Genomic DNA, 55,944 nt, shown 5'->3' on the forward strand with positions numbered 1-55,944 from the left:
CCGCAGATGGAAAGCATTTTACAAATCAAAAGAGACAATCGGATGATAGAGGGCCAAGTAACCTACGAAGAAGGGGATCTGATCGAAGCTGTTTTCCCGAGTCTACTGGATGTGACGGTCGGAGATCAGCTCCCTTGCCTCATGACGAGTGACTACGAGACGATCAGCAATTTCGAGGCGGTAGTCGTCGCGAAGGAAAAAAATAGGCTCTTCCTGTTCCACTCGCCGACTGTCAGCGAATTTCGTGAGCAAAGACGCCGTTACCCGAGGTTTGATATGGAAATGAAGGGATGGATTCAATATCCATCTCAAGAGCCGGATTCACTATTTTCCGTATACTCGCAAATGGTGGATTTGGTCAACCTCAGCCTGGGCGGATTGGCTTTCCGAACGGATAAATCCATCCCGGAGGAGCAAGCGATCGTTTTTTCCGCAGAGCTTTACGGCAGAAATCGTCCTGACGGTGTCATCAAAGCGGAACTGAAGATCATTCATGAGCGCATTGTGGGACCTAACCACCTGTTTGGGTGTACCATCAATGGAATCAACGCGCGCCATTTTCATAATTTGCGCAAATATATCCTGCAACGGCAAATCGAGGAACGCAGGAAGGTGACAATCGAATAGACCATTTTCGGAATTGGTTCGCTGAGGGCCAATTTTTTTGTTGCTCAAAACCGCAGTTTGCCCGTTGAATTCTCTTGGAAGTATAGTTACTATTACAGTAGTTACTAAAGGAGGGTTCGTATGCTGCAGGCGATGGTCGTTGTTTTTGGGTTTATGGCTTTGGGCTATTTTGCACAACGCAAAGAGGAACAAAATCGCTCGTTGGCGAAGCTTTGTCTTTATTACCTCATTCCCATTCTGATCTTTCAGTCTTTTGTGCATACGGGAGTTTCGGTTCAGTCGCTCGCCATGATCGTTCTTCATTTTTTCGTGACGACCCTGATCGTGTACGTCCTTCTTCTGTATGTAGTTGGACGTCTTTTTGGCTGGAAGCGGGAGGTGCTGAAATGGAATGTATTGGCCGCGACACTGGCAAACGTCGGGTATTTTGGGTTGGCCGTGATCCGCTATGCTGTTGGGGAGCATGCTGTCCCTTACGCCGTTGCTGTTTCCCTGGCATTCAATCTGTACATGGCGATTTTCGGCTTTTCACAGGTAGGCGATGAGCAGCAGTGGCAGGCGCGGATCAAGCGGATCTTTCAAAATCCGTATCTGTATGCAGTCGGTGCTGGGTTGATCTGGCGGTGGATGGACTTGCGTATGCCAGAATCGCTGGATGCTTTTCTGAATCTGGCCGCAAGCGCGACACTGCCTTTGACCCTGCTGCTGACAGGAGCGGAAATGCGCAAAAATCGCTACGAGCGCTCCGAGCTGTGGGACGCGGCGAAGGTGAGTGTGCTAAAGCTGGTGCTGCCTGTACTAATCGCTTGGCCGCTGGCGCTTTGGATGACGGATGATCCGGTAGAGCAGGGGGTGATGATTCTCATGTTCGGAATGCCTACGTCGCTGAATCTGCTTCTGCTGGCAAAGGATCAGGAGCGGGATACATCCGCTCTGGCGATGGTCATTTTGCTGACGACACTCTTGAGCCCATTTACTCTGATGCTGGTCATGAATCACTTGCCCTAGCGGAGGGGCAGGCTAGTCGTATTTGGGGAAAAAAGGAGAAATGGCGTTGAGTACGTTATGGGAACAACTGCAGCTGTTCGGGTTTAATCAATATGAAGCAAAGGCGTATACGGCGCTGGTTGGCCGTGGTACCTCCAATGCGTATCAAATCAGCAAGGAATCGGGAATCCCGCGTGCGCGAATCTACGATACTTTGGAGACGCTCGTGAAGCGAGGGCTCGCCTTGCTGGAAGAAGCTGCAGATGGAACGAAGAGCTATTCGCCGCTGCCTGTCGATGTGTTTCTCGAACAAGCCAAGCAGACCTTCGAGGAGTCGTGGAGTCAGGTCGGCGAGGAGCTGCGTTCCTTGGAGAAGCGGGAGGCGAAAACAGAAGTTTCCCTCACGACGGTGCGTGGGGAAGAAAACGTTCTGTCCTTTTGCCGTATCATGATCCGGCGGGCGAAGGAGCAAGTGGTGCTGTCCATGTGGGAGCCGATGTACGAAAAATTGCTGCCGGATCTTCTCGAAAAGGAAAAGAAGGGCTGTGCGATCAAAGGCATTCTGTTTGATGTGGAGCATCCGCTGGAAGGCTTGTATAAGCACCGGATTAACGAGTACATCAACAAAAAGACAGAGGAGCGCTGGTTCGTGCTGGCGGTGGATGGCAAGGAGCTGATGTACGGACATTCCGCTGAGCGAAAAGGCAATGCGTATTACACGGACGATCCGGTACATATCTTTTTGCTGGAGGACTATATCTGGCACGATATTCTGGTGAATCGGCTTGTCGAAGCAGGGAGTCAGGAGCAGCTGGACCAGTGGATTCTTCCGGAGATGGAGCACTTCTTTGGGCGGAAAATGCTGCCGGAATCCTACTGGGAAGGTCGTGAAGGGAAAAGGTGACCAGCAATAAGAAGGAATGACCGCGCAGATCCTGCACAGTGCGGAAACCGCCTGGACGCCGAACAGCCGGATCGAGTAAAGGAAGCAGCCGTGCCCTGGCAAGGAAAGGACGGACGGCTGCGCGATGTGTTTGGAGCGAAGATGGTACTCTCTATCTGTTGACCAATAACCGTGACGGTCGCGGTACGCCACTCGATAAGGACGACCGCATTATCCAGCTTGCTGCGAAGCAACTGTAGCGTTCGCCTTCTGATTGCCCCAGATAAAACGCTGGAGCAGAAGCGCGGATAAGCCAATCGACACTATCCCCGAGCCGACCCATAGAAACGCCAGGCTGGACCCCCATACCGTCATCAGCCAGCCTCCCAAGAGCGGAGCGACGATGAACGTCATGCTTGTGAGGGAGTCGATAATACCGCGAACCCTGCCCAAGGCCTCCTTGGGTGTTTCTTTTTGTACCAGGTAGTTGGAACCGACAGTGGTCAGCCCTGTTCCGACACCAGCAAACAGCGAGGCGACGAGCAGCCAGAAGCGACTCGTTTCCGGCTGATACAGGGCGATCCAGGTAAAGCCGATGCCGATCAGAAAGACACCGCCGCCCAATACCCAGCCGTAAGATCGCAGCTCCTTTTGACGATGAAGCCAGGTTACAGTAAGCAGTGCACCCAGACCAATCACACTCACCGAGTACCCGACCATTTCGGGGTGAAGCGGGACCTTATCCCGAAAGATCACGGGCAGCTGTGCATCGGCAAGCTGGATGGTCATCATGGCAAAGAGCGAGAAGATGGTGCTAAACAGCAGGACGCGGTTTTGAAAAAAGATTCCCCAGCCTTCCTTCCAGGCCAGGTGAAACGGAATCGCCATTTCACGAGTCTTTGTCTGAGCAGCAGCGGGCTTCTTATCTACATGCCGTATAGGTAGCAGGAGCACCGTAGAGAGCAAGAAGCTGCAAGCGTTGACCATCAGACAGATCGCAGGAGCAAAGAAGGCAGCGACCATTCCGCCGAGCAGCGGCCCGATCAGTTTGCCCATCTGGAAGACGGCACCGTTTAAGGAAGAAGCCTGCAGGAGCTGATGCTCGAAAACGACCTGCCGAGTCAACGTTTGCTGTGCAGGATCGTTAAAGACAGAAGCGCAGGACCGCAGGGCGATTACGACTAAAAACCACAAAGGATTGGGCATGGCGAGCAAAAGCAGTGTAGTGCCTGCCTGAATCAGGTTCATGACGATGATCATCTTGACCTTGTTCACCCGATCAGCAAGCACCCCGGCAAACTGCCCCAAAAGAATGCCCGGCACCGCATAGGCGATAGGCAAGAGCGCCATGGTCATCGGGTCTGCCTTCCAGACAAACCCCAGCAGGATGGCTACGGCAATAAAATCAAACCAGTCCCCTAATGTAGATAGTCCATAGGCAAAAAACAAGATGCGAAAGGTTTTGTTTTCTCTAAGCAATCTGATCCCTCCAACCAACTATTCCTTTTGAGGATACGGGAGAATTGTCAGAGGAATATCAAAGGGCTTAAGAAAGGGCGCAGAGGATCGATTTCTTCAAACGCTCCAGTGCATATTCACGGTTCAGCTCTTCCCACAGCTTCGAGTATTTTCGCAGCCATTCTTCATCATAGGGATGAGTGAGAAGGAAAAAGTGAACGGTCTTCACCGCATAGATGAGATGGGGAATAAATTTGGTGGAACGGATAATCTCTACGCCTTCGTCAATTTGCTGGCGAGCTTTTGTACGGTCTCCCCGCATGTAAAGACAGATTCCCCGATAAACGATGAAGCTGCCTAGCTCCCGCTGCATGGGCACCAGCTGCAGCTTTTCCGCAGCGTGCAAAATCAGCTCCTCCGCTTCTTCCGGCCGATTGGACACAAGAGCGAGCAGCACTTGTTGGGCGTGCAAGAAAAGGGTGAAGCTTTTGGATTCCATACTGGCAACCACCTGCTTCGCCACTGCAAGCTGTTCTTCCGCTTCTTTCCTCAGTCCTGCCAGCGCAAAGACTGCGACGGCTGTAATTTGCACCTCATCGCGAAACGTGGGGGGCATCTGTCCAGCATACGCTTCTACCCGTTTTAACAAGTGCACGGTGTTTTCCATCTCTGTCTCTGCCATGTAGTAAATATGAAAAAGGTAAAAGAGCCGCTCCGGTAAGGAAAAAGACGTATTTTCCACAAACCACGGAAAATCACCGCGAATAAAATGCAGGTACATCTCGTAAAAAGGGTCCAAGGAAAAACCGAGCACTTCCTGATTGGCTTGCAGTGTCTGCATGGCTGCACCCATTCCCATGCCGTGGTAGGTCTCCATCAAGCTGCGGATCGTATCTGCAAACTCATGGTTGAGCACCGAGGGCTGGGGAGGCTGCTGCTGCTTCCACGTCAAGCGATATCCAACTCCCCTCACCGTATCGATGGTAAATAAAGGAGACCACTTTTGCAGCTTTCGGCGCAAACGGTAAATGTGATCATCGACAGTTCGATCGGTCGGGTCCTCCAAAGGCCATACGCGATCGAGCAGCTCTTCTCGGCTGAACGTCCGGTTTTTCCACGTGAACAGGTAGTGAAACAAGGCATACTCCTTGGGCAGGAGCGTAATCGTCTCATCGGCATAATGGACTTGAAACAGCTCGTCAGACCATGAAATTATTCCCATCGAAACGACTCCTCGTGCAAGCCGTATTTTTTCATCTTGTTGTACAGAGTCCCACGCGAAATGCCAAGCAGCTCGGCTGCCGCTTTTTTGTTGCCGTAAGTTCGCTCCAGTGCAGCTGTGATCCGCTCTTTTTCCGTGCCTGCCAAACCTGGTGCAGGAGCGTACAGCGGCTGCGGCATTGGACGAGGCTGGACGGGCGGCGCATAGGCAGGAACCGCCTCGACACTGTGCTGAGAGCGAATCGTAGAAGGCAGATGCTCCGGCTGAATGACCCCGTTTTCCTGCAAAATGGACAGGCGCTCGATGACATTGCGCAGCTGGCGGATGTTTCCGGGCCAGCTGTAGTCGGACAGGGCCTGCATGACCTCAGGGGCGATTCGCGGGACAGTCTGTTCATGGACAACGGAATATTCCTGAATGAATATTTGCACCAGCTCAGGCAAGTCTTCGGGGCGTTCGCGCAAAGGCGGGATTTCCAGCGAAAACACGTTGAGCCGATAGTACAAGTCTTCACGGAAGCGCCCGTCTGCGATCATTTGTTCCAGCTGACGATTGGTAGCCGCAACGATCCGGGTATTGACGGTGATGGGCTCTGTTCCACCGACACGATAGAACTGACGCTCCTGCAGGGCGCGTAGCAGCTTGACCTGCAGCTCCAAAGGCAGCTCGCCGATTTCATCCAGGAACAACGTACCTCCATGAGCTAGCTCCAGCTTTCCGGGCTTCCCTTTTTTTTCAGCTCCAGTGAACGCTCCACCTTGATAGCCAAACAGCTCGCTTTCGAACAAAGCGGCAGGAATCGCACCGCAGTTGATGGCGATAAACGGCTTTTCCCGACGCCGGCTGGCTTGGTGGATGGCTTTGGCAAACAGCTCTTTACCCACACCGCTCTCCCCGTAGATGAGGACAGTTGCATCTGTCTGCGCTACTTTCCGGGCGGAGAGGATGGCGGAATGGATGGAAGCGGAATGGCCTTTGATCGCATAAAACGGGTCGTCTCCCGCCTGAAAGCGGCTCATTTCCTGCTGCAGGGTATGCAGATGGGCGGTGGTATGGGAAAGCTGCTCGTTCAGTCGCACGAGCTCCGTGATGTCCTGCTCGATGGAAATGGCCCCAATGATATCGCCCTCCAGCCGGATCGGAGCGGCGTTGATCAAGACGTGGCTGTCCGGACGTGGGATGTGGTAGACACGCTGTACGGACGTTCCTTGCTTCAGGGCGTCCAGCAGACGGATGGATTCGCTGGCGAAGTGCTGATCCAAAGAGGTGCCGATCACCTGAGCCCGGTCAATTTCATATATCGTTTCCGCTGCCCGGTTCCAGTGCTGCACAACGTTACGGGAATCCACGATCGTCGTCGCTTCACTCATCGTATCCATTAGGGTGCGTAGCAGCACCGACTGGTTTTGGATCAGGGTGAGATAGGTTGAAAATAACTGGTCCGGGGCAATCATGCCGGTTGGCTTCCCCGCTTCATCGACAGTGACAACACCTGGTATCGACGTTTCCGTCAAGTGATGGCGAAGCAGCTTGGTGACCTCTGTCAGGGTGGCTGTTTCTGCGACCACAAGCATCTTGGTGGTATGCCCATCGTGCAGCCAAACACCTTCACTTTCGCCAGCGCGTATGCTGATCTCATCAGGGCTGACGGGTACAGTGAGGGAGAGGACAACACTATCCAGTGAAAATAAGGGTTTCAAATCATCACTTCCTAACCACACTAATAAAGTGAATTTTTCATGCCGTGCACAGACGAACATCTATTCAAAAGTGTACAAGAATAAACACGATATGTACAGAAGTGTATAAAATGTACGTTCCTTGCTCTGACTCCCGGCATAAATCATGTGACCTAGAGCCGAAGAATGCTTTGGCATGATTCATGCAGGAATAAAGACGCAGAGTACGTTGAGGAGGAGACAGTCAACGATGGAACAAGCTATGAAGGACTTTTTTCTATTCTTATCCAAAAACCAAACACTGAACAATGCCGCAAAAAAATGGGGCCTGCGCTTTGGGGCGAGCCGTTTTGTATCCGGGGAGACCATCGCTGAGGCAATCCGCGCTGTTCGCGACCTGAACCAAAAGGGACTCGTTTGCACGTTGGACCACTTGGGTGAATTCGTTTTTAGCGTAGAGGAAGCAAACGAATCGGCCGATTACTGTATCAAGACGCTTGAGGCGATTCATGAATCCGGTGTTGATTGCAACCTGTCGCTGAAAATGACCTCGCTCGGTCTCGACATCAGCCGCGAGCTGTGCATGCAGAATATGCGCCGCATTCTGGATGCTGCGAAGGCGAACGGAAACATCTTCGTTCGCATCGATATGGAAGACTACGCGCACAACCACGTAACGATGGAAATTTTGAACGAGCTGCTGGAGGACTATGATAACGTAGGGACCGTAATCCAGGCATACCTGTACAAGGCATCCGACGACATCGACAGTCTGAAAGACAAAAAGGTCAACTTCCGTCTGGTAAAAGGCGCATACAAGGAATCCCCTGAAGTCGCTTACCCAAACAAGGCAGATGTAGATGAAAACTACAAAAAAATCATCAAGCAGCATTTGCTGAACGGCGGCTATGCAGCGGTTGCTTCGCATGACGATGCGATCATCGAGTATGTGAAAAAGCTGGTGAAGGAGCAAAACATCCCGCGCACACAGTTTGAATTCCAAATGCTCTACGGGATCCGCAGTCAGTCTCAGATCGATCTGGCTCGGGAAGGCTACAAAATGCGTGTCTATGTACCATACGGCAACGACTGGTACGGCTACTTCATGCGTCGTCTGGCGGAAAGCCCGGCAAACGTGAAATTCGTCCTCAAAGGAATGTTTACCAAGTAAAACAGCAAGATAGTGAAATGACGAATGAACACCTTCGGATGAGTCCGGAGGTGTTTTGTGTTATCTTAGTAGGATATGGTAATGGCGAACCATCATATAAAGAATGGAGAGATGCTCGTGTATTCGTCTGTCATCTCGCTTACTCCCCCGTATTCATTTGAGCGTCTGTTACGCCGGTTGGAGACGCATCCCGATCCGCAGCTGTTAGTCGATGTGCAGGAAAGCACTTTGCGTCGGGTATTTCGGGTAGGGACACGCCCGATATTAGTAAGTCTTCAATTTGCAGGCACGATGGAGCAGCCCTTCATTCGTTTGCATACCGAGGCGACCCTGTCGGTGTCGGAGCAGCAGCTCCTGGAAAAAACGATCCGGCATGTGTTTAGTGCCGACCTCGATCTGAATCCCATTTATGAGCATATGCGCCAGCAGCAGCCTATGGTGATTTTGACTGAACGATTTCGTGGACTGCGCCTGATGCTCGACTCTGACTTGTTTCAGTCGATGGTAAAGACGATCATCGGGCAGCAGATTAATCTAGCGTTTGCCGCATCTCTGACGCAGCGGTTAATGGAGCTGGCTGGCGATGTGATGGTGGATGAAACAGGGCATAAGTTTATGGCGTTTCCGACAGAGGAGGCCGTCGCCAGACTGGAGCCGACTGATTTGCGTCCCCTGCAATTCAGTCAGCGAAAAGCGGAATACATCATCGATTATGCTCGTGCCATTGTCAACGGAACGGTCGATTTGGATCGGCTCTGGCAGATGGAGGACGATGAGATCATCGAGCATCTGACCGCGCAAAGAGGGATTGGGCGGTGGACCGTCGAGTGCCTGATGATGTTTGGCATGGGACGTCCTGACCTGCTCCCGGCAGCAGATATCGGTCTGCGAAACGGACTGCAGATGGTCTATGAGCTGGCAGAAAAACCGGATGAAAAGGAAATTCGCCGGATTGGGGAAGACTGGCGGCCTTGGCGCAGCGTGTATTCGTTATACATATGGGAAGCGGTCGGAGCTATCAGAAGAAAGGAGACCTGGGAGTAACGGGCAGTCTAGATCGATATGCCCTCTCCCCCTCAAGGTCTGGCAGCTAGAATGGAAAGCTGAACAAGTACAAATACTAATCGTAGAACGGGAATGTTTCCAATAACTTCGAATAAAAAGAAGGTTGTAGTTGCGCGAAAATTTAAGCTATAATAAATAAAATTTAAAAATAATAGAATATTAAAGGGGAACAACATGAGAGAATTATCAACGAGAGAGACCATCACTGTGGGACTCATGCTGTTTGCCCTGTTCTTCGGAGCGGGCAATATGATTTTTCCACCTGCCTTGGGACAAGCGGCAGGTACGGATGTATGGACAGCGATGCTGGGCTTTATCACGACGGGTGTAGGCTTGCCATTGCTGGGAGTCATCGCAGTAGCATATGGTGGAGGAAATCTGCAGACGCTGGCAGGAAGAGTGCATCCTCTCTTTGCAGTCGTCTTTACGTTTATTGTTTATTTGGCCATTGGTCCGTTTATGGCGATTCCGCGTACAGGGACTGTAACGTTTGAAATGGCCATCCTGCCGTTTTTACCTGATTCGGCAAAAGGAAGCTGGGTACCGCTGTTCATTACCACGATTATCTATTTTGCCTTGACCTATTGGCTCTGCCTGAATCCGTCCAAGCTGGTTGACCGGATCGGGAAAATCTTGACGCCAGCTTTGCTGATCATTATTGGCGTCATGTATGTAGGGACCCTGCTGAATCCGATCGGGGAAATGGGGCAGCCGACAGGCGCGTATCAGGAATCACCGTTCATCAAAGGCTTTTTGGAAGGCTATTTGACGCTGGATGCTCTGGCGGCGATGGTTTTCGGAATTGTGGTGACCACATCCGTACAGGCTGTAGGGGTGACAGATCCGAAGAAAATCACAAAATCTACGATTAAGGCTGCCATTATCGCAGCGATCGGCCTCGGCTTGGTTTATCTCGCCCTGAGCTATATGGGGGCTACCAGCATTGCCTTGGGGCATTCCGAAAATGGTGGACAGATTCTGACTGGCGTCGTGCAGCATTTGTTTGGACCGCTTGGCTCCATGCTGTTGGGCTTGGCAGTCATGCTGGCTTGCTTGACGACATCGGTTGGTCTAGTATCGGCATGCGGCAGCTTCTTCTCGGAGAAGATTCCGGGGGTTTCTTACAAGACTATGGCAGCGATTATCAGCGTGTTCAGCGCGGCAGTAGCCAACGTCGGCTTGACGCAGCTGATCGCCTTTTCCGTTCCGGTACTGATGGCGATCTATCCAATCGGCATCGTGCTGATGCTCCTGTCATTTGCCCACAAGCTGTTCAAAGGCTACTCTTCTGTCTATATTGGTGCGATCGTGGTAACTGCGGCCATCAGCCTGATCGATGGTGCTGCTCTCATAGGCTTGCCGGTTGAAAGTATCACCGAAGTATACGGGAATTTGCCGTTGTATAAGGAAGGTATCGGTTGGCTGCTTCCTGCGCTTGCCGGTGCACTGCTGGGCTATTTGTGGGGAAGCCTGCGTCCGAAGCGCAAAGGAGAACAGAAGGCATATCAGGAGAAACCGAGCAATACGTAAAAGCAAACCTCTACCGAGGAAAACAAGCAGAAGTCGGGACCTTGCGCCCGGCTTTTTTCTATCCCATTCGCGTTCTGACATGCAGCCTAGACGGATCGCAAAGAAGTCGATTAACGGAAGAGCTTCCTTCTAGTTCCAGCTGGCTAGGTCTTCCATCTGTCCACAATCTCCTGTATCTGTGATACCATAGGTAAAAGCCTGCCTGAAGGGAGGTTGTTGGCATTGGCACAAACAAAAGTTTTGGTAGCGGACGACGATCCGAATGTACGAGAAATTATTAGCTTGTACTTTTCGAAGCAGCAAATCGATCTCGTCGTCGCGGGAGACGGAAAGCAAGCCATTGAACTGATGGAAAAAGAAGCGCCGGATATGGTCATTCTGGACGTGATGATGCCGCAGATGGATGGATTTGAGGCATGCAGGGAGATCCGCAAGAAGTGGGATACACCGATTATCATGCTGACAGCAAAAGACGAAGAATTTGATCGCGTACTCGGGCTGGAGCTCGGCGCGGATGATTATGTAACGAAACCTTTTAGTCCGCGCGAGTTGGTGGCGCGGATTCGAGCTATTTTGCGGCGAATGCAGCCCAAAGCAAAAGCGGTAGAGGATGTCGCGAACCCGCTGACGTTTGATCAGCTGACAATCGATCTGGATAAGCGGGAGGTCGTTGCCGCAGGAGAGAAAGTCAGCTTCCGACCCAAGGAGTTCGATCTTCTTGTCCAGATGGCGAAGTCTCCAGGCAGCGTGTTCTCACGTGAGCAGCTGCTTGAGCTGGTATGGGGCTTTGACTATTTCGGAGACGTGCGTACGATCGATGTCCACATCAAAAAGATCCGGCAGCGCCTGGATAAGCTTCCGTATGAATGCATTCATACTGTCTGGGGGATCGGCTACAAGTTCGGGGTGGACGCCTGATGCTAGGGACATCGAAGAGCATTTTTCGCCGTCTGCTGTTCAGCTTTCTGGCTACCGTTCTTGTCGGGCTAGGGATTTCCGGCCTGCTCATTTCGCTTTTTGCGCGCGAGTACATCTACGATTCCAAGGAAGAAGAGATGCTGCGAATGGCCAAAAAGGTCAATGTGGCGATTCAGGACTACGATAAAGTAAACAAACGGCTGGTCGATCAGCTGGTCTCATTGGATCAAGCCTTCGATACCCGGATTTGGCTATTTGACCAGGATGGGAAAATCGTGGCGACCTCTATGAAAGATGAAGTATTTACGGGCAAGTCGATCGCTGTATCCATTGCTGACAAAGTGCTCAAAGGGAAGAGTGCGGTCACAGAGCTGCAAATCGAAGGGCTGGAAGACCCGATGCTTTCCGTAGCCGTGCCGTGGGGCGAGGGAGAGGAAGTGTACGGCGGGATCATCCTGCATGCTCCTATCGAGGGAATTGAGAAAACGTTCGGGCAGATGAGAGAGACGATCCTGTGGGCAACGCTGTTTGGTGTCCTGCTCTCCACAGCGATGGTTTCCTACCTGTCCTGGTCGATTTCCCGCCCGCTGCGGACGATTGAGCGGACTGCGGCAGAGATTGGGCGAGGAAATTATGCAGAGCGGGTCCATGTCGATACGTCTGACGAAATCGGTGATGTGGCGCAGACGATCAACACGATGGCAGAAAAGCTGGAGAAGGTCGAGCAAGAGCGGCACCATCTGGAGCAGGTGCGCAACGATTTTCTCGCAAACGTGTCCCATGAGCTGCGGACGCCTCTCACGGCCATACAGGGCTTTCTGGAGGCGCTCCAGGACGGCTTGGTCGAGGAGGAAGAGGCACGGCAGAAATATTACGCCGTGATGTATTCGGAAACGATGCAGGTCAATCGGCTTGTCGATGACCTGATGGATCTGATGAAGCTGGAGAATAATGAAATCAATTTGGCGAAGTTCCCCGTCGATGTGGGAGAAGTCATGGGCAAGGTGGCTTTTGCATTTCGGGCAGAGACGGAAGAGAAGGGGATTGCGCTTCATGTGGAGCTTCCTGACGAGCTTCCGAAAATCTACGCCGATCGGGATCGGGTCGCTCAGATTCTGAAAAACTTCGTAAAAAATGCGGTGAAGTTCACGGAGCAAGGCGAGATTCGCATACGTGCGGAAGCAGAGGACGCCTATGTCCGGATCCAGGTGGCAGATACGGGGATCGGGATTTCCCAGGAGGACGTGCATCGAATCTGGGAACGCTTCTTTAAAGTCGATCGCGGGCGCTCTAAAAACAACAAGGGAACAGGCTTGGGCCTCGCAATCGTCAAGGAACTGGTAGAGCTGCATGACGGCAAATGGAAGGTCGAGAGCGAGCTGGGCGAGGGTAGTACGTTTACCGTCTGGCTGCCGACTGTCGCGAGCTATCGCCAAACGACGTAAGTTTGCGTGCCGTTTCGCCTTTGACAGGATGGTCATACTTTTTTCATCTTTTGATCATGCTTTTTTCCCACTTTCCTCACAGAATGGTTATCTTTCGCCTGTAGTATGTAGTTGTGGCCGAGAGAGAGTCACGACACCAAGGAAATGAAAGGGGAATGAACATGAATAAGAGATGGGTTTCCATCGCAGCTGTCGCATTGCTCCTGTCAGGTAGCTTGGTTGCCTGCTCCAGCAATACGGGCACCCCAGAACCTGCGACACAACAAGAGGGGGGCGCCGCAACTACACCGGAGAGCTCCACCAACACGACTAGTGAATCGACCGATAGCTCGGTTTCCCAAGATCAATCTACACCTGATGCAGCAACAAGCGGCTCTGAAGCCGGTACCGCTGGTTCGTCTGACAGCTCCAGCACGTCATCCGATTCCACTACATCGAGTGACAGCAGCAGCACAGACACCAAGACTGACGCAGGCTCCACAGATGCATCCGGAGCAGCTGGTACAGAGAACAGTGGTTCTTCTGACCAGTCCAGCACGACTGACGCACCGAAGCAATAACGCAGTATGATTGTAGCCGTACAGTAACTGTTATCGAGTAATCGAGCATTGACGACAAGAAGCCAACTTGTTCGTTTGTACTCCTCTACTTCCCTCCCCGGGTTTACCATATACCTGATTTTTAGGTGGCGATCTGCCGCCTATTTTTTTTGCCCTGGAAAGGGATATTCATCGAGCAATGGAAACGACTACCGAAAACCCCAAGACACTGGCTCGCAAACACTTGCCATTCGTCTTGGGGTTTTCACCTATCTATTCGATCGTAGTGGTCCCTTACGGATTGACCGCCTTCAAGCTTTCCTCGCGAATCAGGTCAAGCAGCTCCAGCTTCAATGCGAGGAAGTCTTCGCTGTGCTTGTTCTGGTAGTCGCGCGGGCGAGGGAGCGGCACCTTGATGTTCTTCTTCAAGCGTCCTGGCCGCGCTGTCATCACGTAAATCGAGTCTCCGAGGAAGATCGATTCCTCCACGTCATGGGTGATGAACAGGATGGTTTTCTTTGACTCTTCCCATACCTTCAACAGGATCTCCTGCATGATCGTCCGCGTCTGTGCGTCCAGCGCCCCGAACGGCTCGTCCATCAAAAGGATTTGCGGATCGTTGGCGAGCGCCCGAGCAATCGCCACACGCTGCTTCATCCCACCGGACAGCTGGATCGGATAATGCTTGTCAAAGCCTTTCAAACCGATCAAATCTAGGTAGTGAAACGCGATCTCGTCCTGCTGTTTCTTGGGAACGCCTTTTAAATCCAAACCAAAGGTGATGTTGTCCTTTACCGACAGCCAAGGATAGAGGGTATACGACTGGAAGACCATTCCGCGGTCAGGTCCAGGTCCTTTGATTTCTTTGCCATCTAGGTAGACATGGCCGGAAGAGGGCTCCTCCAAGCCAGCTACGACGCGCAAAATGGTGGATTTCCCACAACCGGATGGCCCCAGAATGGTAACAAACTCGCCTTCCTCGACCGAGAAGGAAGTCCGATCCAATGCGACAACCTGTCCGCTCTTGGTTGAAAATACTTTCCCTACGTTATCGATCACTAATTTCGGTGTTGTCGTCATCTTAAGATCCTTCCTTTCTCATCCAGGAGAAGGATGCGCGATAGATTGCTTTAAAGATCAGGTCCATGATCAATCCCAGTACCCCGATGATCAGGATCCCGACGATAATTTTGTCCGGCTTCAGGAAGCGGGAGGCCTGCATGATCATAAATCCGAGACCGTCCGAAGCCCCGACCAGCTCGGCTACAACCAGGTACGTCCACGCCCAGCCAAAGGTAATGCGAAGCGTATCGACAATACCAGGGAGTGAAGCAGGGAGGATGACCCGTTTGAACAGCTGGAAGCTTTTTGCACCGAGCGTGTAGGAGACTTCGATCAGCTCGTTCTGGATGTTCTTCGTTACGTCCATGACCATCAAGGTAAGCTGGAAGAAGGTGCCCAGGAAGATGACAGCCATTTTTTCGCCCTCACCAAGGCCGATCCACAAAATTAACAACGGGATAAAAGCAGAAGCAGGCATGTAGCGAATAAAGCCAATGATCGGTTCAAAAGCACCCTGCATTACGCGCAAGGAGCCCATCAGCATGCCCAGTGGTACGCCAATCACGGCAGCCAGAATAAAGCCGAGAGCTACACGGGAGAAGCTGATGCCGATATCCGTCCAAATTTCACCGCTCTGGAACATGGTGACCGCAGATTTGACAATCTTGTCCGGAGCAGGGAGGAACAGCGGATTGACGAAGCCTCCGTAGCTGAGGATGGACCAGAACAGCAACAAAAGAATAAAGGTCGCGATTCCCGCCCCTGTGTACAGAGGTTTGGCGATATCTTTATTCGGGGTGAAAACATTTTTCCACATCGTCATCCCTCCTTTTGATCAAGTAGTCATTTTATAGGGTCAAGCAAGAGAAAAGGAGGCCCCCAAGAGGGAGTGAAAACGCGGTCGCTCCACCTTGTACGGGCCTCGATAGAAGTTTTCTTACAGTCCCCCAGCAAAAGTTGGATTCAATACGTCTTCTGGCTTGGGAGCCGTGTCGATCAGCTTTTGTTCCATGTAGAAGTCGATCGCATTTTTGGTGGAAGTATAAATAGCGCCTTTTCCATCGCCAAACAGCTCTTTGTTCTCTTCCTTGTGCAGGAATTTCAGGCCAGTAACCGTTCCAGTGAATTCAGCCAGTTCGATTTTCAGACCTTTTGCCATGATTTCGTTGGACTCGTCTGTGTTTTGCTTCCAGTAATCCATTGCTTCTGCCATAGAAGCTACGAATGCTTTGATATCGTCAGGACGCTTTTCGATTACGTCTTTTTTGAAGCCTACCGTATCCACGATGATACCGGACAAATCTTTGGTGGAGAGCAGAACTTTTCCGTTTGCTTGCGAAGCCTTGCTCAACCATGGCTCCCACGTAACAGCTGCATCGACTTTGCCAGCAACGAAGGCAGCACCCGCATCACCAGCGGACATTTGCACCATTTCTACATCTTTGTCTGTCAGGTTTGCTTGCTTCAGCGCAGTGAGGATCAGCATGTGGCTAGTGGAGCCTTGTTCAAACGCAACTTTTTTGCCTTTCAAATCTGCGACAGAAGAGATTTCGTTTTTCGCGATGATCCCGTCGCCGCCAAAAGAGTCATCCAAGAGCCAAACGACTTGCATCGGAACACCAGCAGCAGCCAGCGTTACTTGAACGTCGAGAGCAGTAGCCATGCCATCGACTTGTCCGCCAGCCAGCGCTTGTTTGCGCTCAGCCAAGCCTTCGATGATGGAGAGCTCTACATCCAGACCGTGCTTTTCGAAAATGCCTTTTTCTTTCGCCAGGAAAAGTGGGCCATAGCCAGTCCATGTAGGCAGTGTCACCTTCAAAGGAGTTTTGGCGGCAGGAGCAGCATTGCCGCCTTCTGCTGGCTTCGATTCGCTTGCTTGATTGGAAGAACCGCAACCGACTGCAGTGAGGGCAACCATGACGGACAGCAGCAAAAATAGAAACTTTTTCACTTGAATTTCCCCTTATCTGTTTTTATTTAGATAGAACTTCTTTAAATACCTCAACAAAAGCTTCCATTTCCTCAGGACGACCGATAGAAATGCGAAGGGAGCTGTTTAGCCCATAGCCAGTCAATTTGCGTACGATCCAGCCGCGTTCAGCCAGTCGATCAAACACCTCTTGACCATCCTTGCCTGTATTGACACAAACAAAGTTCGCCTGGCTGCTCAGATAGGACAGCCCAAGCTCGTCAAGCGTTTTGCACAAAAGCTGCTTGCCAAATTGATTGATTCGTCTGGACTCGGCTACGTGCTCGGCGTCATCAAGGCTGGCTAATGCACCAGCTTGTGCGATGCTGTTGACATTGAACGGAGGGCGAACGTGATTGATGGCATCGACGAGCGCAGCTTGTCCGATCCCGTAACCGATCCGGGCAGCAGCCAGCGAATAGACTTTCGAGAAGGTCCGGATGACGAACACGTTGGCAAAGTCACTCACCAGCTCTACCGAGGAGCGATAGCCATCTCCATCCGCAAATTCGTGGTAGGCTTCGTCGATGACGACCAGCACGTTTTCTGGCACTTGCTTGATGAACGCTTGCAGCTCATCGGCAGGAATGACGGTTCCTGTCGGGTTGTTCGGATTGCAGAGGAAGATGACCTTCGTTTTCTCGGTAATCTTTTGCAGAATGGCCTTTAGGTCGATACCCAAATCTGCTTTCATCGGAGTGAAAACAGGGGTTGCTCCCATCAAATAGGTCGAAGCCATGTACTGCACAAAGCAGATTTCCGGGATAATCGCCTCGTCCTCAGGCTCCAGAAACGTTTGGGCTACCAGAATGATCATCTCATCTGCCCCATTGGACAGAATGACGTTTTCTGGGAGGACGCCTTCTTTTTCTGCGATTTTGCCTTGAACGGCTTCTCCGCTGGAGCTCGGATACAGATTCAGCTGGGACAGAGCTTGCTGCATGGCATTTCGCGCTTTGCTCGAGGGGCCCAACGGATTTTCATTAAAAGAGAGCTTGTATACTTGCTCAAGACCCAGTGCCTGCTTCATTTCTTCCACGGGCAGATCGGCAAGAGAGCACGTATAAGGCGTCAGGTTCGGGTAGACGCTGCGGACCATTTGATCTAGCTTCATAGTTGTTTGACCTTCTTTCCGATGGCATCGGCACCCTGGATGGCGTGTACGACCATTTCAGGCGTGACCGCGAAAGGCATGTTGTCCATGTCTTCGATGCCGACTGTGACGGTGCCCAGGCGCTCCCACTCTTCTGCGGAAAGCTCGGTAATCGCCATGTCCTCGAGAGTATAAGGCAGCTCTACCTTTTGATAGAAGGAGATCAGCTCGCGGATTTCCTCTTCGCTTTTACCTTCCAGTACGAGCTGGGACAAGATCCCGAAAGCGACGATCTCACCGTGGTAGGTGTCGTGTACCTCAGGGAAAATGGTCAAGCCGGAGTAGATCGCGTGAGCTGCAGCTGTACGGCAATCGTCGCCGCCATAGCCACTCACGCTTCCGCTGATCAGGATGATGCTGTCGATGACGTCATTAACCGCTGCGTCGATTTTTCCCTGCTTGATGGTCTCAATAGCAGAAGGTCCTTTTTCCAAAAGCATCTGATAGAGACCTTCCGCCAAGCGAACCGCGCTTTGATTCAAAGCAGTAGGCTGGCTCTTTTTCACCGATACGGAAGATTCGAACCATTTTGCCAAGGTGTCGCCGATCCCTGCGACGAGGAAGCGATAAGGCGCCTCACGGATGATCTTCGTGTCTACCAAAACGACATTCGGAGCCTTGGAGCGATGGCTGATCTCGATAAACGTTCCTTCATCGTCATACATGATCGCAATCGGTGTAGCTGGAGCGCAGGTAGCGGCAATCGTTGGAACGGCGACTAATGGCAGATTTTCAGCGAAGGCAACTGCTTTTACCGTATCGATCGCTTTGCCGCCACCGACTGCGACGAGTACCTCGGGCTTTTTCTCCTGTACGATTGCACGCAGCTCCTCGACTTTTGCCCATGAGCATTCGCCGCCGTACCAGGTGAAGCCTTTATTTTCAATTCCTTGCTTTTCCAGGCTGGCTGTAATGACGGATTGGACTTTCGACAGAGCCGTTTGTCCACCGATCATCAGCGCGCTGTTTCCAAAACCCTGGATATAGGCACCAATTTCATTCAAAAGCTCTACTTCACGTACGTATTTACCAGGACCTGGTATAGTAAACATAACGACATCTCCTGTACCATTATTCATGGGAGTGAATGAATATACAATAGATTATACTATGGTTTAACTTATCGTTTGTCAATATAAACGACTTATAACATTCTGAAATATAGTGTAAAAAAACAGCTGTTTCCCAGCATTAGCCAGACAACAGCTGTATTTAGTAAGGAAATGGTATATTTTGCTACGAATGATGCGACTGCTTAGGTGCTTTCGACTGCTGCAAATTGGATAGCGCTACTCCTAAAAAGATAAAAGCAGCTCCAGCAAAAAAGCTCAGCCCTAGATGTTCATGCAGCAGCAGCCAGCCCAGAAAGGATCCGACGATCGGCTGAACGAAGAAAAAGCCAGCTCCGCTCCCCGCCTGCATCATCTCAAAGCCTTTGTTCCACAGGTAAAAGGCACCTGCTGTAGAGATGATCCCGATATACAAGACACCCGCCCAAATTTCCCAGCCGAAATTCCAGGAGATCGGAGTAACGCTTATTTCCCAGATCATGACGGGGCTTGTGAAAATCAGACCGAACAGCGCTACATAGGTAGTCACAGCGAGAGAAGAGTAGAGCTGTGTCGCCTTTTTGCTGAGTACCGTGTACAATCCCCAGCTGACAGCCGCAACGAGCAGAATCACATTTCCGGCAAAGGAGGATTGCGCATCGGCTTGATCCGGCACACCAATGACGATGAAGACGCCTACCGTCGCGAGCACGATGCCGATCAGCTGCTTCCATTGGATGCGCTCTTTTAGCAGCCACACCGCGAAAATCGCGATGAAGGCAGGGGAAGCGGAGGTGATGAGTGCGCCCATATGAGCCGTCGAGAGCTTGGTTCCTAGGAACTGAGCGGCAATCGAGATGGTGATGCCAACAAAAGCAATCAGCATGATCATGGGAAAGTCTTTTTTGGCGATGTAGTCTTTGCGGGAGATGACGAAGGCCCCCAGCACGATCAGCGCGATCGCAAAGCGCAGGATCAATAGGGTAAACGGAGGAATGACTTCCAGCACGACTTTGCTTACGACATACACGCCTCCCCAGATCGCTGCAGCCAGCGTCAGGCAGATCGCTCCGAATAACTGCTGTTTCCATTGTGATTGAATCATGTATAGGTCCCCTCTCGGAATGTTCATCATGAAAGCCCATATTCCGTAGCCGAGGGGAAGAATGTACCATCGATCCATTCCCTCCCGACTAGGAGAGGACGGCAGGTACATCACATTCAAACAAGTGGATTGTCATTGGTTTCACCTCCTTATTCTGGTGACGGTGACAGCCATTTGGCTACGAGAAGAACAGGCTGCTCCAGACGACCGACTGGTGCAAGAACCTGGCGATACTGTTCGTAACCGAGCTTGCCCCAAAACAGCAGGGCCGGCTCGTTTTGAGCGATAACTCCGTGATGTACGTGGAAGCTGCCCTCAGAGGCACAGAGACCTTCTGCCAGCTGGACAGCTTCTCTGCCATAGCCTTTTCGTTGAAAGTTAGCATGGATTAGCAGCAGACTGATCCAGCTTTTTTGATCCGCGGGATTGGTGACGATCAGGTGCATGATGCCAACGATTTGTTCACCCGCGTACACTGTCAGCCAATATCCTGAAGGTATTCCCATCGTAGAATCATATTCGGTTTCCAGCTCTGCCAATGTCACGATTCCAAAGCCATTGCGCAGTTGATTGTACCCCGGGTTGCTGTTGTAGATGTTCAGGAGCTCGTGAAGTTCGTCCCGGATCGTTTCCCGCAGGACGAGGCGTTCTCCCGCTAAGGAAAGACTCATTGGGCGCCACCGTATTTTCGGATCAGGCCGATCTGTCCCGCGTGATAGCCGTTGTGATAGATGAGTCGTCCCAGCGCCTGTCGTGGAGTGAGTGTCCCGATCGGCGCCACGCAAGGAATGTCCCAAGCCTCTTCGGGCAGGGAGGAGAGGGAATCGAGCAGATGGGCAAAAGACGCTTCCCGAATCGCATGAAGCGGGGCAAGCTCCGTATAGATGCCTTCATCCTTCACGTTTCCAATCGTTGCAAGCGTAAGGCCATCTGGCAGCGGACGCTGAAAAAACATCATACAGAAGCGATACTCGACCTCCGCAATATGATGAATCAAAAAGCCGATAGAGTTGGAGCCAGGAGCCAATTTCCAGACAAGCTCCTTCTCCTCTAGATTGACTAGTACGTCCATATAACGAGAACGTGCGGTTTTCAGGGCAGGCAGCAGTGTCTGTTCGAACATCAGCTTGATCATCCTTCCATGGGGCTTGGAATATACATACTACCCTTATTATAGGTAAAATAGGACAAAAGAACAGACGAATCATTTTGAATATTGCGAATGAATGTTCACTCAGTTCTGGAAATTCGTTATACTGGAGAAAAGAAAAAGGAGCGCATCAAATTGAGTTTCCCGTTCGTTCAACCGATCTGGATTTCATTGGACACGTCAATAATGCAAAGTATTTGGAGTACATGGAATGGGCCCGGTTTGACTGGCTCTGGCAGACGGGACTGACTCTCGACGAGCTGCAGCGTCGCGCCATCATGCCGGTGGTGGTCAACATTACCATCAACTATCGAAAAGAACTGCGCATTCATGAACAGGTAATCGCCCGAACATCCGCGGTCAAGCTGGGCGAGAAAAGCTTTGTCATCTGCCACGAGCTGTTCAATCAGGAGGAGAGGCTCGTGGCAGATGCAGATGTCACGATGGTCATGATCGATGCCCATTCCCGCCGTGCTACGGAAATGCCAGCAGAGCTGCGTGAGGCGCTGTCGGCTGAATTGGCACAGCAATAGCGGGAAGCATCCATTTCCGCATCTTTGTACAGGTTGCTCCCCAGAAGGCGCGCTTTTTCCGTTACAATGAACAAGAGAGAACCAGACGGAGAAACGAGAGAAGGAGTGACGCCAAGGTGTCTGCTTTCACAACGATATTGTTTGACTTAGATGATACTTTGTTTGACTTTTCGGCTTGCTGGGAAAAAGGGATGACGAATACGATCGCGTCACATCCGCTGACCCACGACTTGGATGGAGAGGCTTTGCTGTCAGCGCTGCGGCGGCATGGGGATGCGCTCTGGGTTGATGTCATTGCGAAAAAATACGATTTTACCCAATACCGCCAGCTGCGGCTGCAACGGTCCATGGCAGATTTCAACCGGGAAATCAGCGTGGAGGAAATCAACGGCTTTCAGCAAGCCTATGCGGCAGCGTGCATGGATGCGGTCACTCCTGATGGGCATGTGAATGAGCTGATCGCGGATTTGTCCAAGCGCTTCACGCTCGGGATCGTGACCAACGGCCCCGTGGATATGGCGTTTATCAAGCTAGAGAGACTTGGACTATCTGACTATTTCCCAAGAGAGCGCGTGTTTCTGTCCGAGCTGATCGGCTACCACAAGCCAGATCCGCGCATTTACGCCACCGTTTTACAAGCGCTGGATGTGGAAGCTTCCAAGGTGTTGTTTGTAGGAGATACATGGGAGGCGGATGTCGCTGGAGCGATGGAGGCGGGTATGTCCGCAGTCTGGATCAACCCGCGTGGGAAAAAGCAGCCAACGAGCCATCAGCCTTTGGCCACGATCGAGCGGCTGGAGCAGCTTGCGTCCTGGTTATAGGTCAGAGTGAAAAAGTGCCTCCGAATAAAGGGAGGCACTTTCCTTTTGTGCATATAGTCAGTGAATTGCGTTCTTTTTGAATTGTCCACCTCGGACGTCGTGAATATTGCCGACTGCCAAAAAGGCGCTCGGATCAATCTCTTCGACGATCATCTTGAGCTTTGCTTCTTCCAGGCGGGTAATGATGCAGAAGACGACCTTCTTCTCATCGCCTGTGTAGCCGCCCTCTCCTTTTAGATAGGTGACTCCGCGTCCCAGACGAGCTACGATGGCATCTCCAACATCCTTGTAGCTGTCGCTGATAATCCAAACCGATTTGGATTCCTGGAAGCCTTCGATGGTCAGATCGATCATTTTGAATGCAATGTAATAGGCGATCAGCGAGTACATCGCACGATCCCATCCGAATACGAATCCGGCGCTGCCCAAAATGAAAAAGTTGAAAAACATCACGATCTCACCAACGGAGAAGGGGGTCTTCTTGTTGAAAAGGACAGCAATAATCTCTGTACCATCCAGTGATCCTCCATTGCGCAGGACGAGCCCAACGCCAATTCCCAAAATGATTCCGCCAAACACGGCTGCGAGCAGCGGGTCATCCGTCAATCCGGGAACCGGGTGCAACAGGGCGGTTCCGACTGACATGACCGTGACTCCAAAAAGGGTAGATATGGCGAACGTCTTTCCAATCTGCCTGTAGCCGACAATCAGGAATGGTAAGTTGAGTAAAAATAGAAAAATGCCAAGAGTCCATCCAGTCAGGTGAGACGCAATAATCGAAATGCCTACAATACCGCCGTCAATAATCTGATTCGGAACCAGAAAGATTTCCAGACCAACCGAGACGAGAGAAGCACCGATCAGGATGAAGAAGATTCTTTTGAGCAATTTTCCCAACGGCAATCTTTGGTGAGTCGATTTTGACAATGTTTGTTCCATCGTTCCCCTCCCAAATATTGATTGTTTACCTATTCATTATACCATTCCTTGCCTGATGCCTAAGGCTTAAATGTGCTACCGCGTAAAAAAAGTACATTCACAGCTGATTTTTGGGTAATTAGCAGCCGCTTATGACATGCGCATTGACAGGGGAAGGGGAGATTGCTACTTTCTACTAGTGGGAAATCGGGGAGCACCTATCAGCCATGGCCAAATGGCGATGGTAGAAAAATATCGGAAAAATACACTACAAGGTATGTGAGACGAGTCGTTTTCAGACGATTTTCTTTTTGGGTAGAAAGGAGGAGTAGGTATGTTTGTAACCGTGCTCTTGTTTTTACTGGCTGGTCTGGCCGAAATTGGCGGCGGGTATTTGGTCTGGCTTTGGCTCAGGGAGTCCAAACCGATTGGATATGGTATCATCGGGGGCATTATTTTGGTTCTCTACGGGGTGATTCCGACCTTGCAGAGCTTTCCTTCCTTTGGGCGGGTGTACGCGGCATACGGAGGTGTGTTCATCGTTCTCGCTGTACTATGGGGGTGGCTGGTCGACAAAAAAACACCTGACTTGTACGACTGGCTCGGAGCTCTCATCTGCATGATTGGCGTGAGTGTAATCTTGTGGGCGCCACGTTCATCGTAGAAGGAGAAAGCGGACTGAATAAGAAAAGCTGCCCCTCTTTACAGAGGTGGCAGCTTTTGAAAGCCGATTACAGTTTTACAACGTTCTCAGCTTGTGGTCCACGGTTGCCTTCTACTACGTTGAACTCAACGCGTTGGCCTTCTTCGAGGGTTTTGAAACCTTCGCCTGTGATTGCGCTGAAGTGTACGAATACATCGTTTCCGCCTTCAACTGCGATAAAGCCATAGCCTTTTTCAGCGTTGAACCATTTTACTGTACCTGTTTGCATGGGTGTTACCTCCAAAAAATAAAATGAATATGCAACTTTTATTTATGGGTAAAATAAAAATTCACACATTGGAAAAGGTTCAAACATACATGTAAACCCTTTACAATATGTGAACACTTAGAAATCTTTTGTTTGAATAAATACTACCACAGACAGCTATGGAAAGCAAACAAATAAGAGACGATAGGAAATATAAGAACTAGTCTTGTCAGTTGGAGCAAAAGACGGTTCTCATCGTTCCATGAGGAGGACAGAGAGCGTATCCTGTGAAAAGAGTAGAGGACCCATCAAGATCAAAAGTGGCACCTAATAACAGGTTCTTTCTTATCAGTTTCCTATTTTCTTCCTGTAATCTGACAAACTGCGTAAACAACTTTACAGCGATCAAAAGTAGCGCTAACGTTGGGAGTGGAATGAACGACTTGCTAGCAGCAAAAAAGTTTGGAGAAAGGAGACAGATTGCATTTGAACACACAATCAACTGAAAAAAGAATCTTGGTCGTGACTTCTGTGGAAGCAGAACGGGATGCCGTTTTCCGCGGCCTTCGGGACGATGCTCGCTTTACAGTCCGCATCGGAGGAGTAGGTCCGATCGCAGCAGCGTCGCGAACCGCGCGGATACTGGCGACAGAGGAGCCGTTTGATCTGGTCATTTGTGCCGGGATCAGTGGTGGGTTTGTCGGTCAGGCAGAGGTAGGCTCGCTGGTCGTCGGCAGTGAGATTGTCTGTGCCGATCTCGGCGCGGAAACGGCTGAAGGCTTTTGCAGTTTGGACGAGCTCGGCTTCGGTTCTGCCCACGTCCCGGTAGATCAACAGCTGGCAGCAAGTGTTACAGAGGCGCTGAAGGCAGCAGAATTGCCAGTGAAAATGGCGCCGATCCTGACATTGTCGACGGTGACGGGTACGGCGCAGACAGCTGCGGAGCTAGCACGACGCATGCCTGATGCCGCTGCGGAAGCGATGGAGGGGTATGGCGTAGCGGTTGCCGCACAGGATGCAGGAATACCGGTATTAGAAATTCGGGCTGTTTCCAATGCGATTGGCCCGCGTGACAAATCTGCTTGGCGAATGAAAGAGGCTTTTGCTGCTCTGGAAGCAGCCAGCTCTGTACTACGGGAGGTATTATGATGAAGATTGCTTTTTCTCCATGTCCAAACGACACGTTTGTCTTCCACGCATGGGCGCATGGGCTGGTTCCCGGTGCTCCCGAGCTGGACATTATGTACGCAGATATTGACATCACCAACCATTTGGCGATCAACACAGAAGGCCCGGAGGTTATGAAAATCTCCTATGCGGCCCTGCCTTGGGTTTTGAAAGACTACGCCCTGATACCGTGTGGCGGAGCACTGGGGAGAGGCTGCGGTCCGCTTGTTCTGACACAGGACAGCAGCGATCCGGCCAAGCTGTCTGGTAAACGCGTAGCCGTTCCTAGCGAGCGCTCTACCGCTTATCTGCTGTTCCGCTTGTGGGCAGCGCAAAATGTCCCGGGTGGCGTAGGGGAGATTGTCGTGATGCCTTTCCATGAAATCATGCCTGCCGTACGGGATGGCAAGATCGATGCGGGTCTGGTCATTCACGAGGCACGCTTTACTTATCAAAACTACGGCTTGACCATGATGCAAGACTTGGGCAGCTGGTGGGAGTCTGACACGGGTCTGCCGATTCCGCTGGGTGCCATCATCGCTCGCCGTTCTATGGATATCGAAGCTTTGACCAAATGGACTCGTGCTTCTGTCGAGTACGCGTGGGCACATCCGGAGGCATCCAGAGAATATGTAGCGGCGCATGCTCAAGAAATGGCGCCGGAGGTAACACAAGCACACATCGATTTGTACGTAAACGAGTTTACGAGAGATCTGGGCGATGACGGGTTCGCAGCCATCTCAGGCTTGCTCTCCAGGGCTGCTGATGAAGGTCTGGTTCCCCAATTTGATTTGGCTCTTTTGCGTGCGTAATCAAACCGAATGGAAGCAAGAGAAACTCTGTAGCCACTCTAGGGTGGGATGGCTACAGAGTTTTTTGCGTTCGGAGTATTTTCCGCCCAAGCAAGGCACAAAGCGCAAATAGCCGGTGGAGCTACCCAGCGGCCTGGATAAGACCGCAAGCCAAGCGTTTGCCTGAGTTGCCCGCTGGCTGTGTGCGGAAGTCGTCGGGGTTCTGATGGATAATGACCGTCCTGCCGATGACATCAGCGACACGAAACTTGTTTGTGAAAAAGCTCATACGTGCGTAGCCGTCATTGGAAAAGAGAGGAGGAAAATCTCCGGCGTGATTGCCATGGGGCTGATCAGTTGGGTTCCAATGAGAGCCGGCGGATTGAAACGGATCTTGGGGATCGCCGACGGCACAAGAGCTGTTGTCGTGTAAATGAAAGCCGAAGGGACCGATAGGCGGGTGGTCGCCGCTCGCAGGTCGATAAGCTGGAAGACCGCTAACCTCTACAAAGACCTCGGAGCCGTAGGGGACATCCAAAAAAGCAATATAGCCGTGTAGATTCGGAGCCAAAGGACCTCCCTGGATTTCTGCAATGGCCTTTGTAGGCGTGAAGACGTGCTGAGAGGAAACCGTTTGGGGAAAGTATCCGTACGGTTGATACCAATTCATAGGAAATGTCAGCCTCACTATCTGGATTTTTCTGGTGTAGCATATGTCGTAGGTAGGCGCTGGGTTCCGGTTCTATTTCAGGGCGAGGGAGTGCATGAAGCGACCTGGACGTAAAAGCTCCGCCGTTATGCAGGAGGTCAAAAGCATAAAAAAAAAACGAACCGTCCAGAGACTTCCAGACGGTTCATGCGCTTGGCGTGAGCTGTATTTTTCGGTTACAGCTCAACGATTTTGGTAGCGATGTTTTTGCAGAACGCGCTGTCATGCTCCACAAGCAAGATCGTGGGGGAGTATTCGAGCAGCAGCTCTTCGATTTGCATGCGGGAGATTACGTCGATGAAGTTGAGCGGTTCATCCCAAACATGGAGATGCGCCTGTTCACAAAGGCTTTTGGCAATGAGCACCTTTTTCTTCTGTCCACCGCTGAAAGCCGCGATGTCCTTTTCAAATTGAACGCGAGAGAAGTCGAGCTTGCGCAAAATCGCCTTGAACAGACTTTCGTCGATGCTATTTTCTTTTGCAAAGGCGGTCAGGTTGCCGCGCAGGTGAGCCGTGTCCTGCGAGACGTAGGAGATTTTCAGCTGACTAGGCTTGCGGAAGGTCCCGGTGTGCGAGATGTTTTCGCCACAAATCAGCTTCAGGAGGCTCGACTTCCCTGAACCGTTTTTGCCGGAAAGGGAGATGCGGTCGCCCTGCTCGATGGAAAAGCTGATATCTTTACATACGGTCTTCTCTCCATAGAAGAGGGAGACATCGTCCAGCTCAACGAGTCGGCTTGTATGAAAGCTCAGCTGGGAAAGCTTGAGCTTCTCGGAGCTTTCCACATTTTTGAGGAGCTTCGCCTTCTCGTCCATGGCGGATTGCTGCCTGGACTCGATGGACTTGGACCGCTGCATCATCTTGGCTGCTTTGTGACCTACATAGCCTTTATCCAGCTTGGAGCCGGAATTCGTGGTCCCATTCTTCGTTTTTTCTACTTTATCGGACCAGTTCGAGGTGCGTTTGGCGGCAGCGGACAAGCGATTGATGTCCTTTTTGAGTTTTTCATTCTCGGCTAGCTCATAGCTGTCCTGCAGCTCCTTGTTATGCCACCAGGAGGAGAAGTTGCCTTTTTGGATGTCGATGTTGGTCTTGTTAATGGACAGGATGTGGTCCACGCAGTTATCCAAAAAGGCTCGGTCGTGAGAGACCAGGATAAAGCCGTGCTTGGAGCGGAGATAGTCACTGACGATTTTCCGCGCATGCCGGTCCAGGTGGTTGGTCGGCTCGTCAATCAGCAGAAAGCTGTTTTCTTTCAGGAACAAGGCGGCCAGCATCACTTTGGTCTGCTCTCCGTTCGACAAGGTTTCAAAGGGCCGGTAAAGAACGTCCTCAGATACCTGGAGCAGGGACAGCTCGCGCATGACTTCCCACTCGAGGGCATCGGGGCAGATGCCGGCAAAGACTTCCATGGTGTTGCCCTCTTTGTTGGCGATCTGGAACGGAAAGTATTCGAAGGCGACCTTTGCAGAGATGCTGCCGCTGTAATCGTACTTGCCGAGCAGCAGGTTGAGGAAAGTGGTTTTCCCGCGACCATTTCTCCCCGTGAAGCCTAATTTCCAGTCAGTATCGATCTGAAAGCTCACTTTTTCAAAGATGTTATCGTAACTGCCGTCATAGGCAAAAGTCAGGTTTGCCACGTTTATTAAAGACATACATGATCCTCCTGTATATAGAAAATGAGCTGCAAGAAAGTACATTCTCACAGCTCATACATACAGCAAAGCCAAGCCTAAAGAAGGCATGACGAGGATATATGGTCTGAGTGAAAAGAATGGATCTTTCTTGCTCGCACAAGCACAACAAAACAAGAGGCATCTTCTGCCCGTTTGATTTGGTTATGCTTCGCTTCATTAGCAAGAAAGATTATCCATCTTTTCATCTCCAGTCGTTATGTTTGTATTTACAATAGCACATTCGGTTTTATGTTTCAACACGGGGCGAGATGTGTCAAAAAAATGGACGTTTGGTCGAAAATGCAGAAAAAGGGTGACAAGAGAAGGAAAAAACTCTGGACGTCATCGATGGTCAGATTTATTCTATTCCTAGAGAACGCTCCGGATGGGGTGTTCTTTTTTTGTTGTCGATTTCCTCTTTTCGTTTAGGTGGTTTCTTTTTTTCGAGTTGATGCTAGAATCAGAATCGTTGTACTCATTCACCGTAGGCATTTTGTTGCAAAAGAAGTAAAATAATTCTGATAGAAGGCATCGAAGGGAGGATTTCACCATGGACGTAAGAAAGGATGAAACGATTTTTTGCACGGGCTATTCGCGTTTGCCTGATGGGATGGCGGCTAAAAATCTGTACGGGGTCATGGGAGTCGGGTTTGAGATTGATCCGGAGACTGACAAAATCGTCAATGCTTCATGCACCTTTGTTACCAACATGTGCAATGATTTTATCAAGAGTATTCTGGTTGGGCACGATTTGAAAAACGGAGTGGATCTCCCCATTCAAAAATTCGAACGACGTTATTTTGGACTGGGAAAAAAAGCGATCGTCTCAGCTATCCGCGATGCCTACAATCAGTTTGAAATTTATAAATCCATGACGTATGCAGAGGCAGCGTCGGAGTAAAAACAGAGTATATTGAAAATTGGGTCAGATGCAGGTATAATGACCCCTAACAGATGAATTCCAGCAAGACGGTGTTCCAGTGGACAGGCATCCCCTGTTCATACCAGACGGGACGTACGGACCAAGCTGAATGATCCTGGCGCTTACCAGCGTTCGGATTGTTTTGGTTTGGTCCTTTTTGCATGCAGATACTTACTCAAAACAGGGAATGGGGGACGAAAGATGCTTTTGGCGATTCCTACAGCCGAAATCCGGCAGAGGCAAGCAGCCTTTCTGGCAAGATTGGAGAAAAACGGGGTGGAGGGTGCCGTTCTATTTAGCGTCACGGATATTTTTTATTTGACGGGATTCCATTTTCATCCGACAGAGCGACCCATCGGTTTGTTTTTTGCGCCGAATGGGAAATCTCATCTGTTTGTTCCCGCGCTAGAGCACGAGCACGCTGAGAAGTACGCTGCCGTAGATGGGGTGCACTCTTATCCAGAGTATCCGGGCTTGCGTCACCCGATGGAGTACTTGAAAGATGCTTTGATCGCAGCTGATTTACAAGGCAAAACAATAGGACTCGATGCAGATGGCTATGGTTCTCCGATGGGATATCGAGGGCCGAGGGTCAGCGAGCTGGTAGACGCCAAGGCATTCGTCTCCCTGCGAGGCTGGGTGGAGGAAGCAAGGGCGGTCAAGTCAGCAAATGAGCTGGAGCTGATCAAAGAATCGTTGCGTTGGTCTCATCTCGCTCATCGGCTGTTGCAAAAGTACTCCAAAGCGGGGAGCAACGCGATGGAGATTGAAGGACGAGCGAGCCACGAAGCTTCCATGATGATGCTGGAAGCGCTTGGACCGGATTACAAGCCGTACGGGGGATACGGCCACAATGTCATCGCCGTTTTCAGAGGGCAGGTAGGTCCCATGTCAGCCATTCCTCACGCGGTGACCCAAAGTATCACTCTAGGGCATGGGGATACGTTGGTGACCGGGGCAGACGCTGCTGTTTGGGGCTATCACAGTGAGCTGGAGCGCACGATGTTTGTAGGGGAAGCGACCAAGGAGCAGGAGAAGTATTTTCAGCTCATGCTAGGGGCGCAAGAGACAGCATTTGCTACCATTCGGGCGGGGATTCCGGCGAAGCGAGTGGAGGAGGAAGTACAGCGCTATTTCCGCGATAACGGGGTTACCCACCTGACACGTCACCATACGGGGCATGCACTGGGCTTGATGAATCATGAAGCACCGTTTTTTGACCTGGGAGAGGAAACGATTCTGCAAGCGGGCATGGTCATGTCCGTTGAGCCAGGAATCTACGTGAATGGCCTAGGAGGTTTCCGCCATGCCGAGACGATCGTGGTAACAGGTGCTGGGATGGAAATGCTGACGTACTACCCACGAGATTTGGAATCATTGATTTGCTGATAAAGTTGTCGAGAAAAATAATTTTAATGAGAATTAAATTATTGTATTTTTGTTAAAAATAAGATAAGATACAAAAGTAAGAATATTAACAATCAAAAGAAAACAACAGATGTTCACAGCAAGCCTAAATTCCTGTGGATAGGCAGCCCCTATTCATACACTCGGAGTTTATGACCAAGCTGATCATTTGTCTCCTCAGTATGAGTCGGGACGAGTGTTTGGCTTGGTCTTTTTCGTGCATGCGTGTGGCAGCCAAGAAAGGAGCATCCCTTTATGAAACCTTTTACAGGACGCTTGCAGCGTTGCCTCCTGTCCATGCAGTCAGAGCGGATGAGCCGATTACTCGTCAGTTCCACAGCCAACTTGTACTACCTAACCGGGCAACCCATTTCCACGGGAGAGCGTCTCAGCTGTCTATACTTCGATGGGGAGAGCAAACCCAAGCTGTTTATCCATCAAATGTTTGCGGGGCAGCTATCTTTACCGGAAGAAATCGAGACCATCCTTTGGGCGGATGAAGACGACCCGGTAGCTCTTCTGGCAGAGCATGTAGGCACAGAAGGTGAGATTGCCATTGATCTTACCTGGTCCAGCTCCTATCTGATTGATCTGTTGCGTTTGCGACCGCAGCTCCTGCCTGTGAAGAGCCACATTGTTGAGAAGCTGCGGGAAATCAAGGATGAGTGCGAAGTCAACACGCTGCGTCAATCTGCGCGTATTGCCGATGCCGTTATGCACCAAGTTGTCGAGTTGCAGTATTATCCTGCGACAGAGCGAGAAATGGCTGAGACGATCCGCAGCTTTTTCGGAGAGCATTCAGTGCATGATCTGTCCTTTCAGCCGATTATTGGATTCGGGAAAAACAGTGCGAATCCACATCATGAGATCGGCATGACCAGTTTGATACCTGAGCAAGCACTCTTGATCGACATGGGCGGGGTTTATCACAGCTACTGCTCAGACATCACCCGGACGCTCTATTACGGCAAGCAGAACCAACGATTTGAAGAAATCTATAAAATCGTCCGCGCTGCGCAGGAAAAGGCGATTGAAATGATCAGGCCGGGGGTTCGCTTTGCGGATGTAGATCGAATGATTCGCAGCGAGTTTGCTAAAGTGGGCTACGATCGTTTTTTCACACATCGAACAGGCCACGGATTGGGTCTGGAGCTGCATGAAGGACCGTTCCTGCATCAGAAAAATGAGGAGGAGATGCAGGCAGGAATGGTTTTTAGCATCGAGCCCGGGATCTATTTGCCAGGAGAGTTTGGGGTTCGCATAGAGGATATCGTCGTAGTGACAGAGGCGGGCTGCGAGATACTGACGCAGAGTCCAAAGGAGATTAGCTACATCGACATTCGCGAGGGGTAACAAAGAAGAGAAAAATAGAAAGCTTATTTCGAAAGGGGATCAGTTGAGATGAAAAAGAAAGGCTTTTGCGCATTGCTTTCCGTTGCGTTTCTGGTGAGTGCTGCTCTGACTGGCTGCAGCTACAAGGCACCGGAAAGCTCATCATCCGGGGGCACTCAGCAGCAAGCAACGACAGAGGGGCAGCCTGCACAAACGGGAACAGCTGATGAGCTAAAGATTGGACTGGATGTAGATGCGGGAACGATGGACCCAAGGCTCTCCAGAGATACGACGGCTGCTCGGGTAACGGATGTGGTTTTCGATGGGCTCATCCGACTGTCCGACAAATTGGAAGCACAGCCAGCCTTGGCGGAGAAGTGGGAAAATCCTGATCCTACGACATGGGTCTTCACGCTGCGAAAGGGCGTGACCTTCCATGACGGGTCTCCCTTTACCGCTGAGGACGTGAAGTTCACGTACGATTCACTCCTAGATCCGAATTTCAAAGCGCCGTATGCCAAGCTTTACGCACCGATCTCCAAAGTGGAAGTCGTTGACGAGCAGACGGTCAAATTTACTTTGAAGCAGCCATACGCACCACTTCTGAGCTATCTGGATTTGGGCATTGTTCCAAAGAGCTTGGCTGAAAAGGATCCACAGGCGTTTTCCTCCAATCCGGTAGGAACCGGTCCGTACAAAATGGTGAAGTGGGATAAAAACAGCAAGATTTCCTTTGAAGCAAATGAGCAGTACTGGGGTGGCCCTGCGAAAACCAAAAAGCTGACTTACTTCATCATCCCGGACAACAGCACGCGCGTTTCCGCTTTGGAAGCAGGAGACGTCGATCTGGTGCATTCTCCGCTCTCTCCGCAGGACATTGCCAAAATAAAGAGCAACAGCAAATTCACAGTCAAGGAGACAGAGGGGCTCGGTTATACCTACCTTAACTACAATACGACCAATCCGATTTTGTCAGATGTCAAAGTACGTCAAGCGCTAGCCCATCTCGTAGATAAGAAGCTGATATCGGACAGTCTCTACGCAGGAATGGATAAGCCAGGGCAATCACCTTTGATTCCTCCTTCATGGGCTTATGATCCAAGCATCACGGGTTACTCCTACGATCCTGTGGAGGCAAAGGCACTGTTTGAAGAGGCGGGCTGGAAGGACAGCAATAATGACGGCATTTTAGACAAGGACGGCAAAAAATTGACTCTTACTCTGTCCACGCATACGGAAGACCCGAATCGGATGCAAACAGTGGAGTTCCTGCAAAATGAGTTCACCAAAGCGGGGGTAGACGCGAAGGTATCGACTACCGAGTGGCCGACCTTCTCTGCGAACATGATGGCGCAAAAATTTGATATCGCGCTTCTGGGCTGGCTGAGTCTGGTTGATCCGGACCGCGCCATGTACGGCCAATTCCAGTCGCAAAGTGAGAACAACTACGGCAAGTACAATAATCCGAAGGTAGATGAGCTTTTGGACAAAGGCCGTGCTTCACTGGATCAGGCAGAGCGAGCCAGGGTTTATCAGGAAGTAGCCAAAATCGTTACAGATGAGGTTGCGTACGACGTTGTCCTGTATCAGGGCTATGTCGCGATGTACGCCAACAATCTCACAGGCTTCAAGGAACACCCGAAAGGTAGCTTGTACAACCTCAAAGATGTGGAAGTGAAAAAATAGGAGGCAGGGGAGATTTCTCTCCCCTCCACTTACAGCGTAAGGAGCGATCCTTTTGGTCACGTATCTCATAAAACGATTGTTCCAAATGATACCTGTAGTAATCGGTATATCCGTCATAGTCTTTTTCCTGCTGCACATGATTCCGGGCGATCCGGCGATGGTGCTTTTAGGGCAGGATGCCAGTCAGAGCGAGATTGAACGCTTGCGCAATCTGATGGGCTTAAATGAGCCGCTATACGTCCAGCTGTTTACTTTTTTGAAAAACGTTGCGACCGGAGATTTGGGTCATTCCATTTTTCAGAATGAATCTGTTTTTTCGTTAATTGCCAAGCATTTGCCGGCAACGCTGGAGCTGGCTGTCGTCGCGATGCTCATCGCGCTGGTTATCGCGATTCCGCTTGGGATCCTGTCTGCCGTGAAGCAGTTTTCCTGGGTCGACTACATCAGCATGTTTTTTGCTCAGCTCGGTGTATCCATTCCTGTTTTCTGGATGGGAATGCTGCTCATCATCGGGCTATCTGTGAATCTCAACTGGTTCCCCTCCTTTGGTCGAGGAGAGCCTCTCACCGAAGCGTTGTGGACCGCGATCACCACAGGAAATATTTACGACCTGGTACAAAGCATGCGCAGCCTGTTCCTGCCCGCCTTGACGCTTGGAGTCATGAGTGCAGCACTGATTACCCGGATGGTGCGCTCGACCATGCTGGAGGTGCTGAAAGAGGATTACGTACGGACAGCAGAAGCAAAAGGGGTCAGCGGATTCATGGTGATCGTCAAGCACGCGTTTCGCAATGCGCTCATTCCGGTCATTACGATTGTGGGCCTTCAGTTTGGCAATCTGCTGGGAGGGGCCATCGTAACGGAGACGGTCTTCGCTTGGCCGGGCATCGGGCGTTTGGTTATCACCGCGATCAGTCAGCGCGATTTTCCAGTGGTCCAGGGCAGTGTGTTCATCATCGCGTTCCTGTTCGCGCTGACCAATCTGATCGTCGATATTCTGTACGCTGTCGTCAACCCCAAGATACAGCAGAGATAAGGAGGGAGGATGATGAACGTCAATCTGCTACGAACCGCAGCCAGAAGCAAGGCTGTGTTGATTGGGGGAATCATCGTGCTGGCCGTTGTGCTGGCAGCCATTTTGGCACCGCTGTTGTCTACACATGACCCCTATGAAATGAATGTGAAGGAACGATTGCTTGATCCGTTGGAAGGTGGCCATTTGCTTGGGACGGACCAATTTGGGCGTGATTTGTACACGCGGATTCTCTACGGTGCGCAAGTCTCGCTGGAGGTAGGGATTGTCTCCGTCAGTCTGGCACTGGTCATCGGCGTGACGCTGGGACTGATTTCCGGCTATTACGGTGGGTGGATTGATACCGTAATCATGCGATTTGTCGATATTGTCTTGTCGTTTCCCGTGCTTTTGCTAGCCATCGCCTTTGTAGCTGCTCTCGGGCCGGGAATTGAAAATGTGATCATCGCGCTGGCGCTGGTCTATTGGACCAGCTACGCCAGACTGGTACGTGCTACGGTCCTGTCGATCAAGGAAGAGGAGTATGTACAGGCTGCGCGCACCATTGGCTCCAGCGATTTTCGGATCATCGTGTACAATATCCTGCCTAACTGCCTGGCGCCGATCATCGTGGTGGCGACGCTGGGGCTTGGTCAGGCGATTGTGGCAGAAGCGACACTCAGCTTTCTCGGTCTCGGAATCCAGCCACCCGAATCCAGCTGGGGTTGGACATTGGCATTCGGGATGAAATTTCTGCAGGATGCCCCGCACCTCTCTATTTATCCCGGTGTGGCGATCATGCTCACTGTCTTGGGCTTTAACCTTTTGGGTGACGGAATCCGCGACCTGACTGATACCAAACTGAAACAAAAATAAGAGGAGGTTTTATCCATGAGCCAAGTAAAACGCGAATATAACGAAATCCCCGTCACGCATCTGTCCAACGGGGCAAAAGTCACGCTGCCGCTGCACACCATTTATGGCAAAGAAGCGGGACCTGTGCTAGGACTGTCCGCAGTCATCCATGGCGACGAAATCATTGGTGCAGAAATTCTGCGTCGTGTCTATGAGCGTCTGAATGAGGAAGAGCTGTCCGGAACAGTTTTACTCATGCCGGTTGCCAACCCACTCGCTTTTGAATCGCTGACTCGAAATACCCCACTGGATATGAACAACCTCAACCGCGTGTTTCCAGGAGATCCACAGGGGTGGGTAACTGAACAGCTAGCCCATGCGATCGTGACCAATTTCCTCGACAAGCTCGATGCTTACATCGATCTGCACGCAGGCGGAGCGGTGCCGATTGTTGACTATGTATACATCCAAAACGACGAAGCCCTTTCCCGTGCCTTTAACTTCCCTGTGCTGTACCGACCTGCCCATCCTTATGAAGGTACAACTGCCACTTATACATCTGCAAAAGGCATTCCTAGCGTAACGGTCGAGGTAGGTGGCGGACCAAACTACGAGCAAGCTGTCGAACGCGGGGTAGAAGGTATTTTCAACTGCATGCGCCATTTGAAAATGCTGCCGGGTGAAGTCGTACCAGCGCCAGAGCAGGTTGTCATGACTGAAATTCAGATCATTCGCCCGACACAGGGTGGACTTCTGGTGCCAGGTTTCGATTTCAACGCTGTCGGCTCCGTCATCGAGGGCAAGCAGGTTCTCTCCCGCACCTATAACCCGCAAACATTTGAGGAGCTGGAAGTGATTCATACGCCATTTGAGCGAAATCTGGTGATTTTGATGCGTGGTCAGCTAAACAAGGTAAATCCGGGCGATTACGGCTTCATGATCGGAAATCTCGATACAGCTGAGGAGGCGTAATATGCTCGATCTGCAGCTGTCAGAAACCTACTGCCGCATTGTGCTGGGGATGGACAATCTGTACCGGAGCGGAAAGGGTTCGACCGGGGAAGCTTCCTTTGATCGAGAAGGACTCGTGCCGATCAATCTGACCGAAGTAGCCGCTAACCCTTATGCCGACTGGTCCGAGGTGCGCGATGATTTGCGCAAGCTGCTTGGTGATTACGCGAAGATTTCGGACGAAGTGCGACGCAACTACATGCAACAGCAGATAGGGTCCATTGACTCACTTGCGAGATGGTGCTCAGGTACGGATTTGCCATTTCGAGAAAAGGTACGCGGCTTTCTGTACGTCAATGAAAACCCCGTAACGTATGCAGAGCAGGCAAGACTCCATGCGCTTCTGGATAAGGTCTTAACACAGCGGGGATACAAAGGGGCCCTCCACCAAAAAGTGGCGGCATGGGAAGCAGAACGGCGCGTTCCTGCTAACGAGCTGGAGAGCGTCCTGCGCGAGATGCTGGCAACATCCAGAGCACTGGTCGCCGAGCGGATGTTTCCACAGGTGGCAGACGTAGAAGTGGCCCCTGTTCTTGTCTATGGCGTTCCCTACAATGCCTATTGCGACTACGTAAACGGCAAGATGTATCTTAATGGAGATCTCGCCTACACGTACGAGGGATTGAAGCATCTGGTCACACACGAATGCTTTCCCGGACATACGACGCATATGTACATTCGCGAGCTAGGGCTAAAAGCGGGAGAGCTTCCTTTGGATGCAGGGCTGGTCATTACCAATACTGCCTCCAGCTCAGTGTTCGAAGGAATCGCAGACAACGGCATGCGCTTTATCAGCTGGGCCTATACGACCGATGATCACATCTATGAAATCTATCAGCAAATACGCTCGATTTCCGGGATGAATGCCGCCCATATGATACACGCCGAGGGCAAAACGGTCGAAGAGGCAGGACTCTACTTGAAGGAGTTTGCTTTCGGAGAGGAAAACTGGGTGGCGTCTCGCCTGCGCTTTGTCACCCATTCTCTGCGCGCTCCGTTCATCTTTAGCTACTGGCGTGGAAACGAAGCCGTGCACGAAGCATACAGCCGTCTAGCACCAAGTGAGCATCAGCCGTTTTTCCAATTCCTTTACAAACGCATGCTATCGGCGGACACAGTAAAACAATTTGGCTAAAGAGGTGGTCAACATGGATTTTACAAAATCGAAGGAACTCTATGAAACTGCAAATCGATCCGTGCCAGGTGGCGTTCATTCCAACTCTCGTTTTCGTTCTCCCCATCCGCTTTACTATAAAAAGGGGGAAGGTGCCTATATCTGGGATCTGGACAACAACCGATACTTGGATGTAGTCATGGGCAACGGGGCCATCATTCTCGGACATAACGACAAGGATTTTAATGAACGAATGGCTTCCTATATGACAAGCGGCATTGTGACAGGACTTGAGACTGAGCTGAGTGTCCAGGCAGCGGAAACGTTTTTGTCTCTGGTCAAGACGGCGGAGCAGGTGCGTTACACGAATACTGGTACGGAAGCAACCATGCACACGATGACGATGGCCCGCACCTATACCGGAAAACCGCACGTCGCGGTCATCGAGGGAGCCTATAATGGTTGGCATGATGCGGTTTACGTCAGCACGTGGCCGGATATGAATCTGGCTGGCGATCATTCTGCACCGAATTCGTTGCCCGGCACGACCGGATTGATGAAAGAGGTCGTGGAAACCACGCTGGTACTGCCGTTTAACGATTTGGCTGCGGCAGAGAAGCTTTTGACGGCCAATCAGCATCGGATTGCTGCTTTGATCATTGAGCCTACGATGATCGACATCGGCTATATTCCGGCCAAAAAGGAGTATCTGCAGGGCTTGCGACGCCTGTGTGATCAACTGAACATCGTGCTGGTCTTTGATGAGCTTCTGACAGGCTTCCGGGACAGTGAGGGTGGAGCGCAGCAGCACTATGGAGTCGTGCCAGACCTGGCTACATTCGGGAAGGCGATCGCCAATGGCTACATGCTGGCAGCGGTTGCTGGAAAAGCCAAAATCTTCGAAACGGTGACACCAGGCAAAGGGACCTGCTCCTTTATCGGGACCTACAATGGCCATCAGGTATCACTCGCTGCTTCCATGGCGTTCATGGAGCTGTATAAGGAAAAACGCGTGTTTGAAACCCTGCAGACCCGGACGAGTCAATTGATCAGCGAATTTGACCGTTTGGCACAAAAACACGGTATCGCGGCGAGAATGCAAGGACGCGGCGGTCATTTCCACTGGTACTTTACCGACGAGCCTATCGCGAATTACCGAGAGGCACAGGCCTCCGACAAGGCAGATTACGCCAGATTCATCAGTCATTTGAGCGGAAAGCAGGTTTACTGCCTGCCCAACTACCTCTTGCATCATGCCATTTCAATGGCACATGACGATGTGATCTTGGAATCCTTCGTGGCAGATATGGACGAGAGCTTGCAACAGGTAGCGATCGCAAAAGCAGCCAAGTAAAAGGGGGAGGGGACTATGGAGCGCCAACAGCCTGTTTTGGAAGTCAGGGACCTGAGAACCACCTTCCGTTCGCAGGGGCAATCGTTTCATGCCATAGACGGAATCACCTTTTCGATCAGACAGGGCGAGACGATTGGCGTGGTCGGCGAGTCGGGATGTGGCAAGAGTGTCACGTCCCTCTCCATCATGGGACTGATCAAGTCGCCCGGTCAGGTTAGTGGCGGACAGATCCTGTTCAAAGGAAAGGACCTGATCTCCCTCGGAAAAAAGGAGCTGCGCGAAATTCGCGGAAATCGCATTTCCATGATCTTTCAGGAACCCATGACATCGCTGAATCCAGTCTATACGGTCGGCAATCAGATTTCGGAAGCGCTGAAAATTCACACCAAGCTGGGGAGATCGGCACGAAAAGCCCGAACAATTGAGCTTTTGCAGATGGTGGGGATTCCGCGTGCAGAAGAAATTATCACGGATTACCCCCATCAGCTCTCTGGCGGCATGCGGCAGCGTGTCATGATTGCGATGGCGATGGCCTGCGATCCCGAGCTGCTGATCGCTGATGAGCCTACCACCGCTTTGGATGTGACGATCCAGGCGCAAATCCTGGAGCTGATGAAGGAGCTTCAGCTCAAGCACAACATGTCGATGATGCTGATCACCCACGACTTGGGGGTTGTCTCTGAGGTGTGCGACCATGTCATCGTGATGTACGCCGGGATGATCGTGGAGAAGGGACCTGTCCGAGAGATATTGGATCGTCCCCAGCATCCGTACACTCAGGGGTTACTTGCTTCGTTGCCGAAAAATGCAAAAGGCAATCATCGACTGAATTACATCCCAGGGCAGGTGCCACCGCCGCTGCAGTGGCCAGCGGGCTGCCGATTCGCAGATCGATGCCCCCATGTCATGGACCGCTGCCGCCGGGAGAAGCCAGGACTGTTTGCAGCGGGACCAGCTTCAGAGGCTGCCTGCTGGCTTGTGAGCGAGGGAGGAGGAGAGCAGCATGCCTAATCAGTCAAAAGCGGCTGCGGGTACGGAGACCTTGCTCGAAGTGAGCGGCCTGAAGAAGCACTATCCGATCAAAAAGGGAGTTTTCTCCTCGACGGTAGGCACAGTCAAAGCAGTGGATGGCGTCAGCTTCTCTATTCAGAGGGGGGAGACGCTGGGGATAGTGGGAGAGTCAGGCTGCGGCAAGTCCACTACGGCGCGCCTGGTGATTCGATTGCTTCAGGAAACGGAAGGCTCGATTCGCTTTGGAGGCAAAGAGCTGACCTCTCTCGCCCCAAGTGAGCTGCGAGCTGTTCGCCGGGACATGCAGATGATCTTTCAGGATCCATACGCGTCACTGCATCCACGCTGGACGATCGAGCGTACCCTGATCGAGCCCATGCTCGTCTACGGAATCGGTTCGCGGGGAGAGCAGCGTGATCGCGTGCTGGAGCTTCTGGACAACGTCGGGCTGAATCGGAGCTACGCCAAGCGGTATCCGCATGAATTTTCCGGTGGCCAAAGGCAGCGGATCGGAATTGCACGGGCGCTCGTTTTGCAGCCCCAGCTGATTATCGCGGACGAACCTGTATCGGCACTCGACATTTCGATTCAGGCGCAAGTCATTAACCTGCTGCAGGATTTGCAGGAGCAGTACAAGCTGACATACATGTTTATTTCGCATGATTTGTCCGTGGTACGCCACATCTCGGATCGGGTAGCAGTCATGTATTTGGGCAGAATTGTGGAGCTGGCGGAAAAGGAAAAGCTGTTTGAAACCCCTCTTCACCCGTATACACAAGCACTGATGTCGGCTGTTCCTGAGGTGGCGGGGGACAAAAAGGAGCGGATCATTCTGCGGGGAGATGTACCTAGCCCTGCAAAACCGCCATCAGGCTGCACGTTTCACACGCGGTGTGCGAGCTGTATGGACGTATGTAAAACAGACATTCCGCCATTAAAAGAGGTGGGCAGTGGTCAGCTGGTGGCTTGCCATTTGTACGCATAGAGCAAAAGAGAATGGAGAGGAGTGAAGGAGATGCTGATTGCCCGAGGTGAGGCAGTACAGGCAGAGGCAGTGCCTGATGTCGTATTGAAAACGATGCTTCCCTTTGACTGCATCGAGGATGGCAAAACCCGCTTTGGCATTGTGGCGATTCCGCCAGGCGCACGGATTCCCGTCAAAGGCTTGGCGCCGCATGATGAGGACGAGTATTCGATTCTGGTCAAAGGGACGATGGTGACAACTATTGGAGAAGTAGAGCATCGCATTCAAGCAGGCGATTCGACGTTGATCCCTGCCGGCGAGGCGCACGCCGTTTACAACGATGGTGAAGAAGAATGCATTCTGGTGTGGGCGTTGGTAAGGCGTTCGTAAGATCTAAAGAGGGTAACGGGCAAGCAGTGTCTATCGGGAATACCTGGTAGGCACTGTTTTTGTTTGCATATCGATAAGAAATTTATCGGTGGAGAGAGCAAGGGAGAAGTGAGACAAATCGATGGACCACTGGATGATACTGTACCCGCAAAGCGCTCGATTACACTGCGTGACCTCCTAACATTTCGCTTAGGGATTGGAGCGGTGATAGCACCTCCTGGCAGCTTTCCCATCCAAAAAGCGATAGAAGCTGCAGGGCTTGCTCCAGGACCAAACCCGCCCATACTTGCTCCAGATGAATGGATGAGTAGGCTGTCCAGCTTGCCGCTCGTTCATCAGCCAGGGGAGTCGTGGATGTACCATACGGGATCAGATATCTTAGGTGTACTCCTTTCACGTGCTTCTGGTATGACGCTGGAAAAATTTTGAAAGAACGACTTTTTACCCCCCCTTGGGATGATGGTCAAGCCAGGAACAGGGGAGCTCGTCGTCCATGACGGCTCGACAGAGAGTCGTTGGGCGAATCCAGCGTTTGAATCGGGTGGTGGCGGACTGGTTTCAACTGTTGAGCTGATGACCTCGGATCAACTTACGCAGAAGCAAAAAGAGCAGGCCCATATCTTCTTTGAGGACCATAGCGGTTGGGGGCTTGGCATGGGCGTTAACATCCGCCGGAACAGCTTGTGGTCGACGCCAGGGAGATTTGGTTGGGACGGTGGGGTGGGCACATCCGGATATACCGATCCTGCAGAGAACATGGTAGGCATCCTCATGACACAGCGGATGATGCAATCTCCTGAGCCACCACGAGTCTTCTCCGATTTTTGGACCACTGCCTATCAAGCCCTTTCGAATTAGACACGCATTCCCTTCATACTATGCCAACGCATTGATTCATATAGTGTTACATGGCGAGAAGGAGGAGCCGCGCCTGCGCATATTCGAAGTGTACGATCCGTTGGAGAAAGTGCCGCTCGATACGTCAGTGGGCCTCTTCGATTATTGAACAGCCATGCGTTTATGAAAAAAAAGGGATCTGGTGCTACAATAAAGGCGTAAATCCAATCGATTCAAGCGAGCGCGAAAAAACACAGTCCGGTTGGTAGTCCGGGCGCATGGCCATGATGATCCGCACATGTACGTGTCAGTAACCTTCCCCCCTCGGGATGTCCGTCGCTCTCGTCATTTTTCAGAGGGGGAGTTTTTCGTATGAAGCTGACGGTGTTCTTCGACGGTCAATTTTGGGTAGGGGTAGTGGAGCAGTACGTTCAAGGAAAAGTGAAAGCTGGCAAGCATTTGTTTGGGGCAGAGCCGAAAGATCAGGAGATTCTGGAGTTTGTCTGGAGACAGCTGGATCATCTGACGGAAGGCTTATCTCAGAGTGTGGAGTCAGGGTACGGCATTACGGAGCGGCGGATCAATCCTAAACGTCTTGCCAGGCAGGTGTCACGCGAAATGGAGCAAAGAGGTGTTTCCTCTTACGCTCAGGAAGCGTTGCGGCTGGAGTATGAAAAGCGGAAGAAAGAGAAGCAGGTCGATTCCCGTCAGCAAAAGGAAGAGCTGAAGGAACGCAAGCGGGAGCTCAAGGTGCAAAAGGCGAAAGCCAAGCACCGCGGGAAATAACGTTTTGCTAAGACAAGAAACCACGAGAAGCCTGATCACGATGGAAAAGTCGTGACCAGGCTCTTTTCGTGAGGTGGAGAGCAGCGGTAGCAGGTCGTCCTCGCCAAATAGGAGCACAGATTCACAGCCGAGCCTCATTCCCGCCAAATCCGCGCGATGGCTGGCTGTTCACTCGCAAAAGAAAGGTGGTACACATCGGGATTGGAGAGGGACTCCCATTCAGGAAATCCGATCCGTGAGTCAAAATGCTTCAACAGCAGGGAGATGAGATTGCCGTGCGACACGATGACGGTATGGGTGTGCTCGCTTTCGAGGACTTCTCTTACTACCGAAGAAGCTCGCTCCATCGCGCCACGGCTGGATTCGCCGCCTTCGTAGCACAAGTCCAAATCGTCATACGTTTGCCGCAGCATTTCGCGCCAGTTCGGATGGTTTTGTCCAGTCAGGACTCTTTCTGTCAGTCTCTCGTCCGTCACGATCTTCAAGCCGAGCTTTTCAGCCAGCGGGGAAACAGTTCGATACGCTCTTTCAAAGGGGCTGGAAAGGATGGAATCAACCGCTGTTTCAGCGAAAAAGGAGGCGAGCTGCACGGCTTGCTGCTGCCCACGTTCTGTTAAGGGGGCATCGGGTTCTTGTCCCGTCGCCTGGCAATGACGAACGATATAAATATGCTTCATGAAGGGCGTGCTCCTTTTTTTCGGTTGGCGTTCTCGATACAGAAAAGAAGCCTCTTGAAAGGCTTGAAGCTTGGATCACCCAGTCAGGAGGGAAGTACCAAAGCAAATTCCTTCAAAAGGCTTCTCGTAGGCTCTGTCATTTCGTTCAAAACTTCTGCGCGATGAATCGATTAATCGAATGGATAAATCCAGAAGCGCTCTGTGCCAAAACGGTCAACAATTTCTTTGGAAGTGTAATCCACTTCGTCGAGCAGCTCAGCTACTTGGAACTGGGAGCGGTGTGCGAGAATGGATTGAACCTTTTGAGGCAAAAACTCTCTTACATCGTTAAAGACGTTCGGTTGACCGATGCCTTCCTCCAGATTTTTGGCAAAGGCCAAGCAGTATACAGGAGGTCTTTGTTCTTTTGGGATTCTGCCAACCGTGCGAACGACAGCAGCTCCCGTCGCATCATGGTCGGGGTGAACACTATAGCCCGGGTAGAAGGTGAAGATCAAGGAAGGATTTACTTCCTTAATAATGGCATCGATCCGCGAGTCCAAAAGGTCTTGATCCTCGAATTCAATCGTCTTGTCATGGAATCCGAGCATGCGCAGATCCTGAATGCCGATAGCGTCGCAGGAATCCTGTAGCTCTTTCTTGCGGATGGACGGAAGTGTGATCCGCGAGGCAATAATGGGATTGCCCATATTGCGTCCCATTTCACCTAAGGTCAGGCAGGCATAAGTCACTTGCGACCCATTTTTGATATGCTTGGCTAATGTTCCGGACAAACCGAACGCTTCGTCATCCGGATGAGGCAACACCACAAGAATATGTCGTTCCATAGAATGTTTCATCTCCTCTTCCTTTAGAAGGGCTGACGGCTTAATTGCAACGATACGACCAGCTTGCCTTGACTGTCATGCCCAGCCAAGATCAATCTCTCTGCTTCGCTCTCTTCAAAATGAGTCAAGCCTTCGGAGTAGATCCAGCCTTGCTCCATTTTCAAACCTACTCGAAATGGGCCATTGCCAGAGATCGAGCCGTGTGAAAAGCGAATGATCGCGTTCGTGATGAAGTTTGCTGCAGGATGCTTGGAGCTATCAAAATGGGCGGCATACGCTCCCGTCGTCATTTCTAGGTGGATGTACAGATCCTGATCCTTCAGATTGTCTATTCTTCGCTGTACTTCCGTTGGAATGATAAGCTGCATCATGGTGCCCCCTATCTTTAATTATGGAACAGCGGTCTTACATTCCCTTACATTAGAAAACCTCTTCCCCGATGTCAAGATAGAACGAGGGCAGAAGTGTGGAAATGAGCAACATTCGAAAAAGATAGCAAGGAGACGAAGTCATTTCAAGCAGTTCCTTTTACATAATAGCGATCAAATGTGATAGGAAGGCCCTTGTTCGTAGTTTGCCCGAAGCATCTCATGCGAATGACATCGAGTGGCTCATGCAAGTATTCGATGCTGCTCACATTGCGAAGCTCAGCGTGACCCAAGCCACCTTGGCGAGGATCTGGCAGATTTCGATTCATAAAGAGGTAGCCTTCTCCATCACTAGGAACATCCCTGTCATGTCTGGGGAATGATCCATAAAACCAAACCGCTGATAAAACTCTTCTTTTCCCTGTGCTGCGAAAAGCCCAACAAACGCTGGCCCCGCGCAGGTATTCTGGATGTAGGCGAGCAGCTTGTCCGTGATTTGCTTGCCGATTCCTTTTCCTTGATATTCAGGGAGGACAGCTACGTCTTGGATGTAGAAATACATCGCCCCATCACCGACGATCCGTCCCATTCCAACCACGTTTCCTTCGTTTTGGACAACGAGAGAGTAGAGAGAGTTGGCAAGAGACATTTTCAGCCATCTCTGCATGGTAGTTCCCCCATCCCGAGATTACCCGGATGATGAGAAAAATCCCCTCGCATATGCATTGTTTAAAGGACAGTAATCTGTCCATCCTGCCAACTCAAAGAGTGTTGATTCCAGCAACCAAAATACTCATTTTCAGCTAGTACATGATCATAAATTGGTTTTAAAAAAGTATAAATGAGTTCCATAACTTCTTGAAAATTTGGCGAATTATCAAGCTTTAAATTCTTTATAAATGCTTCCCACATAGCTACTCTACGGCTATCCGTATAAAACTCAGCAGTGAATAGAATGTGATCTCTTTCAGTTTGTGTGAGTCTTCGTTTAAAAGTCTCAGATACAGCTTCGTACAAATGAAGACCTTGAAATTCAGAGGTGCGGGCTAGCGTGTAGATATCAAAAAAATCCTTCATACGACTATTAATTATGGAAAGAGATATCATTGCTTCAAACTTTTCTGCTACAACGGAATCATTTGTATATACCAATATTTCTGGATTCTCCATAGTGGATAAAAGAACTGGGAAGTCTATCGTTTGAGGACTTGGTACGATTAAATCACCAAAACCTATATCGAGTTGCAGCACTTCCCTCATTTTCCCGAGCGAACAGGGGATTTTTATTCGAACACCTTCATATTCAGCATCTTCTTTAATAATTTCAAATATAATTTGATCAGTGTGAAAGATAATCCCATCATCAACGTCATCAGGGCGCAATTGGCATATAAAAGTGACGATTTTTACCAATGCATTTGCATCATTAGTTAGTCTACGGCCTGAGAAATCCACTCGTTGGTCTAGATTTAAATTGTGTTACGGAATATAAGTACAACCCACCTTTGAGGATGAAATTATCCTTATAGCTGGACATTGATAATCGTTTTAAAAAACGTTCTTGATAATAAAGAATTGAGATGACATTAAATGCTTTTTTATTTTCTCTCGCAACAGTCTTCAGTCTATCAATAATTGAAGCAGCAACATTTGTGGTCAACTATAGCACCTCAAGATAATTATATAGGATAGATTTTACTCTCATTTTATCTGCATAAGTAAGTAGCTTCGTGTAACTTTTTTTTCTACTATTTGAGTAATTTTTCAAGCTTTCCTTTACGACATTTGCATCAAGTTTATTCCTGTATTTTACAGTATCACAAATTGTTCGCTCCAAATCATATATTTTTATTATATGCCCATCTTTTTCAATATTTTCAATCCCCACGTCAAAAGTATCGTCATCATAAGAAAATAGCCGTATCGGGGGATAATCCGGAAGAATAGGTTTTCTCTCCTTTCTGGATATTGCAAAATTATATTCACTTGGAGTATAGGTAGTTAGTTCATGATGGGCAAGGGCTGAATAAAGACATAGGACCCCTTTCGGTACAAGAAGTGCTGCTTCAACTACTTCGTTGACAATGTAATTCATATCTTTGAGAGCATATATTCCACGTTTTAGTTTGAAAATCTTCTCCATTTCTATAAGTTTGTTAAGTTGGTAGTAATTAATTTTATATAGTTTAAGAATACTTGAATTAACAATCCCATTGTATTTTCGAAACACTGCTATGATATCTGGATAAAGCGTTTCTTCTTGCTTTTTTTCATTTTCATCTTTAATTGCTAGTAGTAGATCTTCTACTCGGGTTATATTCGGATATCGTCGAATCAGTTGAAAAAATTCTTCCTCGTCTTGGCCAAGAAGAGTGAGGGCATTCAAAAAAGTCTTTTTGATATGATTGAAATCTATTTTTTCTGTGTCCGACACTAAAATCACCTCATTGTAAAAAATGTACACATATACATTTAAGTGTAGACGTTTTTTATAAAATTATAACTAAATTATTGAGGAATTTCACACCAAACGTATGCAGAAATTAAAATGTGAATACATTATTTAAAAAGTCAGTTCCAACTCGAATAAAAAGGAATCATGAGTTTATAAGAGTAGAAAAAAATAACGTTATAGACATAAAGTGCGTTAAGCAAGAAACTCAGTATTGATACAAAAGCGGGGAAAGGAGAAAGTAGATTATGATATGGGGGATAGGATGGCTCATGTGCAGATTATAGATATGATTAAATATTGGAGCAAAGATTGGCAAAGGAATAAATACCTGCAGTCGTTGATTTTGCGAGGCTGCATTAGATCAAGCTGCGCAGGCTCTGTCCTTTTGCTAAAAGACAATTTGGAACAAAGCCGGATACGCAGATGTGAATTACTAAAACATACCGGAAGCAGCAAGAGCAAGGAGGTTAATCATAGCCCTTGTCTGTTTCCATTATAAGCTTTATCTACAAACTTCCTTTCCAATCGTAGGTACTGCATCGCATTGGGCATGCAGTGTTTTCGAACAAAGCCGTGAGTAAGCAAATTTTAGACCCTCAGCAAGCCGCGGAACCCTCTTGCAGCATAGTAAGACTCTGCTCCATTGTGGTATACGAAAACAGTGTCATAGCGACGATCGCAAAAGAGGGCACCGCCGAGCTTGCGAATACGATCTGGGGTAATGACCCAGCTCGAGGTTTTCAAATCGAAGTTTCCCAGCATCTGTAGCTTCCGGTACTGTTCTTCGGTTAAAAGCTCGATGCCCATGGCAGCTGCCATTTCAATCGCACTCGTTTGTGGTTTATGCTCTTTCCGTGATTCCAGTGCTTCCCGGTCGTAACAAACACTTCTGCGTCCTTTGGGGCTTTCCGCTGAGCAATCGTAAAAAACGTATTCACCTGTCGTGGCATCATATTCAACAACATCCGGCTCGCCGCCAGTTCTCTCCATTTCATGGAGCGACCACAGCTTGTCCGGATGAGCTTCGAGCTTTGCTTGCACGCTAGCCCACTCAAGCCCCAGATGGCGGTTCTTGTTCTTCTCAAAACGGGTTTTCAAGGTTTGGAGTAGTTCTTGGCTTTGTTCCGGTGACAGCTCCTTACTATGATTGGCCATTTCAAATCGTCCCCCTCAAAATAGGCTACTCTCGGTTCATATTCGAACTATACATATCTGTCGGTCACTGAGCGGTAGGAGTGAACTTGTAAGGAATGTTCAAATGTCTTCTTCCTCTAACGCCTTATAGTGGGCGATTTTATGCTCGATTTTGAGCAAATTCTCTTTTAGATCTGCTATTTGTTTCGTTACTTTATTTTGATGACGTTCTAACAATGTTCTCCTTTCCTTTATGGTAGCTTTTCCTTGACTCCGTAAGTCGGAAAACTGTTTCATTTCGCTGATGGGCATTCTCGTTTCCCGTAATCGGATTAAAAAATCTATCCATAGAAGATCAGACTCCCTGTACTTACGATAGCCGGATTCATTGCGCGCTACGCCGTCCAGTAAACCAATCTTCTCATAGTAACGCAAAGTATGGGCGGTTAGTCCGGTTATTTGCGAAATTTGCTGAATAGTAAATTGTTTGCTCATGAGACTGATTATAACAGAAAAAGCATTGCTTTAGAGTGCGCTCGAACGTGTAGCATGACATCAGAACCGATTTTGATCATTTACTTACAGGAGGCTAAATATGACTACAGAGCGCTATCAACGTGGCTGGGAAAAGCTAATGGAAATTGACGGGGAAGGCGGGGAGAAGGTGATAGAGTCTTTGCAAGACATTGCTCCTGACCTTGGCAGGTATATTGTTGAATTTGCTTTTGGAGACATTTATTCCAGAGACGGCCTGGACCTCAAGCAAAGGCAGCTTGTTACTCTCGCTTCCTTAACCACACAAGGCGGATGCGAACCACAGCTAGAGGTTCATATTAACGCGGCTCTTCATGTGGGGCTCTCCCCTCAAGAGATCGTGGAAGCGATCACGCATTGTATTCCCTACACTGGCTTTCCACGCGTACTAAATGCTATTTTTGTAGCGAAACGTGTTTTTCAAGAACGAAAGGAATGAAGGAGGTAAAGCCTACGCCAATTATTCGGAGGAAATGGCATTTGGAAAGGCTTCATCAGATGCATACAGTTCATATCTAGGCTGCATAAATCACGATGACATGAAAAAAGAGGGGTGGCGCCCCTCTTTACTTATATTCGCCAATACATCTCCACGATTTGTCTTTCCTGACCAAGACCGACACTGCCTCCACGCTTACCAACTTGTACTTCACCTGTAGCTTGACAATATCCTTTGTCAGGATGTCGTGAAGAGAGATTCAGCAGTTAGGGAAGGAAACCCTGCCCGGCTCCATAGCCATAGTGGAGTATGGACGTCAATGGGAGCCAAACCACTGCCTTTCAGTGCTTTTTCCCATGCTTCCGCAACCAGCTTCCTATCGTCTGCAGTTCCATTCAGTACATCCGAAGTGCATAACCCTAATTTCACTGTAGCCTTCATAATATGAGTGTCAGGAGCGACGGTAATCAACTCACGGGATTGCCACTTCACCCCTATATAGGTCTCCATGACGTACAGCCAGTAATTAAAAATTTTCGGTCCGGATAGATACGGAAATTCTGATTTGCGCGTTGTCTGCATCATGCTCTTTAAACAGGCAATATCGTAGTGAGCAGATTCCATCAATCCCGCAACGTCACCCTTCGATGAAGAGCGAGCAATCCCCGATGAGACGGATTTCCAAATTTCCGGATGGCGATTAGGTTGCAAGGCGACGCGGTACTCAAGCAAAGCCAATCGCAGGTCATCTATGCTGCTTTTTGCTACGACAAGCGGTGTAAATATCCAACGGGTACTCTCATCCGTATAGGCAGCTGCGATGGATTGCCAGAGCGTGTATGAATTTCTTTGGTAATTTAAGGCCATACCCAGTGTCAACACGTTCGGCAATTCGCACTCAGGAACAATCCCAATGAGAGCGTCCTCCGGCATGATTTCTCCGCCAAGCAGGCCCTCGCTATGCATTTGGATTAATCGCTTTACGTTTTCTAGAAAGGAATTGTCCGACATTTTTTCCTCCATGAAAGATCCGTGGGTGATCCCAGCTATTTCTTGGTGGTATTGATTATAAAGGACTTGCTAGATGATAGATAGATAGTGGGAAGAGTAGTTTTGAATAGGCGTACATCAAAATGAAAAGCTAAACTCTGTATATCTAGAGAGTTTAGCCTTTGTTTCTATTGTTATTTGAGTGTTAGCAGCGACACAGCCTCCACATGACTCGTATGCGGAAACATATCCACCGGCTGCACGCTCACCAGCTTGTACTTCGTCTGCAGCTTGGCGATATCCTTCGCCAGCGTGGACGGATTACAGGACACGTACACGATGCGCGCAGGCGTCACATCCAGAAGGGAGTGAATTAGAGCATCGTCCAGCCCGGTTCGAGGCGGATCGACCACGACGACATCGGGGCGCACGCCCTGCTTGGCCCATTTGGGCATCAGCTGCTCGGCGCGGCCTACGTGGAAGCTGGCGTTGTCGATCTGGTTGTGCTCCGCATTACGCTTGGCATCGTCCACGGCTTCGGGAATCAGCTCGATCCCGCGAACCTCGCGCGCATATGGCGCCAGCCACAGTCCGATGGTTCCGGTTCCGCAGTACAAATCCAGCACGAGCTCTTTTCCAGTGAGACGCGCCGCATCCTTTACCTGATCGTACAGCTTTTTCGTCTGCTCGGGATTGAGCTGGAAAAAGGCGCGCGCAGACAAAGCGAAAGACAGGTCCCCCAGTTTTTCCGCGATCGTTGGCTTGCCCCAGAGCGAGATGGTTTTGTCCCCGAAGACGAGTGAGGTCTTCTGGGCGTTTACATTTTGCGTGATACCGACAAGCTGGGGAAGGCGAGTGCGCAGCTCTAGAATCAGTTCCTTGACGCGAGGAATGTCTGGCGTGGCAGTGACCAGCGTCAGCTGCGTCTCACCTGTTCCAAATGCGACACGTGCCACGATGGTGCGGATGACGCCTGTCCGCTTCCGTTCATCGTAGACCGCAATGCCGAGCTCCTCGAGAATTTGCTTGGCTGCCTGTACGATCTGGCTAGTCGCATCGTGCTGCACCTGACAGCCCTCCAGATTCACAAGGTTATGGCTGCCTGTCTGATACAGTCCTGCGATGAGCTTTCCGTCCTGCTTGCCCACCTGAAACTGCGCTTTGTTTCGATAGCCCCACGGATTGTCCATGCCGATGGTGTCAGCGACGGGTGGATTGTCCAACCGCGCGTATTTGCGCAGTGATTCGATGACGATCTCTTTCTTGCTTGCGAGCTGCGCCTGATAGTCCATGTGCTGCAGACTGCAGCCGCCGCATTCTTCGTAGACGGGACAGGGTGGGACGGTCCGCGACTTGGATTTCTCCACGACCCGCAGCAGGCGAGCGAGCGCATATTTCTCTTTGACCTCGGTCACTTGCGCATGCACGACTTCCCCTGGCAATGCTTTATCGACAAACACAATTTTGCGTTTGAAATAGCCGATCCCTTCGCCGTTGATGCCCAGACTTTTGATAGTGAGGGTCATCTGCTGGCCGACGCGGATGCTGGCGTCTTGTTCCTTTTGATACGGTTTCATTAGTTACCGATTCTCCTCAATCATTGGATTGTTCCCTTATTATAGAGTATATTGGTCGAGTATGCATGCGGGAGGCATTCCTCACAGATAATGGCAACTTCCTCCCAAGGCATGTTTTTGTTATAATAATGCGGAGAATTCATGAGGGAGTTGTGGCGCTAGATGCAAGAGCTATTTGAAAAAATGAAAGAATATCTCAATATGGATACCGAGATTTCCTTTGACGAGTTTGACGGATACTATAAAAAAGTGGTTGCGTTCCTAAACGACAGCTGGCAAGACTTGAACGAAGACGACACGATGCACATGCTGTTCGTCCTCGATAATCTCAAGTCCAACGGGGAAGATCGTGCGAAGCGCAAAACGAAGGAAGCGAAAAAATACGCGAAAATGGCACAGCGCACCGAGATTTGGGCAAACGCGCTGATCGGCCGTCTGCGTGAAGCTGGCTTGAACGACGAAGAGATCGGCAAGCGTTACGAAGCGATCTACGAAGCCGTGTAAAAGTTGCAAGAAAAGGTCAAGAGGATGTAGCTGTCTTAGGCAGCTGCATCCTTTTTTCGTACACAGAAAGCGGCTTTTCCTGACTGTGCGCTCAGCACAATCTCTTTGACAACCGTTCCTTTTAACATTTATAATGTGAAAAAATTTGAATTAGTTTGTACGATTGCGTTGATAAGGAAGAGTAGGAGCAGTGAGCAGCGTTCAGAGAGCCGTCCCCCGCGCTGAAAGGATGGTCGCCAGCATGCATTCGAAAATCACCTTGGAGCGGTGTTCTCGAAAAAGAGGGTTGCCCCTTTTTTAGTAAAGAACAACGGATTCGTCCACGTTACCGGACGGGAGTTCCTCGATTGAACTTCCTTAAGTCTGTTTTTCGTGAGGAAAGCAGAATTGCTGAGTGGTACCGCGATGCTCTCGCCTCAGCCAGCCATGCGTGAATAACGCTGCTGGCAGGGCGGGGGCTTTTTTCGTTTCCGATCCTTTCCTACAGGATAGATACCAATGAACGGTCAGAGAGGAGTTTTATCGATATGCCAAAAACAATGCAGACAGTCAGAGTGGAAGATGTAGTAGTAGCCAATCATGCGTTAAAAGACGTGGTAGAAAAAACGCCCTTGCAAAAGAGCAAGCAGCTTTCCGAACGCTATGGCTGCAATGTCTATTTGAAACGGGAAGATTTGCAGGTGGTCAGGTCCTTCAAAATTCGGGGCGCGTACCATTTCATCCGCAGCCTGTCGGAAGAGTCGCGGGAGAGGGGAGTCGTTTGCGCCAGTGCCGGGAACCATGCGCAAGGAGTGGCTTACTCGTGCCAGGACCTGAAAATCCAAGGAACGATCTTCATGCCGACGACGACACCGCGCCAAAAAGTATCGCAAGTCAAGCTCTTCGGCGGCGAGTACGTGGAAGTGGTGCTGGTCGGAGATACATTTGACGATTCATTTGCGGAGGCGATGAAGTACTGCTTGCAGGAGGAGCGTACCTTCGTACATCCGTTCGACGATCCGCTGGTGGTGGCTGGACAGGGAACGGTCGGGCTGGAAATCTTGAACGACATGGAAGAGCCAGCGGATTTCGTCATCGCGGGGATTGGCGGGGGCGGTTTAGTAGCAGGGATCGGCAGCTACGTAAAAGGAGTCAGCCCTTCTACGAGGATCATCGGGGTAGAGCCAGCAGGAGCGCCGTCCATGAAAGCCGCTCTGGACAAAGGGGACGTCGTCACGCTGGATGAGATCGACAAGTTCGTGGATGGAGCAGCAGTGAAACAGGTAGGACAGCTCACCATGTCGATTTGCCAAAGTGTATTGGATGACATCGTGCTCGTGCCGGAAGGAAAAGTGTGCACGACGATCCTGGAGCTGTACAACAGCAGTGCGATTGTGGTCGAGCCTGCTGGAGCTTTGTCCATCGCGGCTCTCGATTTGTACCGGGATCAGATAGCCGGGAAAAATGTGGTATGCGTCATTAGCGGAGGAAACAACGACATTGACCGGATGCAGGAAATCAAGGAGCGCTCCTTGCTGCATGAAGGCTTGAAGCACTACTTTGTACTCAACTTCGCACAGCGCGCTGGGGCACTGCGCGAGTTCATGGAAAAGGTGCTTGGACCACACGACGACATTACCCGCTTTGAGTACACCAAAAAGAACAACAAGGAAAACGGACCGGCCTTGGTAGGAATTGAGCTGAAGTGCAAGGAAGACTACGAGCCACTCGTGGCACGCATGAAACTGCACGGCATCAGCTACGTGGAAATCACCAACGATCCATATCTGTTTCATCTGTTGATTTAAGGCGGTTGTGTTACAACAGTTTGAGAAAATGCAAAAATGTATGAATACAGCGAAAATAAGAGCAAACAGCAGAAAACAGGAGTGAGAAAAAGATAATACGGCGTAATGTATTATAACAAACTTTTATAAAACAGACTCTGTTGTAATACAATACAGATAACAACACAACAGGGGGTTTTATCGATGACGCCAATCACTTCTTTTTTCCGCAACCTGGAGGCAAAATGCTGTGCTGCTTGCGGTGAAACCATTCACGAGCAGGCAGAATCCTACGCAAACGAATGCTCCACTTGCCAGGAGAAAATGAGCTACGACGCTTACAAGTACTATCACCAAAAGAAATAATGCGAGTAGTCGATATGTGAGGTGTACCACATGGTGAAAAGCCAGGGTACGCCTCTTTTGTTTGCCTGAAATGAGAACAGAAGGAATAGCAGGGAATTTCCAGAATGAGTATAGGCAGGAAATCGGTGGAGGGAGGCGTCATATGCATATCTTGCCTTTTACTGCGGACATGGTGGAGGATGCAGCGAAACTGCTGGCTTCGCGCCATCAAAAAGACCGTTTGGCGACAGCCGCGATAAAAATGGGGAGCTCGTCGGCTATCTTTTCGGGGAAAAAACGGCAAGTACCATTCGCGGACAGTTCGCAGAGCTGTATCAGGAACTGTATGCAGCAGCAGCCCAGACATGGGTGGATGAAGGCTACTTTTCTCATTTTACGCTTATTCCAGCACTCACGGGACGCTATCCCTTGAAACACTCGGGGAACAAACGAAAACACAATTACCGCTGCCAGGAGCACAGCTTCGGTTGGCGACCATGGATGACCGACAAGCGCTGGGAGACGTTTCTCCATGGATTCGGACTCACCATGGGCGAGAGGATAGGAAAAGGGGGGAAATGGAAATGGCAACAGCTGCAATGATAAAGGAACTGTTCCAGGCAGCACAGACGGGTAACCTCGCAAAATTGCGCGAGCTTTTAGAGGCAGACAGCTCACTTGCTAATATAGAAAACGAAGAGGGCCTGACCATATTGGGGTACGCCGCTCACTTCGGCCATAAAGAGGCGGTTGCCTTATTGGTGGATCACGGAGCCAATGTACAAGCCGTGTCCCATTCCAAAATCGCGTATATCCCGTCCAATACGGCCTTGCATGCTGCCATCGCTGGAGAAGGAGATGTGGTAGTGATCCGCTTGCTGCTCGAGCGAGGTGCGAAGACCGACATCTTTGACAGCAATGGCCATACCTGTCTGCACACGGCAGCCTTCCATGACGAGCATGTCGAGATTATCCGCCTGCTGCTTGCGTACGGAGCTGCGATCAACGAGCCAGCAAATAACGAAGGGAAGCATACTGCACTCACCCTTGCTTTGGAAAAAGGAAACGAGAAGGTCGCGGCGTACCTGCGACAACACGGAGCGATCTGA

The 55,944-nt window shown here is 50.4% G+C and carries 61 protein-coding genes and 1 other annotated feature; of the genes, 35 read left to right on the top strand and 26 right to left on the bottom strand.

The window, feature by feature from the left end; translation table 11 throughout:
- Positions 1–6: 6 nt before the first annotated feature.
- The 3 genes from EDM55_RS25005 (at position 7) to EDM55_RS25015 (ending at position 2,518) form a co-directional block, all read left to right on the top strand.
- Positions 7–627, top strand: coding sequence for a PilZ domain-containing protein (locus tag EDM55_RS25005; RefSeq protein ID WP_092267102.1), 621 nt, complete (start codon positions 7–9; stop codon positions 625–627).
- 120 nt (positions 628–747) lie between these two features.
- Positions 748–1,635 (top strand): AEC family transporter, encoded by an 888-nt coding sequence (locus EDM55_RS25010; protein ID WP_092267101.1) that lies wholly within the window; start codon positions 748–750, stop codon positions 1,633–1,635.
- Between the two features lie 46 nt (positions 1,636–1,681).
- Complete coding sequence (locus EDM55_RS25015; protein WP_092267480.1) at positions 1,682–2,518, top strand: TrmB family transcriptional regulator; 837 nt, start codon at positions 1,682–1,684, stop codon at positions 2,516–2,518.
- A 210-nt stretch (positions 2,519–2,728) separates the two neighbouring features.
- Here the strand turns inward: EDM55_RS25015 and EDM55_RS25020 are convergent, their stop codons facing one another.
- From EDM55_RS25020 to EDM55_RS25030, 3 genes are all read right to left on the bottom strand, one after another.
- A complete protein-coding gene (locus tag EDM55_RS25020; protein WP_122961646.1) occupies positions 2,729–3,976 on the bottom strand; it encodes an MFS transporter in 1,248 nt (415 codons plus the stop codon).
- A 67-nt stretch (positions 3,977–4,043) separates the two neighbouring features.
- Positions 4,044–5,177 carry a winged helix-turn-helix domain-containing protein gene (locus EDM55_RS25025; RefSeq protein WP_092267099.1) on the bottom strand — a complete coding sequence of 378 codons (1,134 nt, stop codon included), beginning with the start codon at positions 5,175–5,177 and terminating at the stop codon, positions 4,044–4,046.
- The gene (locus EDM55_RS25030) at positions 5,168–6,877 is read right to left on the bottom strand and encodes a sigma-54 interaction domain-containing protein (protein ID WP_122961647.1); all 1,710 of its coding nucleotides are present in this window, start codon (positions 6,875–6,877) and stop codon (positions 5,168–5,170) included. The genes EDM55_RS25025 and EDM55_RS25030 overlap by 10 nt, the downstream gene beginning before the upstream one ends.
- Before the next feature lie 229 nt (positions 6,878–7,106).
- Between EDM55_RS25030 and EDM55_RS25035 the strand changes: the two genes are divergently transcribed.
- From EDM55_RS25035 to EDM55_RS25060, 6 genes are all read left to right on the top strand, one after another.
- Entirely contained in the window at positions 7,107–8,027 is a 921-nt protein-coding gene (locus EDM55_RS25035; RefSeq protein WP_092267097.1) for a proline dehydrogenase family protein, read from the top strand.
- A gap of 81 nt (positions 8,028–8,108) precedes the next feature.
- A complete protein-coding gene (locus EDM55_RS25040; protein ID WP_307723915.1) occupies positions 8,109–9,071 on the top strand; it encodes a DNA-3-methyladenine glycosylase family protein in 963 nt (320 codons plus the stop codon).
- A 195-nt stretch (positions 9,072–9,266) separates the two neighbouring features.
- A complete protein-coding gene (brnQ, locus tag EDM55_RS25045) occupies positions 9,267–10,622 on the top strand; it encodes a branched-chain amino acid transport system II carrier protein (protein ID WP_122961648.1) in 1,356 nt (451 codons plus the stop codon).
- A gap of 222 nt (positions 10,623–10,844) precedes the next feature.
- A complete protein-coding gene (locus EDM55_RS25050) occupies positions 10,845–11,540 on the top strand; it encodes a response regulator transcription factor (protein ID WP_092267095.1) in 696 nt (231 codons plus the stop codon).
- Positions 11,540–12,985 carry a sensor histidine kinase gene (locus EDM55_RS25055; RefSeq protein WP_092267094.1) on the top strand — a complete coding sequence of 482 codons (1,446 nt, stop codon included), beginning with the start codon at positions 11,540–11,542 and terminating at the stop codon, positions 12,983–12,985. Before EDM55_RS25050 ends, EDM55_RS25055 begins: the two co-directional genes overlap by 1 nt.
- A 161-nt stretch (positions 12,986–13,146) precedes the next feature.
- Positions 13,147–13,545 (top strand): hypothetical protein, encoded by a 399-nt coding sequence (locus EDM55_RS25060; protein WP_092267093.1) that lies wholly within the window; start codon positions 13,147–13,149, stop codon positions 13,543–13,545.
- Between the two features lie 273 nt (positions 13,546–13,818).
- On the opposite strand, the gene EDM55_RS25065 is transcribed toward EDM55_RS25060, so the two are convergent.
- The 8 genes from EDM55_RS25065 to EDM55_RS25100 all read right to left on the bottom strand — a co-directional run bounded on the left by EDM55_RS25065 (position 13,819) and on the right by EDM55_RS25100 (position 20,985).
- Complete coding sequence (locus tag EDM55_RS25065) at positions 13,819–14,604, bottom strand: ABC transporter ATP-binding protein (protein WP_092267092.1); 786 nt, start codon at positions 14,602–14,604, stop codon at positions 13,819–13,821.
- 1 nt (position 14,605) lies between these two features.
- On the bottom strand, positions 14,606–15,403 hold the full coding sequence (locus tag EDM55_RS25070; RefSeq protein WP_092267091.1) for an ABC transporter permease: 798 nt from the start codon (positions 15,401–15,403) through the stop codon (positions 14,606–14,608).
- A 120-nt stretch (positions 15,404–15,523) separates the two neighbouring features.
- On the bottom strand, positions 15,524–16,537 hold the full coding sequence (locus EDM55_RS25075) for an ABC transporter substrate-binding protein (protein ID WP_092267090.1): 1,014 nt from the start codon (positions 16,535–16,537) through the stop codon (positions 15,524–15,526).
- Between the two features lie 22 nt (positions 16,538–16,559).
- A complete protein-coding gene (gene hisC, locus EDM55_RS25080; RefSeq protein WP_122961649.1) occupies positions 16,560–17,669 on the bottom strand; it encodes a histidinol-phosphate transaminase in 1,110 nt (369 codons plus the stop codon).
- Positions 17,666–18,760: an iron-containing alcohol dehydrogenase family protein gene (locus EDM55_RS25085; RefSeq protein WP_092267088.1), complete on the bottom strand. Its 1,095-nt coding sequence runs from the start codon at positions 18,758–18,760 to the stop codon at positions 17,666–17,668. Before EDM55_RS25085 ends, hisC begins: the two co-directional genes overlap by 4 nt.
- A gap of 184 nt (positions 18,761–18,944) precedes the next feature.
- Entirely contained in the window at positions 18,945–19,862 is a 918-nt protein-coding gene (locus EDM55_RS25090) for a DMT family transporter (RefSeq protein WP_092267478.1), read from the bottom strand.
- A 149-nt stretch (positions 19,863–20,011) separates the two neighbouring features.
- The gene (locus EDM55_RS25095) at positions 20,012–20,533 is read right to left on the bottom strand and encodes a GNAT family N-acetyltransferase (protein ID WP_122961650.1); all 522 of its coding nucleotides are present in this window, start codon (positions 20,531–20,533) and stop codon (positions 20,012–20,014) included.
- Positions 20,530–20,985 (bottom strand): DinB family protein, encoded by a 456-nt coding sequence (locus EDM55_RS25100; RefSeq protein WP_122925208.1) that lies wholly within the window; start codon positions 20,983–20,985, stop codon positions 20,530–20,532. The genes EDM55_RS25095 and EDM55_RS25100 overlap by 4 nt, the downstream gene beginning before the upstream one ends.
- 161 nt (positions 20,986–21,146) lie before the next feature.
- Between EDM55_RS25100 and EDM55_RS25105 the strand changes: the two genes are divergently transcribed.
- Positions 21,147–21,545, top strand: coding sequence for an acyl-CoA thioesterase (locus tag EDM55_RS25105; RefSeq protein WP_246070841.1), 399 nt, complete (start codon positions 21,147–21,149; stop codon positions 21,543–21,545).
- A gap of 116 nt (positions 21,546–21,661) precedes the next feature.
- Complete coding sequence (locus EDM55_RS25110) at positions 21,662–22,366, top strand: HAD family hydrolase (RefSeq protein ID WP_122961651.1); 705 nt, start codon at positions 21,662–21,664, stop codon at positions 22,364–22,366.
- 57 nt (positions 22,367–22,423) lie between these two features.
- On the opposite strand, the gene EDM55_RS25115 is transcribed toward EDM55_RS25110, so the two are convergent.
- The gene (locus tag EDM55_RS25115) at positions 22,424–23,305 is read right to left on the bottom strand and encodes a YitT family protein (RefSeq protein WP_092267085.1); all 882 of its coding nucleotides are present in this window, start codon (positions 23,303–23,305) and stop codon (positions 22,424–22,426) included.
- A 313-nt stretch (positions 23,306–23,618) separates the two neighbouring features.
- Between EDM55_RS25115 and EDM55_RS25120 the strand changes: the two genes are divergently transcribed.
- Entirely contained in the window at positions 23,619–23,948 is a 330-nt protein-coding gene (locus EDM55_RS25120) for a YnfA family protein (RefSeq protein ID WP_092267084.1), read from the top strand.
- Between the two features lie 67 nt (positions 23,949–24,015).
- Here the strand turns inward: EDM55_RS25120 and EDM55_RS25125 are convergent, their stop codons facing one another.
- Entirely contained in the window at positions 24,016–24,216 is a 201-nt protein-coding gene (locus tag EDM55_RS25125; RefSeq protein ID WP_005830059.1) for a cold-shock protein, read from the bottom strand.
- Positions 24,217–24,681: 465 nt separating this feature from the next.
- Between EDM55_RS25125 and EDM55_RS25130 the strand changes: the two genes are divergently transcribed.
- Both EDM55_RS25130 and EDM55_RS25135 read left to right on the top strand, forming a co-directional pair.
- Entirely contained in the window at positions 24,682–25,344 is a 663-nt protein-coding gene (locus EDM55_RS25130; RefSeq protein ID WP_122961652.1) for a futalosine hydrolase, read from the top strand.
- Positions 25,344–26,174, top strand: a complete 831-nt coding sequence (locus tag EDM55_RS25135; protein WP_092267082.1) for a 1,4-dihydroxy-6-naphtoate synthase — start codon at positions 25,344–25,346, stop codon at positions 26,172–26,174. Before EDM55_RS25130 ends, EDM55_RS25135 begins: the two co-directional genes overlap by 1 nt.
- Positions 26,175–26,295: 121 nt before the next feature.
- On the opposite strand, the gene EDM55_RS25140 is transcribed toward EDM55_RS25135, so the two are convergent.
- Both EDM55_RS25140 and EDM55_RS25145 read right to left on the bottom strand, forming a co-directional pair.
- A complete protein-coding gene (locus EDM55_RS25140; RefSeq protein ID WP_122961653.1) occupies positions 26,296–26,823 on the bottom strand; it encodes a superoxide dismutase family protein in 528 nt (175 codons plus the stop codon).
- 215 nt (positions 26,824–27,038) lie between these two features.
- Entirely contained in the window at positions 27,039–28,517 is a 1,479-nt protein-coding gene (locus EDM55_RS25145) for an Lsa family ABC-F type ribosomal protection protein (RefSeq protein ID WP_122961654.1), read from the bottom strand.
- Positions 28,518–29,088: 571 nt separating this feature from the next.
- Between EDM55_RS25145 and EDM55_RS25150 the strand changes: the two genes are divergently transcribed.
- The 15 genes from EDM55_RS25150 (at position 29,089) to EDM55_RS25215 (ending at position 43,219) form a co-directional block, all read left to right on the top strand.
- The gene (locus tag EDM55_RS25150; protein WP_092267079.1) at positions 29,089–29,439 is read left to right on the top strand and encodes a DUF3870 domain-containing protein; all 351 of its coding nucleotides are present in this window, start codon (positions 29,089–29,091) and stop codon (positions 29,437–29,439) included.
- Positions 29,440–29,661: 222 nt separating this feature from the next.
- Positions 29,662–30,849 (top strand): M24 family metallopeptidase, encoded by a 1,188-nt coding sequence (locus EDM55_RS25155; protein ID WP_092267078.1) that lies wholly within the window; start codon positions 29,662–29,664, stop codon positions 30,847–30,849.
- Between the two features lie 273 nt (positions 30,850–31,122).
- On the top strand, positions 31,123–32,220 hold the full coding sequence (locus EDM55_RS25160; protein WP_092267077.1) for a M24 family metallopeptidase: 1,098 nt from the start codon (positions 31,123–31,125) through the stop codon (positions 32,218–32,220).
- A gap of 48 nt (positions 32,221–32,268) precedes the next feature.
- Positions 32,269–33,885, top strand: coding sequence for an ABC transporter substrate-binding protein (locus EDM55_RS25165; protein ID WP_122961655.1), 1,617 nt, complete (start codon positions 32,269–32,271; stop codon positions 33,883–33,885).
- Between the two features lie 52 nt (positions 33,886–33,937).
- Positions 33,938–34,921, top strand: a complete 984-nt coding sequence (locus tag EDM55_RS25170; protein ID WP_092267075.1) for an ABC transporter permease — start codon at positions 33,938–33,940, stop codon at positions 34,919–34,921.
- A 12-nt stretch (positions 34,922–34,933) separates the two neighbouring features.
- The gene (nikC, locus tag EDM55_RS25175) at positions 34,934–35,773 is read left to right on the top strand and encodes a nickel transporter permease (protein ID WP_092267074.1); all 840 of its coding nucleotides are present in this window, start codon (positions 34,934–34,936) and stop codon (positions 35,771–35,773) included.
- A gap of 15 nt (positions 35,774–35,788) precedes the next feature.
- The gene (locus tag EDM55_RS25180) at positions 35,789–36,724 is read left to right on the top strand and encodes a succinylglutamate desuccinylase/aspartoacylase family protein (RefSeq protein ID WP_092267073.1); all 936 of its coding nucleotides are present in this window, start codon (positions 35,789–35,791) and stop codon (positions 36,722–36,724) included.
- 1 nt (position 36,725) lies between these two features.
- The gene (locus EDM55_RS25185) at positions 36,726–37,898 is read left to right on the top strand and encodes a DUF885 domain-containing protein (protein ID WP_092267072.1); all 1,173 of its coding nucleotides are present in this window, start codon (positions 36,726–36,728) and stop codon (positions 37,896–37,898) included.
- Positions 37,899–37,911: 13 nt separating this feature from the next.
- Positions 37,912–39,231, top strand: a complete 1,320-nt coding sequence (locus tag EDM55_RS25190) for an aspartate aminotransferase family protein (protein WP_092267071.1) — start codon at positions 37,912–37,914, stop codon at positions 39,229–39,231.
- A gap of 15 nt (positions 39,232–39,246) precedes the next feature.
- Positions 39,247–40,242: an ABC transporter ATP-binding protein gene (locus EDM55_RS25195; RefSeq protein ID WP_092267070.1), complete on the top strand. Its 996-nt coding sequence runs from the start codon at positions 39,247–39,249 to the stop codon at positions 40,240–40,242.
- Positions 40,235–41,227: an ABC transporter ATP-binding protein gene (locus tag EDM55_RS25200; RefSeq protein ID WP_092267069.1), complete on the top strand. Its 993-nt coding sequence runs from the start codon at positions 40,235–40,237 to the stop codon at positions 41,225–41,227. The genes EDM55_RS25195 and EDM55_RS25200 overlap by 8 nt, the downstream gene beginning before the upstream one ends.
- 30 nt (positions 41,228–41,257) lie before the next feature.
- A complete protein-coding gene (locus EDM55_RS25205) occupies positions 41,258–41,596 on the top strand; it encodes a cupin domain-containing protein (RefSeq protein WP_092267068.1) in 339 nt (112 codons plus the stop codon).
- A 63-nt stretch (positions 41,597–41,659) separates the two neighbouring features.
- Complete coding sequence (locus EDM55_RS31170; RefSeq protein ID WP_246070832.1) at positions 41,660–42,025, top strand: serine hydrolase; 366 nt, start codon at positions 41,660–41,662, stop codon at positions 42,023–42,025.
- Between the two features lie 30 nt (positions 42,026–42,055).
- Positions 42,056–42,454, top strand: a complete 399-nt coding sequence (locus EDM55_RS31175) for a serine hydrolase (RefSeq protein WP_246070831.1) — start codon at positions 42,056–42,058, stop codon at positions 42,452–42,454.
- A gap of 351 nt (positions 42,455–42,805) precedes the next feature.
- Positions 42,806–43,219: a YjdF family protein gene (locus tag EDM55_RS25215; RefSeq protein WP_122961656.1), complete on the top strand. Its 414-nt coding sequence runs from the start codon at positions 42,806–42,808 to the stop codon at positions 43,217–43,219.
- A gap of 134 nt (positions 43,220–43,353) precedes the next feature.
- Here the strand turns inward: EDM55_RS25215 and EDM55_RS25220 are convergent, their stop codons facing one another.
- The 9 genes from EDM55_RS25220 to EDM55_RS25260 form a co-directional block, all read right to left on the bottom strand.
- Positions 43,354–43,896 carry a histidine phosphatase family protein gene (locus EDM55_RS25220; RefSeq protein ID WP_092267065.1) on the bottom strand — a complete coding sequence of 181 codons (543 nt, stop codon included), beginning with the start codon at positions 43,894–43,896 and terminating at the stop codon, positions 43,354–43,356.
- A gap of 170 nt (positions 43,897–44,066) precedes the next feature.
- Entirely contained in the window at positions 44,067–44,723 is a 657-nt protein-coding gene (gene bshB2 / locus EDM55_RS25225) for a bacillithiol biosynthesis deacetylase BshB2 (protein WP_092267064.1), read from the bottom strand.
- Positions 44,724–44,746: 23 nt separating this feature from the next.
- A complete protein-coding gene (locus EDM55_RS25230; RefSeq protein ID WP_092267063.1) occupies positions 44,747–45,091 on the bottom strand; it encodes a YojF family protein in 345 nt (114 codons plus the stop codon).
- A 146-nt stretch (positions 45,092–45,237) separates the two neighbouring features.
- The gene (locus EDM55_RS25235) at positions 45,238–45,420 is read right to left on the bottom strand and encodes a hypothetical protein (RefSeq protein ID WP_122961657.1); all 183 of its coding nucleotides are present in this window, start codon (positions 45,418–45,420) and stop codon (positions 45,238–45,240) included.
- Positions 45,417–45,758: a GNAT family N-acetyltransferase gene (locus EDM55_RS25240; RefSeq protein WP_246070830.1), complete on the bottom strand. Its 342-nt coding sequence runs from the start codon at positions 45,756–45,758 to the stop codon at positions 45,417–45,419. Before EDM55_RS25240 ends, EDM55_RS25235 begins: the two co-directional genes overlap by 4 nt.
- 62 nt (positions 45,759–45,820) lie before the next feature.
- Positions 45,821–46,504, bottom strand: a complete 684-nt coding sequence (locus EDM55_RS25245; RefSeq protein WP_246070829.1) for a nucleotidyl transferase AbiEii/AbiGii toxin family protein — start codon at positions 46,502–46,504, stop codon at positions 45,821–45,823.
- Positions 46,505–46,751: 247 nt separating this feature from the next.
- On the bottom strand, positions 46,752–47,525 hold the full coding sequence (locus EDM55_RS25250) for a hypothetical protein (protein ID WP_092267060.1): 774 nt from the start codon (positions 47,523–47,525) through the stop codon (positions 46,752–46,754).
- Between the two features lie 609 nt (positions 47,526–48,134).
- Positions 48,135–48,701, bottom strand: a complete 567-nt coding sequence (locus EDM55_RS25255) for a DUF4256 domain-containing protein (RefSeq protein WP_122961658.1) — start codon at positions 48,699–48,701, stop codon at positions 48,135–48,137.
- 99 nt (positions 48,702–48,800) lie between these two features.
- Positions 48,801–49,175 carry a MerR family transcriptional regulator gene (locus EDM55_RS25260; RefSeq protein ID WP_122961659.1) on the bottom strand — a complete coding sequence of 125 codons (375 nt, stop codon included), beginning with the start codon at positions 49,173–49,175 and terminating at the stop codon, positions 48,801–48,803.
- 100 nt (positions 49,176–49,275) lie between these two features.
- On the opposite strand from EDM55_RS25260, the gene EDM55_RS25265 reads away from it, so the two are divergent.
- Positions 49,276–49,653: a carboxymuconolactone decarboxylase family protein gene (locus EDM55_RS25265; protein WP_122961660.1), complete on the top strand. Its 378-nt coding sequence runs from the start codon at positions 49,276–49,278 to the stop codon at positions 49,651–49,653.
- A 237-nt stretch (positions 49,654–49,890) separates the two neighbouring features.
- Here the strand turns inward: EDM55_RS25265 and EDM55_RS25270 are convergent, their stop codons facing one another.
- Positions 49,891–50,664 carry a hypothetical protein gene (locus tag EDM55_RS25270; protein ID WP_122961661.1) on the bottom strand — a complete coding sequence of 258 codons (774 nt, stop codon included), beginning with the start codon at positions 50,662–50,664 and terminating at the stop codon, positions 49,891–49,893.
- Positions 50,665–50,837: 173 nt separating this feature from the next.
- The gene (rlmD, locus tag EDM55_RS25275) at positions 50,838–52,220 is read right to left on the bottom strand and encodes a 23S rRNA (uracil(1939)-C(5))-methyltransferase RlmD (RefSeq protein ID WP_122961662.1); all 1,383 of its coding nucleotides are present in this window, start codon (positions 52,218–52,220) and stop codon (positions 50,838–50,840) included.
- A gap of 162 nt (positions 52,221–52,382) precedes the next feature.
- Here rlmD and EDM55_RS25280 point away from each other — a divergent pair, with 162 nt between their 5' ends.
- The 5 genes from EDM55_RS25280 (at position 52,383) to EDM55_RS25300 (ending at position 55,944) form a co-directional block, all read left to right on the top strand.
- Positions 52,383–52,724 carry a hypothetical protein gene (locus EDM55_RS25280; protein WP_092267054.1) on the top strand — a complete coding sequence of 114 codons (342 nt, stop codon included), beginning with the start codon at positions 52,383–52,385 and terminating at the stop codon, positions 52,722–52,724.
- Positions 52,725–52,883: 159 nt separating this feature from the next.
- Positions 52,884–53,146, top strand: a binding site (T-box leader).
- 117 nt (positions 53,147–53,263) lie between these two features.
- On the top strand, positions 53,264–54,511 hold the full coding sequence (gene ilvA / locus EDM55_RS25285) for a threonine ammonia-lyase IlvA (RefSeq protein ID WP_092267475.1): 1,248 nt from the start codon (positions 53,264–53,266) through the stop codon (positions 54,509–54,511).
- A 183-nt stretch (positions 54,512–54,694) separates the two neighbouring features.
- The gene (yhfH, locus tag EDM55_RS25290; RefSeq protein WP_092267053.1) at positions 54,695–54,856 is read left to right on the top strand and encodes a protein YhfH; all 162 of its coding nucleotides are present in this window, start codon (positions 54,695–54,697) and stop codon (positions 54,854–54,856) included.
- A 142-nt stretch (positions 54,857–54,998) separates the two neighbouring features.
- Complete coding sequence (locus EDM55_RS25295; RefSeq protein ID WP_122961663.1) at positions 54,999–55,268, top strand: hypothetical protein; 270 nt, start codon at positions 54,999–55,001, stop codon at positions 55,266–55,268.
- Between the two features lie 151 nt (positions 55,269–55,419).
- Complete coding sequence (locus EDM55_RS25300) at positions 55,420–55,944, top strand: ankyrin repeat domain-containing protein (RefSeq protein ID WP_092267051.1); 525 nt, start codon at positions 55,420–55,422, stop codon at positions 55,942–55,944.

The sequence above is a fragment of the Brevibacillus centrosporus genome (assembly GCF_003710815.1).
Taxonomy (GTDB): domain Bacteria; phylum Bacillota; class Bacilli; order Brevibacillales; family Brevibacillaceae; genus Brevibacillus; species Brevibacillus centrosporus.

What these genes read in the sequence shown, in the direction of transcription:
- EDM55_RS25005 (WP_092267102.1), top strand. Translation starts at nt 7, where the DNA reads ATGGAAAGCATTTTACAAATCAAAAGAGACAATCGGATGATAGAGGGC.
- EDM55_RS25010 (WP_092267101.1), top strand. Translation starts at nt 748, where the DNA reads ATGCTGCAGGCGATGGTCGTTGTTTTTGGGTTTATGGCTTTGGGCTAT.
- EDM55_RS25025 (WP_092267099.1), bottom strand. Translation starts at nt 5,177, where the DNA reads ATGGGAATAATTTCATGGTCTGACGAGCTGTTTCAAGTCCATTATGCC.
- EDM55_RS25035 (WP_092267097.1), top strand. Translation starts at nt 7,107, where the DNA reads ATGGAACAAGCTATGAAGGACTTTTTTCTATTCTTATCCAAAAACCAA.
- EDM55_RS25040 (WP_307723915.1), top strand. Translation starts at nt 8,109, where the DNA reads ATGGCGAACCATCATATAAAGAATGGAGAGATGCTCGTGTATTCGTCT.
- brnQ (WP_122961648.1), top strand. Translation starts at nt 9,267, where the DNA reads ATGAGAGAATTATCAACGAGAGAGACCATCACTGTGGGACTCATGCTG.
- EDM55_RS25055 (WP_092267094.1), top strand. Translation starts at nt 11,540, where the DNA reads ATGCTAGGGACATCGAAGAGCATTTTTCGCCGTCTGCTGTTCAGCTTT.
- EDM55_RS25060 (WP_092267093.1), top strand. Translation starts at nt 13,147, where the DNA reads ATGAATAAGAGATGGGTTTCCATCGCAGCTGTCGCATTGCTCCTGTCA.
- EDM55_RS25065 (WP_092267092.1), bottom strand. Translation starts at nt 14,604, where the DNA reads ATGACGACAACACCGAAATTAGTGATCGATAACGTAGGGAAAGTATTT.
- EDM55_RS25070 (WP_092267091.1), bottom strand. Translation starts at nt 15,403, where the DNA reads ATGTGGAAAAATGTTTTCACCCCGAATAAAGATATCGCCAAACCTCTG.
- hisC (WP_122961649.1), bottom strand. Translation starts at nt 17,669, where the DNA reads ATGAAGCTAGATCAAATGGTCCGCAGCGTCTACCCGAACCTGACGCCT.
- EDM55_RS25085 (WP_092267088.1), bottom strand. Translation starts at nt 18,760, where the DNA reads ATGTTTACTATACCAGGTCCTGGTAAATACGTACGTGAAGTAGAGCTT.
- EDM55_RS25090 (WP_092267478.1), bottom strand. Translation starts at nt 19,862, where the DNA reads ATGATTCAATCACAATGGAAACAGCAGTTATTCGGAGCGATCTGCCTG.
- EDM55_RS25095 (WP_122961650.1), bottom strand. Translation starts at nt 20,533, where the DNA reads ATGAGTCTTTCCTTAGCGGGAGAACGCCTCGTCCTGCGGGAAACGATC.
- EDM55_RS25100 (WP_122925208.1), bottom strand. Translation starts at nt 20,985, where the DNA reads ATGTTCGAACAGACACTGCTGCCTGCCCTGAAAACCGCACGTTCTCGT.
- EDM55_RS25115 (WP_092267085.1), bottom strand. Translation starts at nt 23,305, where the DNA reads ATGGAACAAACATTGTCAAAATCGACTCACCAAAGATTGCCGTTGGGA.
- EDM55_RS25120 (WP_092267084.1), top strand. Translation starts at nt 23,619, where the DNA reads ATGTTTGTAACCGTGCTCTTGTTTTTACTGGCTGGTCTGGCCGAAATT.
- EDM55_RS25125 (WP_005830059.1), bottom strand. Translation starts at nt 24,216, where the DNA reads ATGCAAACAGGTACAGTAAAATGGTTCAACGCTGAAAAAGGCTATGGC.
- EDM55_RS25135 (WP_092267082.1), top strand. Translation starts at nt 25,344, where the DNA reads ATGAAGATTGCTTTTTCTCCATGTCCAAACGACACGTTTGTCTTCCAC.
- EDM55_RS25140 (WP_122961653.1), bottom strand. Translation starts at nt 26,823, where the DNA reads ATGAATTGGTATCAACCGTACGGATACTTTCCCCAAACGGTTTCCTCT.
- EDM55_RS25145 (WP_122961654.1), bottom strand. Translation starts at nt 28,517, where the DNA reads ATGTCTTTAATAAACGTGGCAAACCTGACTTTTGCCTATGACGGCAGT.
- EDM55_RS25150 (WP_092267079.1), top strand. Translation starts at nt 29,089, where the DNA reads ATGGACGTAAGAAAGGATGAAACGATTTTTTGCACGGGCTATTCGCGT.
- EDM55_RS25155 (WP_092267078.1), top strand. Translation starts at nt 29,662, where the DNA reads ATGCTTTTGGCGATTCCTACAGCCGAAATCCGGCAGAGGCAAGCAGCC.
- EDM55_RS25160 (WP_092267077.1), top strand. Translation starts at nt 31,123, where the DNA reads ATGAAACCTTTTACAGGACGCTTGCAGCGTTGCCTCCTGTCCATGCAG.
- EDM55_RS25165 (WP_122961655.1), top strand. Translation starts at nt 32,269, where the DNA reads ATGAAAAAGAAAGGCTTTTGCGCATTGCTTTCCGTTGCGTTTCTGGTG.
- nikC (WP_092267074.1), top strand. Translation starts at nt 34,934, where the DNA reads ATGAACGTCAATCTGCTACGAACCGCAGCCAGAAGCAAGGCTGTGTTG.
- EDM55_RS25180 (WP_092267073.1), top strand. Translation starts at nt 35,789, where the DNA reads ATGAGCCAAGTAAAACGCGAATATAACGAAATCCCCGTCACGCATCTG.
- EDM55_RS25185 (WP_092267072.1), top strand. Translation starts at nt 36,726, where the DNA reads ATGCTCGATCTGCAGCTGTCAGAAACCTACTGCCGCATTGTGCTGGGG.
- EDM55_RS25190 (WP_092267071.1), top strand. Translation starts at nt 37,912, where the DNA reads ATGGATTTTACAAAATCGAAGGAACTCTATGAAACTGCAAATCGATCC.
- EDM55_RS25195 (WP_092267070.1), top strand. Translation starts at nt 39,247, where the DNA reads ATGGAGCGCCAACAGCCTGTTTTGGAAGTCAGGGACCTGAGAACCACC.
- EDM55_RS25200 (WP_092267069.1), top strand. Translation starts at nt 40,235, where the DNA reads ATGCCTAATCAGTCAAAAGCGGCTGCGGGTACGGAGACCTTGCTCGAA.
- EDM55_RS25205 (WP_092267068.1), top strand. Translation starts at nt 41,258, where the DNA reads ATGCTGATTGCCCGAGGTGAGGCAGTACAGGCAGAGGCAGTGCCTGAT.
- EDM55_RS31175 (WP_246070831.1), top strand. Translation starts at nt 42,056, where the DNA reads ATGGTCAAGCCAGGAACAGGGGAGCTCGTCGTCCATGACGGCTCGACA.
- EDM55_RS25215 (WP_122961656.1), top strand. Translation starts at nt 42,806, where the DNA reads ATGAAGCTGACGGTGTTCTTCGACGGTCAATTTTGGGTAGGGGTAGTG.
- EDM55_RS25220 (WP_092267065.1), bottom strand. Translation starts at nt 43,896, where the DNA reads ATGAAGCATATTTATATCGTTCGTCATTGCCAGGCGACGGGACAAGAA.
- bshB2 (WP_092267064.1), bottom strand. Translation starts at nt 44,723, where the DNA reads ATGGAACGACATATTCTTGTGGTGTTGCCTCATCCGGATGACGAAGCG.
- EDM55_RS25230 (WP_092267063.1), bottom strand. Translation starts at nt 45,091, where the DNA reads ATGCAGCTTATCATTCCAACGGAAGTACAGCGAAGAATAGACAATCTG.
- EDM55_RS25235 (WP_122961657.1), bottom strand. Translation starts at nt 45,420, where the DNA reads ATGAATCGAAATCTGCCAGATCCTCGCCAAGGTGGCTTGGGTCACGCT.
- EDM55_RS25240 (WP_246070830.1), bottom strand. Translation starts at nt 45,758, where the DNA reads ATGCAGAGATGGCTGAAAATGTCTCTTGCCAACTCTCTCTACTCTCTC.
- EDM55_RS25255 (WP_122961658.1), bottom strand. Translation starts at nt 48,701, where the DNA reads ATGGCCAATCATAGTAAGGAGCTGTCACCGGAACAAAGCCAAGAACTA.
- EDM55_RS25260 (WP_122961659.1), bottom strand. Translation starts at nt 49,175, where the DNA reads ATGAGCAAACAATTTACTATTCAGCAAATTTCGCAAATAACCGGACTA.
- EDM55_RS25265 (WP_122961660.1), top strand. Translation starts at nt 49,276, where the DNA reads ATGACTACAGAGCGCTATCAACGTGGCTGGGAAAAGCTAATGGAAATT.
- EDM55_RS25270 (WP_122961661.1), bottom strand. Translation starts at nt 50,664, where the DNA reads ATGTCGGACAATTCCTTTCTAGAAAACGTAAAGCGATTAATCCAAATG.
- rlmD (WP_122961662.1), bottom strand. Translation starts at nt 52,220, where the DNA reads ATGAAACCGTATCAAAAGGAACAAGACGCCAGCATCCGCGTCGGCCAG.
- EDM55_RS25280 (WP_092267054.1), top strand. Translation starts at nt 52,383, where the DNA reads ATGCAAGAGCTATTTGAAAAAATGAAAGAATATCTCAATATGGATACC.
- ilvA (WP_092267475.1), top strand. Translation starts at nt 53,264, where the DNA reads ATGCAGACAGTCAGAGTGGAAGATGTAGTAGTAGCCAATCATGCGTTA.
- yhfH (WP_092267053.1), top strand. Translation starts at nt 54,695, where the DNA reads ATGACGCCAATCACTTCTTTTTTCCGCAACCTGGAGGCAAAATGCTGT.
- EDM55_RS25295 (WP_122961663.1), top strand. Translation starts at nt 54,999, where the DNA reads ATGCATATCTTGCCTTTTACTGCGGACATGGTGGAGGATGCAGCGAAA.
- EDM55_RS25300 (WP_092267051.1), top strand. Translation starts at nt 55,420, where the DNA reads ATGGCAACAGCTGCAATGATAAAGGAACTGTTCCAGGCAGCACAGACG.